The following is a 50124-nucleotide window of genomic DNA, read 5'->3' as shown; positions in this document are numbered from 1 at the left end:
CTCCTGCCGTTCCGGCAGTCGCGATCAGCATGATCTCCCGGTACATGGCATCCGCAATCTCCGGGTCCTTTGACTCGATCATGATCCTGATCATCGGTTCCGTGCCCGACGCCCGCACAAGAGCCCAGACATTGTCCCTGACAATCTTGATACCGTCGATCTTCTCGATGATCTCTCCCGAGAACGCCTCTTCGACGGTGCGGACCAGCGAGGCCGGGTCCCGGACGTGGTGCTTCTCCTTGACCAGATGATATGCGGGGAGTCCGTCGAGGATCTCCGAGAGTTCCCTGCCGTTATGATTCGCGAGAACCGCCACCATCATGGCGGCGGTCATGCCTCCATCCCGGCAGAACTGGTGATCGGCGTAGATCAGGCCACCGTTTCCTTCGCCCCCGAAGGAGACCTTCTTCCCCTCGCCCATCAACTCGATCATCCTTCTCGCGACATAGATGCTTCCTACGGGGGTATAGTCGACGGTACACCCGTGCCGCTCTGCGATATCTCGTATCAGCCGGGAGGTGGCAACCGGGGTGACAATGAGCCCACCGCTGTTCCTGCTGCAGACGTAGTCTTCGACGAGACCGAACTCGTAATTCTCTTCTATATAGCGTCCTTTGTTATCAACAAAGACCGCCCGGTCAGCATCGCCGTCATGCGCGACCCCGAACGCAGCGTCCGTGGCGATGACCATCTCCGAGAGGGGCTGCAGCCCTTCGGGGGTCGGCTCGGGCATCCGGCCCGGAAAGGTGCCGTCGAGCCGGGCGTTGATGGTATGGACCCGGCAACCCATCCTCGAGAGGATGGTCGGGGTGGTGAGCGCCGCGGGGCCGGAACCGGGGTCGACGACGACGGTCATGCCCTCGCCGATACCGGGCGGGAAGTGCCCGACGACGGCCTTAATGTACTCCTCGATCCGATCTGGTGCGGCTGTCTCAGCGCCGACCCCGTCCCAGGATGCCGCGTCGAACTCCCCGGCGAAGAACCTGTCTTCTAACCGGATGGTCTCGTCGTCGGACATCTCGGTGCCGTCGGCCTCGATGATCTTCACGCCGTTGTACTCAGGAGGGTTGTGGGACGCGGTGATCATCGCGCCGCCGTCGAACCGGTTGGTCTTTATGATATACTGCAGGGCCGGCGTGGGGAGGATGCCCATGTCCACCACGTCGCACCCGGTCATCAGGAGCCCGGCCTTGAGAGCGTGGGCCAGGGCTTCGCCGGAAGTCCGTGTGTCCCTGCCGACCGCGATGGTGCCCTTCCTCATCGATCCGAGGGCGGCGCCGATCTTGAGGACGAGGGCTGGCGTCATCTCCTCTCCGACCACACCCCTCACGCCGTTCGTTCCAAACATCCGTTTTCCGTTTCGCATCTTCGTCACTTCTCCGTGTCGTGTAGTTCCCGCTTCAGTCTGTCGATTGCACTGCCGGCGGCGGCGAACGCCTCTTGCCTGTGTTCTGCAAGTATAGCAAGATAGGTTATATCTTCTCCGGCGTAAAGCCGCCCTTTCCTGTGGTAGAACCGTGCCCCGATGATCCCCGGGACGGCTTTCACGTCCTCGAGGATGCTCTCCGTCACGGCATTGACGGTCTCATTGAACTCCAGGTACCCTGTTCGTTCGGTGCCGGTCCATTCCCGGACAAGTCCGTTGAACGTGAGGACCGCCCCGGCACGCGAGACGCCGCACTCGCGCTTCAACTCCCGAACCAACCCCTCGACGGTGTAGTAGTCCTCGAACTCCGGAAGCGCGGCGATCACCGCGTCGATGGTGGGGTTCCGGAGGACGACGTTCTCGCTTTCGAGGTCGCCTATCACGACCCGCGGAAACGGCCGGGACTTGAACCCCTCGAGTATGGCGTACTCGATCCCGGCGTTGCAGAGGATCTCCAGGGTGGAGTCGAGGTCGTTCTCGCGCCTGACAAGGACCGACTTCTCTTCGTCGACGCCGCCGGATATAGCAGCATGCGATTCATAGTACAGTGTTGTGTCTTTTCCGGGTTCGAGCAAAAAGCCGTGGTGTCCCAGGTGCTTGACCGCTCCGACGGTCCCGTGTGCGGAGAGCGCCCCGATCAGGCTCTTAATGAATGTGGTCTTCCCGGCGTTCGAACGGCCGACAATCTGAATGATCTTCATCTCTCCTCATCCTCCTTCTCCTTCTCTTCTATCGGGCTCCCCTCTCCTCCTTCCTGACCGGGCCTGGACTTTAAGACGACCGACGCCGCTTCGGCTACGCCCCGCATCACCTCGGTGATCCGGTCCTCGACATCGATCTCATCGTCGAGATTCAGGCTCGTTCCTTCCACCTCGAGCAGGAACCGGGCGACCTCGCTCGCCTCAAAGAGGATCTCGTCGAGTTCTTCTGCGGTAAAAAAACCACACATGGCTCCGTAGAAGAACGTGGCTCCCGCTTTCTTCACCTTCTTCTTGAACGAGCTCCGCGCCTGATTGACCGCCTGCGGAGTGTAGGAGTCAACCATGAACGGGCAGAGTTCAGGGAGGTTCTCGCCGATGAACGTCATCTCAGAGCCGCTGGTGGTCTTGAAGTCTGCGCAGAGGCGGGCGATCGCCCATTCGCGGGCGGTGATGTGGGTGTGTTTGCGCAGGAACTGGTTGACCCGCAGGTAGGTGGCCCCATCTACTTTCTTGAATTTCTGGTACTTGTTTGGGTCTTTCAGGTTAGCAGGATCATCCATTTTGCATACCCTCTTGTCCGTTTTGGTATTTCAATGATATTGGTCGGGCAGCCCGATGATAATCTGGCCGTTCTGGTAATAGAGCAGAATGGGAGCGTGCTCCGAAATCTCCGGGTGGCTGCGTGCCCTGCAGGTCTCGTGGTTGCCCTTCCCCGGTTATGTATAGCATCATATGGTTTATATCTGCCCTTTTGATCGCGAAGCCGGGATGGCGATCAGGCTCTTCCGGCTGGGCCCCCCGAGCCAACCCGGGGCATTTGTGCAGATCCCCGGTCCGAGATATCGTATCGGGGAGCGTAAGCCGGGTTGAGGGCGTCCGGTTCTCCTCGATGGGTCCCTGAGTCGGAGGCTGGCGTTTGAGCGCCGTCGGGAGGGAAAAACGCTTATGGCTGCGGACGTGGCCTTGTTGTTCGGCTGTCGGACCCGGGCTGCTTAACCGGGGTCCTGCGACTCTGTCCTTGCGCGAGGTCGTTTGAGTGGCATGATGCTGATTGTCAGCAACCTTGTGGGCTTCTCCCTCGCATGGGCGGCGTGCAGGGTTCCCCGCCGGGCGGGTGTGAGCCGGATCGCTGTCCCCTCTCTGCAGGGCGGTCGTTTGTCTTTTTTCGACCCTCGTATCGGCCCTGTACCGCCGGATCGCCCCCATCTTGATAGTTGGGGGCGGCTGTGCGTGCGATCGTGCGTCTCCGCCCTTCTGTGAGGGTCGTTTATATGTGGGCGGTGTCTGTCGGCTTCGTGGCGGCGGCGGTGCCTTCAGGGCCGTTCACTTTCGCGTCGCGCGGTAGGGGATTCATATGCTCTGGGAGGAACGTATTCAACAGGGTCTGCTCCCCGACCACCCGGGACTGGCAGCCCCAGTATACCTCCTAACACCAGTACCTCCTGCATCACCGGAATACTTTTTTTTGGGCTCGGGACGAGATCCGCCCCCTGGCTCCTGGGTGTTTCCCCGAGAAATATTGTCTTTTGGGAGCCGGGTCGGGGTTTTTTTCGCCGGGATCTCCGGGTTGCCCGACATTGCTGCACGAACTGCCGGCATGGCTCGGATGGCGGCCATTCTTCTGAGATCCTCATCCTATCGGCCGCACCCCTGCTTTGATCGTTCTTCTTTCGGGTTTTTGGGCCGGGCCTTCGTGCAGCAGGCAGATGGGTGCGGGCCTGTGCGATCACGGCCTGCGACCCGGCGCGGGGTCCGGCAGGGGATCTGGGGCATCCAATTTATTGCGGGGAATAGGCATTTACCGCAATCTTGATATTCTTTGGTATTTAATCCTTAATACGATGGAAAGCGCGTCATTTTTGGAGTGGCTGGATCGCTTCAGCGGCTACCTCCGGATGCGGAATTACTCGCCCCGGACTATCAAAAAATATGATCAGACCGTTCAGCGTTTCGCCCGGTACGCCTGGCTCCGGCAGCACCGTGGCCCGGACGGGGTTTCATTCGATGATGCTGCAGTCAAGAACGCCCCTCTGGACGCGGATGTCAACGTCTCTGCTGCTCTCGTCACCGATTACTTCTCCTCCCTCTCGGAGAGGCGGGACTATAAGCCAAAGACTCTCCACCGGATGATATCGACACTCTCCTCGTTCTACCGCTATCTCTACGCACAGGGCGCCGTGGTCGCGAACCCTATGCTCGGGGTGGAACGGCCCCGGATCAAGAATCAAGAGTTGAAATACCTCAAACACAGTCAGGTGATCCGCCTGATCAATACCCTCGAAAGTGAGCGGGACCGGTTGATCGTTCGCCTCATATACGCAACAGGCGTCCGTGTTTCCGAACTTTGCGCGATAAACGTTGAGGATATCGACTTCGAGGAGCAGACGATCCGGGTGAAGGGGAAAGGCGATAAGATCCGGACCGTTTTCGTCGATGAAGGGACGCTCGATGAGATCAACGGGTTTATCGGGAATACGATCGAAGGGCCGCTCTTTCTGGGCCAGCAGGGCAATCATATCTCCCCCCGAACCGTCCAGCATCTCTTCAAACAATGCGCCCCTGCGGGGATTACGCCGCATAAAATCCGGCATTCTTACGCGAGCGAACTCTATCGGCGATCGAAGAACCTCCGCGTCGTGCAGGAGAATCTGGGGCACTCCTCCATCAAGACGACCGAGATTTACCTGCATACGGATCTTGATGAGCGCAGAAACGTCTACCGGCAGTATTTCCCGCTCTCTAACGGGAAGAGAGGGGGATAAACCCGGCCGGTCGGACGATGTCTATAAACCAGATGATGCTATACGCATGTGTTCCGGTGGGGGGCCCTCGGACACACCCTCCCGAACAGTACCGGACCCTGTTTCCAAACCGGCAATAAGCATTCCGGGCTCCGGGTGTCGTTCTCTGATCTGGGGCGCTTCGCTGTAGTGGCTGCTGTGGCATGAGTGACTGCATTCCGGGTATGCCTTGTTCCTGTCTGCTCCGATCCTCCTCCAGCAACGCTCAAGTCACTTGAATGCCTACGGTATGCTGCATGCGTTACATCGTCACAGGCGGGGCAGGGTTCATCGGGTCCAACCTTGCGGAGCGACTGGCACGCGACAATCACGACGTCGTGATCATCGACGACCTATCGAGCGGGCGGCACGAGAATGTTGAGTATCTCATGACGTTTCCCCGGGTGACGTTCATCGAGGGGAGCGTCACCGATGTTGCCCTGCTCACCGATGCCTGTGCCGGGGCGGACGGCATCTTCCACCAGGCGGCCGTTGCCTCGGTCCCCCGCTCTATAAAAGACCCCCTCGAAACGAACGCCGTGAACGTGGCCGGAACCGTGAACGTCCTCTGGGCCGCGAAGGCATGCGGCGTTCCGGCGGTCGTGGCGGCCTCCACCTCGGCGATCTACGGTGAGGACCCGACATTCCCCAAACTCGAGACGATGGCGCCGAGACCGCTCTCCCCCTACGCGGTCTCAAAACTCGCGGGCGAATACTATGGAAAGGTCTTTTCAGATCTCTACGGCATTCGGACAACATTCTTGCGCTATTTCAACGTCTTCGGCCCCCGGCAGGACCCGAACTCCGAGTATGCAGCGGTGATCCCGAAGTTCATCACCCGGCTGCTTGCCGGGAAGCCGCCGATCATCTACGGCGACGGAGAGCAGACCCGGGACTTCATCTTCGTCGCAGATGTCGTCCGGGCGAACATTCTGGCGATGGAGAGCGACGCTTCCGGCATCTTCAACATCGCCGGGGGCCGCCGGATCAGTCTCAATGAACTCGCCGGAAACCTCTCGAGGATCACCGGTATACACCACCGGCCGCTCCATGAACCCCCGAGACCGGGTGATGTGCGTGACTCGCTTGCGGAGATCTCCCGGGCAGGGGAGGCGTTTGGTTTTTCCTCAACTTACACGCTCGATGAGGGGCTTTTGGAGACAGTGGCATGGTTCCGGGACAGCGGTCAGTAACTACCTCCTGGCTCTGGACCGGCCCAGGACTGCCTGCCGGCTGATCCTGCCCTCCCTGCTCGCCGGGCATGGTAGATGCAGGAACATATATATCGTCACTCTGCAGTAAGGGTGCGAGGTGCAGACGTATGCCCCGATTGGTTACACCGGAGATATCCCGTAAGGGTGAAGACAGAGATGCGACACGGGCGTACAGCGACGTCGTCATTTTGGACCCGCACGAACCGGCGGCCCTGAACAACAGGGGTGTGGCCCTCGAGCGGCAGGGGCGCTACGAAGAGGCGCTCGCTGCATTCAGTGCAGCGATCCTCTGCGACAATGACGACATCTACGCCTGGAACAACCGGGCAGTGATCCTCGCCCGGCTCGACCGCCCCCAGGAGGCGGTGCTTGCCTGCAGACAGGCGCTCGCGATCGACCGGTCGTGCATCTTCGCCTGGGTTACCTACGGCATGGTGCTCGGCCGGCTCGGGAAGTATCAGGAGGCCGAACACGTTCTTGCAGTTGCAGAAGACCTCGACCCGCAGGCGCGGGCTCTCTACCCCGGGAATTCGACGATGACCCGGGCCTGAGCAGAGTCATACCTTTTTTGGCTCTGTTGAGATCCTATTTTGGTCATTCCTACTCCGATGAGGGGGTGCTTGACCGGTTTGTCCCTGGGATCGGCCTTTCCCTCGGCATACTCCTGTAGTGGACTGTGGAGCCTACCCGGGAGAAAGCCGTGCCCGGGATTGCGGCCCTGGAACAAACAGGGGGATTTCAACAAAGCCTATTTCGGACTTCGAGAGCAGGCCAAGAGGTCTCCATTCATCCTTGCGTCTACTGATACACCGCCGGGTGCGATACGAGCGGGTGTTTGAGAGCGCCCGGGAGCGGTCTTTCAGCCCGTCGGGCCGGCCGTACCCCTCGGAGACCTTACGTTTTTATCCCCCTTATCGCAATAGAGTATACAAATCCGAGTGCCCCTCTTTTGGGCACGGAGTCGATCCCATGAAGACGCTCATACTTGCAGGCGGGAGCGGCACCCGTCTCTTCCCGCTCTCACGGGAACACTACCCAAAACAGTTCATCCCGCTGGTCGACGACGAGTCTCTCTTCCAGAAGACCGTGAAGAGGTCGCTCCTCTTCTCCCCCCCGCAGGAGATCGCCATCGTCACGAACACCGACCACAAGTTCCTGGTCCGGGACCAACTCGCCGCTATCGGGTGCGACTGTCGTGTCCTCGTGGAGCCGGTTGGCAGGAACACCCTGCCGGCGATCTATTATGGTGTCCGTGAGGTCACCCGGGAAGACGGCTCCGACACGGTCGCGGTGCTGCCCTCGGACCACCTGATCGCCGCGACCGGGCCATTCCAGGAAGCCTTCCGGCGGGCGGAAGGGCTTGCAAAGGACTACCTGGTGGTCTTCGGTGTGCGGCCGACCTCTCCCCACACCGGCTACGGCTACATCCGTCCGGGCGAACCTCTCCCCGGGGGTTCGCTCGTGGACGCTTTCGTGGAGAAGCCTGACCTTGCGACCGCCGAGAAGTATGTTGCTGACGGCTACCTCTGGAACTCAGGGATGTTCTGTTTTGATGCTGGTCTCTTTCTTTCCGAGTGCGAGACATGCGCACCCGAGGTGGTCCGGGCGTTTGAGCACCCTGTCGAGGAGGCGTACGGGGCGGTCCCTGCTCTCTCGATCGACTACGGGATCATGGAGAAGACCCGGCGGGCGGCGGTCGTGCCGCTTGAATCCGACTGGAGCGACCTCGGGAACTTCGACACTCTTTACGCCACGCTGCCGAAGAACGGGGACGCAAATGCAGTCAGGGGCGAGTATATCGGGATCGACTCCTCCGATAACCTGATCATCGCCGATCGATTGATCGCCACCGTAGGGGTCCACGACCTTGCCATCATCGAGACGAAGGACGCGATCCTGGTCGCCGCTCGTGCCGAGACCCAGCGGGTGGGCGAGATCGCAAAGGCTCTCCGCGAGAAGGGGGACTCCCGTGCGCTCTTCCACACACAGGTTCACCGGCCCTGGGGCTCCTACACGAACCTCGAGGAGGGGCAGTCATATAAGATCAAGCGTGTCACCGTCCCCCCGAAACGGCGGCTCTCACTGCAGATGCATCACCACCGTTCCGAGCACTGGGTGGTCGTCACCGGGTGCGCCGAGGTGACGATCGGTGACGCGACCTCCCTCCTCCGGAACGGTGAGTCCACCTTCGTCCCGGCGGGAACGGTCCACCGGCTCGCGAACCCCGGCCTCCTGCCGCTCGAACTGATCGAGGTGCAGATCGGGGAGTATACCGGCGAGGACGATATCATCCGGTTCGAGGACGACTTCGAGCGAACATGAGCCGGGCGGCGGGCCCCCTCCCTCCCCTCGTCTGTCTGCGACCAAACCGATATAATCCCACGATGCATAGAGTATAAGAGCAGATACCGCAGGTATCGGTGGTTTGGGTTTCTCGTACCCCCGTAGTGTAGTGGTCAATCATGCAGGACTTTGGATCCGGCGACGGCGGTTCGAATCCGCCCGGGGGTACTACGTTCGTCCGGCCTTCACATTGCCGTATCTTGCTTTCTTTCTTCTAACCGGGACCGATTCAACAGATATCAACCCTTCACAGCACCTTTCGGTCCGGCAGGCGATGAATGGATAAAATTTCCGTCGGTCAAGTCGGTGCGGCAGTCATTCTGTTAGAATCAACGTTATTACAATCGGTTGCATACATGTGGGTATGTGTGATGCTCAGCCCCGGACTGCGGAGGGCTGGATGCCTCCTGCGCGTTCTGCAGGGGCACCCGGGTTGATATTCGGGGTTTATCCCGGCGGAACGCTGGGGGGCGATCCCGTCATGGTATCCGGCAGACCCAATAACCCCGAGCGAATCAAAGAAGCGATCGATAAACTACAGGGTGCTATACGATCATTCGCCGTCAGATGCTATCTCCATTACACGGACTCTTCTCCCGACCCGCGATCGGAGAGGAGCCAGCCCGAGAGTTTTCTCCAGTACGGCGGCGACGGCAGGGAACTCGATCTGGTGCTTTCGTACACATCGGAGAGTGGGAACGTCGCCGGGTGGGTTGAATTTGTCAGAGGTGTAGTTCGACATTACGGCGCGAGGATCGCAATGCTCCAGGTGACCGAAGAACCCAACCTCACGCACGTGCCTGTAATCGACGGCAGTTTTCCGAATGTCCGCCAAGCGCTGGTGCAGGGAGTCATTGCGGCTAAAGAAGAAGCCCGGCGGTGTGGGTATAGTGGGTTGCAGGTTGGTTTCAGCGCCGTGCCGCTCTTCGAGACTGACACTCACGACTTCTGGACGTCGATCGGTGCACTTGGCGGAGAGCGGTTCATAAAGGCCCTGGACTATGTTGGCCTCGACATCTATCCGGACGTCTTCTTCCCGCTGGCTCCTTCGGGTCTGCCCGGCGACATCCGCCACTTCGTCGAGTTTGCTATGCGATCGTTTCGAGAGACCTCCCTGCCCGAGGCCGGCATACCCGCCACGGTGCCGATACATGTGGCGGAGAACGGGTGGCCTACCGGCCCGGAACGCTCCTACGAGCGGCAGGCCGAGGCCCTGGAGACGATCATACGCACGGTCAACGACTACCGGGGTAACTATAATGTCACCCACTACGAGTTGTTCGATCTGCGGGATGCGGACAGCTCCAGCCCTGACCTGTTCTCCCAGTTCGGCATCGTACGCGACGACTATTCGTCGAAACCTGCCTTTGATGTCTATCGCAGACTGATCAACGAGCTCGGCCGATGCTAACAAACCGTCGGGAGAAAAACAGGTGCCCGGGCTGCCGGACGGATGATCCCGGCAGGCTGAACACGTATTGCGCCCGGTGCAGGCTCCGACAGTACGAAGACCATACGGGGGAGTACTGCTACGAATGCATCGGATATCCCTGCACGCGGCTGAAATGCCTGGACAAGCGCTACACAAATACCGGACGAGTGTGCTCGACGACCTGCGCGAGATACGGAGCGGGGAGTCGCGGAGTTCGTAGAACAGGAGAAGGTCCGCTGGACATGCCCGCAATGCGGATATATCCTCAGCATGCACAGGGATCGCTGCCTGCACTGCGGTCGGACGTGGTGAGGAGGGAGCATCACCCGCACCACCGCCAGCTCATTTTGTATCTCAATAGAATTTCGCATACCTGCCCTGTGCCTCAATGATCTCTGCCGCCGAACGGAAACGGGCAATCGGGTTCATTGCAAACGGCAACGTGATCTCGGCCCATGCTGCCGCCGTCGTCTGGACGAACGCGCCGCCGTCGATACCTTTTTTGCCCTCGATACCCTCCCGCCCCCCGGTGCCATCGAGTATGATCGAGGTTGATACGAGGATACAATCGATCCATGCCCGCGAGATACTGGACTCGCGGGGAAACCCGACCGTCGAAGCGGATGTCACGCTCGCCGGCGGGGTGTCCGGGCGTGCCGCGACCCCGTCCGGTGCATCGACCGGGAAGCATGAGGCTGTAGAACTCCGGGACGGCGTAAAGGGCCGTTACGGCGGCAAAGGGGTGCAGAGACCCGTCGCCCGGGCCAACGGCGAGATCGCCGCCACCCTGCAGGGCATGGACGCCCGCGATCAAGCGGCGGTGGACGAGGCCCTCTCCCTCCTGGATGGAACACCGAACAAGCGAAACCTGGGTGCCAACGCCACGCTTGCAGTCTCTATGGCCGTCGCCCGGGCTGCCGCCGCCGCAGAGGGTCTCTGGCTCTGGGAGTACCTGGGAGACCCGCTAAAGCCGCTCCTTCCCGTCCCGATGATGAACATCCTCAACGGTGGGGTTCACGCCAACTGGCAGGGGCCGGACTTCCAGGAGTACATGATCGCCCCCTACGGCGCTCCGAGCGTCGCAGAAGCGGTCCGGTGGGGGGGCGAGACCTACCATGCGCTCAAAGATATTCTCAAAGCGCAGGGCTACACGACCGGCGTCGGCGACGAAGGCGGGTTTGCCCCTGCCGTCTCCACGAACACCGAGCCGCTCGACCTGATCGTGGAGGCGATCGAGCGTGCCGGGTATGCGCCCGGTCAGGAGATCGGGATCGCCCTCGATCCGGCATCGAGCGCGTTCTACAACGACGGCGTCTACAACCTCAAGGCCGAAGGGCTGACCCTGACCGCCGCCGAGATGGTGGACCGATACCGCGACCTGGTTACAGCATACCCGGTCATCGTCATCGAGGACGGCCTTGCCGAGGACGACTGGGACGGCTGGCGGCTGTTGACCAGAGCGATCGGCGATCGGGTGGAACTCGTCGGCGACGATCTCTTCGTCACGAATGTCGATCGGATCGAGCTGGGTATCCGAAAAGGAGCCGCCAACGCCGTCCTGATCAAACCCAACCAGATCGGGACGGTGACCGAGACGATCGCCGCGGTCCGCCTGGCACAGCAGCAGAACTGGGGCGCGATGGTCTCTCACCGGAGCGGCGAGACTGTCGATACGTTCATCGCCGATTTCGCCGTCGCCATGCAGACAGGCCACCTCAAGACCGGCGCTCCGGCGCGGGGCGAACGGGTGGAGAAGTATAACCAGCTCATCAGGATCGAGGAGGCGGCCGGGGATACGGCCCGGTATGCCGGGCGAGGAGGCTTTATCCGGTAGGGTCCGCGACGCCTCCCGGCGGTGAGAGGGACCGGCAAGGTAGGCCGGAATGAGGCTTCCATTTTTCCGGTCCCGCCTCGTGCGGCGCCCGTGTCGGTCTTCCCCGGGACCCGGGTCGGCCTGCAACTCTCCGGGGTTTCATACAATTACTTAAGTCCTCCTCCCAAAATCATGGGTAACCATGGAAAGCGCTGCCCTCGCAATTGAGATCCAGATGAGCCTCCTGCTCTTTCTTGCTCTCGCCGGCTATCTTGTGGCATCCCGGATCAACCAGTCGGCGACGATCGGGGCCATTCTCGTAGGGGTTCTCGTCGGACCGAGCGTGCTCGGCCTGATCACCTACACGGACTTTGTCGCGACCCTGGCGCATCTCGGGGCCATCATCCTCCTCTTTGTCATCGGTTTCGAGTTCAACATCAGGGATATCCTCGATCCGCGCTATGGGGTCATCGGCCTTGTCGGCGTGGCCCTCCCGTGGCTGGGCGGCTACGCCACCGCCGTCCTCTTCGGGTTCGACTTTGCAAGCGCAGTCTTCGTCGGCACGGCGCTGACCGCGACGAGTATTGCCATAACCGCAAACGTCCTCAAAGAGATCGGCGTCCTCCAGACCGGGGCGGCAAAAGCAATCATCGGCGCTGCGGTCATCGACGATGTCCTCTCCCTTGTCGTGCTCGCCATCGCCACCGATCTTGCGGTGGGCGGGAGCGTCTTGGTGACATCGGCCGTCCTGATGCTTGCTAAAGCCGTTGGCTTCATCGTCGTTGCCGGGGCCGTCGGATATTTCGGTATCCGGAAGGTCATCGAGCGGATGGACGCGACGCCCCTGGCGCGGAAGTATCCGGAATTCGTCTTCATCTTCGCCATGATGGTGGCGTTCCTGTACGCGATGCTCGCCGACCTGGTGGGCTTATCAGGTATCATCGGTGCGTTCCTTGCCGGGGTTGCCTTCGCCGGCGTCGAACTCCGGCAGAGTAAGGGCGTCCACGAAGGCGCCGAGTACTTCCAGATCGTCTTCGCCTCGATCTTCTTCGTATCGCTCGGAATCCTCGCAGACGTCCGCGCGCTCACAGCCGACATGATCTTCTTCCTGGTGGCGCTGACTCTGGTCGCCATCGTCACCAAGGTCGTCGGGTGCGGCCTGCCCGCCCGGGCGATGGGGATCTGCCGGGAGGACTCCCTCATTATCGGGTTCGGGATGGCGCCGCGTGGCGAGGTAGCGATGATCGTCGCCCTGATCGGGCTGGAGTCGGGGCTCATCGGCCAGAATATCTTTGTGGTGATCGTTCTGATGAGCCTTTTGACCACGCTCATCACCCCGATCGTCTATCGGAAGTGGTTCTTCAAGGGGGCCTACTGCGCCGTCGAATGATGCCAGGGGAGAGCCTGCACCCTTTTCCTAACAATCTCCCCCCTCGTCGTGCGATAAAAAAGAATGGTCAACCGCGAAGCCCCGTCTTCACCATGCCTCCGGGAACGCCATGTTGGTGTAGATGTCCTCGAGGCGCGCCTTGTGGCCCCGCTCCATCGAGGCGAGGCTCTCGAACAACTCTATCTGCTCCGGGTCAACGCTCAGGCCCGCGAGCTGGGTGTACATCTGCATCGCGTCGAGTTCTTTTCTGATCGCGATAACAAGGCCGTCGAGCGGCTTTAGATCGGCCGAGAGCGGCGGGACCTCCAGGGTGTCGGCGACCTTGTAGTCACGTTTCGTGTCGAACCCGAGTTTTCCGGGCTCTTTTAGGAGAAAACCCTCAAGGGTCTTCCTGTGCTGGCTCTCTTCTCCGGCAAGCTCGTTGAAGAGGTTTTTTAAGTTCTCATCTTTGACCTTCTCCCTGACCGTGCGATAGAAGGTGTAGGATTCGATCTCCCTCTCGATGGCGTTTGATATGATAGAACGGTATTCTTTGACGTCCATGGTTTCATGCACCGGGGGAGAGTAGCATTCGGTGTTCTTAAACCTTGCTGGGCCGGACCCGGTATTGCACCGGCCGGATCCTGCACGTCTTCTTGCTCAAGGCAACGGATCGGGAGACGGCAGAGCCGGCGGGAACTTTGTTGGTTTTGAGGGTCCGAAGCCGCCGCGTGTAAAAAAGAGATTAGATGAACCGGGGCTTCTTAGAGAGGAGCCTCGGGGTGTAGAGCGGGCGGAAGGGTTTTCTGGCGGTCTCGATCTTCACTGCCTGAATGAGCTCGTCCTCGCTCATCGTCTCCTTGTACGGCTTCTTCTTCTCCGAAAGTCTCCGGATGGTGACCGTGAGCCGGCCGGTCTCGGCCTCCTGGTCGCCGATCACCGCGACGTAAGGGACCCAGTCCATCCCGGCCTCGCGGACCTTCTTGTTCACGCTCTCGTCCCGGTCGTCGAGATCCACCCGGATCCCGGCTGCCTTCAGGCGAGCACCGATCTCCTCCGCGAAGCAGACGTGCCGCTCTGCCACCGGCACAAGCCTGACCTGGGTCGGGGCGAGCCAGGTCGGGAACGAGGGAACCTCCTGTGCCGCGGTGCCCTCGAGCATCGCGCAGATCACCCGCTCGATCGAGCCCGTCGGCGAGCAATGGAGGATTGGGGGGTGGACCTCCGTCCCCTCCGGGGTGTAGTACTTGATGTCGAACCGGTCCGCGCTCTCGACGTCGATCTGGACCGTCGGGTTCTCGATCGGTCTTCCCTGTGCATCGATCGCCGCGAGGTCGACCTTTGCTATCCAGTAGTGCGTCCGGTCCGAGAGGACCTCGATCAGCATCGGGACGCCTGACTTCGCGACAAGCTGCTTCACCCAGAGTTCGTACTGGTCGAAGAAGTCGCGGGTGCACCGGAAGACCCCTACGAGCGGGGTCTCGAGATCCTCGCCGCTCTTCCAGCCCATGGCAAGCTGCTCCTCGAACGACGCGAGCGCATCGTCAACGTCCCGGCAGAGGGTGTGCATATCGGGCATCGTGAAGGCGCGGAGGCGCTTCAACCCGATCACCTCGCCCTTCTGCTCGTGCCGGAACGAGTAGGTCGAGAGCTCGTAGAGTTTCAGCGGGAGGGTGTTCGGCGAGATGTGCATATCGTGCATGGTGCAGAACATGCCGAAACACGCCGCGAACCGGAGCATCATATCGCGGTTGCCGCTTTTGAACCGGTACTGACGTTCCCCGAACTTGGCAGCGTGCTCCGAGATCGACGCATCGCTGAGGTCGTACATCACCGGGGTCTCCACCGGCATCCCGCCGTAGTCGAGCACCCGGGCAAGAACGTAGTCACCGAGGAGGTCCCGGAGGAGTTTGCCCCGGGGCATCCAGCGGAGGTTCCCGACGTCCGAGCGCGGCTCGTACTCTACAAGTTCCTTCGCGCGCATCAGGTCCACGTGGACCGGCTCGACTCCTTCCTGCCCCGGATACCCGAGTTCTTTCCTGATCAGGGAGGCGAAGGGCGTATTCCCCTTCACGTAATCGGCCACGTCTTTACGCTCCCCTTCGGGAGTGAAGACGAAGAATTCGTGCTGGATCTCCTTCTTCGGCGCGGTCGCTGCTTCTTCGCCGGGCACGATCGTCCTGGAGAGTTCCGAGAGGGGGTGGCCCTTGCAGGAGAGTGAGAAGGCCTTGTACCAGCCGAACGGCGCCCGTTTCACCACAAAGCCGCCTTCCCCGGTGAGGCCCTCCTCGATGCCCTTAAGAGCGCTCACAGCTGCATCAGGCGATGCCAGGTCAGAGGAGAGGTGGGCGTAGGGGTAGATCATGATATTAGTAGTGCCGAGCTGCCGGGCCGTGGTGACGATCTCGTCTGCCGCCTGCCTGACGGCGTCCTCGAGGTTCTCCTCGTCGACAGACTCGACCGCGCAGAAGACGGCGAGCGCCTCATCGAGGGCGTCTTTCTGGACGACGTCCTCTTCGGCGACCTTCGTCTTCTTCCGGGCCTCGTATTCGATATGATCAGAGTGGATTAGAAGAAGTCGCATTGGTATCCCCAGTTGAATCGTTCAATATCTGTTTTTCTGCTATATAGTGCATAATGTTCTTTTTAGAGAAGCGGCGGGGCGTGTGGTTTTGCCCGACTGCCGGCGGTAGAGATCACGCGCGGCGCGCATTCTCATGGTAGCGGGAGAGGGTCGCCTGCCGCTGGTCCATATACTTCGCGTCCTGCTTCATGTTGTACGGGCGCGCGGCTCGATCCGTCCGGTAGAAGACCAACTGCCCGATAGGCATCCCGGCATAGACCCGGACCGGCCGGGAGTTCACGTTGCACATCTCAAGCGTGATCGTCCCCCGGAACCCCGCGTCGATCCAGCCGCCCGTCTGGTGGAGCTCGATCCCCAGGCGTGCGATGCTGCTCTTCCCCTCGATGCTCGCCACGACGTCGTCGGGAAGTGCGATCGACTCCAGGGTCTCGGCGAGGATGAACTGCCCCGGTGCAAGAACGATCGAGTCGGCCACAGTCTCCTCGATCTCCGAGCAGACGCTCTCCCTCTCGTAGGGGTCGATCACGGTATCTCCCGGAACGTACCAGACAAAGTGGGAACCGAGCCTGATATCCAGGGAGTTGGGCTGGATCAGGCCGGGCTCAAAGGGGTCTACTTTGATATACCCGTGCCTGATGCGATCTTCTATCTGCCAGTCGACAAGAATCATTCTCTTAGATCTCTCCCGCAAACTATTCTTTGTTTTCGAGGTGCCACTCTGTCCGGCGCATCAGCCCATGAAGCGTACTCGCCTCGCGGATGGTCAGTTTCGTCCTTCCGAGCACCCGGTGGATGAGGGTCATCGTGTTCTCCCGCTTGAAGTCCGGGTGGTCGATCCGGTCGAGGAAGGCACTGATATGCCGGTAGAGCGACTCCATCTCGACGGACCCCGCAAGGGGATAGGTCCCGCGCGGCAGGTTCGCAAGTTCGTAGCAGAGGATGCCGACCGCGTGGGAGAGGTTCAGGATGGGATAGGCCTCCGAGGTTGGGATGGTGCAAATGAGGTTCGCCCGCTTAAGTTCGGTGTTGGCAAGCCCCCAGTTCTCCCGCCCGAAGAGGACCGCGACCGTTCCGTCGACATCGGCGACGATCTCCCGGACCTCCGCCGGCGCGTAGTAGGGCATCCGCATCGGGGTGCAGACCGACTTGCTCACCTCGCCGGTCGTCGCGACGATAAAGTCGAACTCCCGGTAAACCTCCTCGATCGTCATCCGGCGGGCGCCCTCAAGGACGTCCCGGGCATGGGAGGCGCGCATGCTCGCGTCATCGCCGAGCGCGCAGGGGTTGACCAGCACCAGCCGGGTGAACCCGAAGTTCTTCATCACCCGGGCAGTAAACCCGACGTTCCCCTCGTAAAGGGGTTCGATCAGGACGATTGATACCTCGGGCATACCCTACTGTACCGCCCGGACCGTCGCCCGGAGCACATCGATCCCTTCCTCGTAGACCGCATTGCCCACGACGATCGTGTCGGCGATGCGCCCCATCTCCGCCGCCTGCTCCGTCGAGCGGATCCCGCCGCCGTAGTAGAGGGTGGCGTGCTCGACCGCGTCAGACGCCGCCTGCACGATCGCGGGATCCCCGTAGGTCCCGCTGTACTCGATATAGACGATCGGGAACCGGAAATAACGGTCCGCCACTTCCACAAACGCAGCCACATCCTCGCCTGAAAGAGCGCAGTTCGCCCCTGTCACCCGCCCGACTGCGGAGTTCGGGTTGAGGACGATGTAGGCTTCGGGCACTACCATCTCCCAGTCGACACTGCTCGCGTGCCGGAGCCACGCGTAGTGCTTCCCGACGATCCAGCGGACGTCGTTGGTGTTCATCACGCTCGGTACGAAGAGGTGGTCGACTGCTCCGTCAAATATGGCGCAGTCGGGGCTTGCCGGCTCCACGACCAGCGGCAGCCCGTAGGCGGAGACCAGATCCAGGAGTTCACGGAGGTTCTCCTGTGTCACGTTCAGTGTGCCCGAGAGCATCAGGGCATCGGTCCCGCTCGTCACGATCTCTTCGACGAGTTCCGGTGGGAGGTGTTTGTCGGGGTCCAGTTTCGTCACGTGTGCCCAGGTCTTCCAGTTCGCGTGCATGGTGTCACTTCAGATAGCCGATATAGTCGTGGAGTCTGGCCTTTGGGATGCCGGTGATCGAGGAGACCTTCTCTGGATCCGCTTCGCGAAGCGTCGCCGCGTCGTATATGCCTGCAAGGTAGAGCCTCTCAACGGTCGCCTCCCCGAGGCCGGGGATCTCCAGAAGTTCTTTTCGCCCGCGTTCGAGCGCTGCTTTGGTGACCTTCGCAGGGGTGGGGCGGCCGAGGTGCCTGCAGACCATATCCACATGTTTATGTACGGTCTCCGGATTAATGCCGGTTTTGCTTGAGAGGTAGGGGATAGGAAGATAGCAGAAGTCGTCGGGGGTTGCTACGCCGCCGGTCTGGTACTTCTTCAGGCTGACCGCGGGGACCCCGGCCTCACGGAGGGCGCGCTCGTTGCAGAGCCCACGGGCTGCCGCAAGAAGTTCCGTTGCCACCGCATCGCCGATGCCGGCCTTCTTCAGGGCCGCAGGCTCCGCCTGCGAGAGCGCGCGGATATCCCCGATCCCCTGTTCGAGGAAACTTTTGATGATCTTCGCATGACTCCGGCCCTTCCTCGGGGGGACAACCTTCCTGACGAATTTCCGGAGTTCTGAGCGGCGCCGGAGGACCTCGAGGGCGGCTTCTGCCTCCTTTATCACTTGCTCGGCCTCGTTTGTCCTGACGCCGGTGGCGTTGACGAAGTCTCCGGGCTGCATGCCGGCGATCTCGGAGACGGTGTAGATGTGGTGCGCGTGCAGCCGCTGCATCAGGTCGTCGGTCATCGAGGGCATCATCCGGAGCGCCTCGACGTTCGAGGCGATGTGGCTGCAGAGCGGGCAGCCTATATCCCACGGCCGAGAGCCCTTCCGGATAAGGCGAACATGGGCGAGGTTGTGCTTCTCGCAGGTCTCCTCGATCCGGATCGCCTTGCCCCAGGTGCTGCCGGGCAGGCTGATGTTGAACCGGCATTCGGGGTAGCCGGTGCACCCGATGAACTGGGAGACGCCGAGGTGCCGGATCCGGAGGTCGTGGCCGCAGACGGGGCAGGGGCCGACGGTATGCTCCTCTGCGGTCTGCTCCATGATCTCCTCGCCGATCTCCTTCTCGTGGGCTTCAAGCTTGTCAAAGACCTTATGGAGCATCTCACGAGACTCCGTGACGACGTCGTCTCGGGAACGCTCGCGCTGCTTGATGAGTTGCATATGCTCTTCAAGCGTCCGGGTCATCTCGGGTTCCGTGATCGTCTCCGCGTGGTTATCGAGCGCGTCTATGACGGCTCTTCCGACGAGCGTCGGGCGGAGCGGGTTCCCTTCCACGTAGCGGCGGGAGATGAGTTTCCCGATCACCTCGTGCCGGGTGCTCTTCGTGCCGAGACCGAGTTCTTCCATCACCTGGATGAGCCGGCTCTGGGAGAAGCGCGCCGGCGGCTGCGTCTGCTTCTCTTCGAGGTTCACGTCCTTGATCGGCAGCAGTTCGCCCGGGACGAAGGCCGGGAGGATGTTCTCCTTCGCCTCCGAGTAGGGGTAGATCCGGCGCCATCCTACCGAGAGGAGCCTGCCGCCCGTCGCGGTGTAAGGCTCGCCCGACGCGTCGAAGAGACACTTCGTCGTCGTCCAGGTCGCGTCGGGAGAGAGGGTCGCGAGGAACCGCCGGACAACGAGTTCGTAGACCTTCCACCGGTCCTGGCCGAGGGCCTCGCGGGTCGCTGCTCCCGTCGGGTGGATCGGCGGGTGATCGGTGCTCTCTTTCTTGCCCCGTGTCGGGACCGGACGCCGGTGCTGCCGCACCCAGGCGACGTCCTTATCAAACACCCCTCCCTTGAGCGTATCGAGGATTCCGTTCAGGTTCAGGGACTTCGGGTAGACCGTGTTGTCGGTCCTCGGGTAGGAGATGTACCCGTTCATGTAGAGGTCTTCGGCGATCCGCATCGCGTTCGCTGCCGAGAGGCCCAGGCGGGCCGCCGCGACGATGAAGGTCGTGGTATCGAACGGCGTCGGCGCCCGGTCGGTCTTCTGCCCCTCTTTGACGTCCGTGATGACGAGCGGCTCCTTTGTCCCCTTCTTTGCGGCGAGGGCCGCCTCGTGGTCGGTGAACCGCCCGGCGGTATGCCGCGCCTCAACCGGCATACCGTCTTTCTCGGTCGTAAGCGAGAGCATCCAGTAGGTCTGGGGAACGAAGTTCTCAATCTCGCGCTCCCGCTCGACGATCATGGCGAGCGTCGGGCTCTGGACCCGGCCGACGGAGAGGATGTTCTTGCCGCCCCGGCGAGCCGCGAGGCTGATAAACCGGGTCAGCGCCGCTCCCCACATCAGGTCGACCGTCTGGCGGGCCTCACCGGCAGCCGCGAGCGCGAAGTCGAGGTCGGTCAGGTTCTCGAAGGCCGAACGGATCTCAGCGGGGGTGATCGCCGAGAACCTGGCCCGGTTGATCCTGACGCTGGGGTTCACCGCACGGACGAGTTCGTAGGCCTCCTTCCCGATCAGTTCTCCTTCGGTATCGTAATCCGTGGCGATGGTGACGAGGTCGGCCTTCTTGGAGAGTTTCTGTATGATATTGACGATCTTCTTCTCTGTTGGCTTCTTGACGGTGCCGGCGTCGATGAGGCTTCGCGGGGTGTGGACCTCACTTCGCCAGTTCGTGTAGCCGGGCTCGAAGTCCACCTCCACCACGTGCCCTTTGAGACCTACCACTGTCCTGGTGTCAAAAGAGTAGGTGGATACGTTTCCATCTTTTGTTGCCTTCACCTTCTCGCTGCCGGCGAGGATCTGCGCTATCCGGTTTGCTGATATATTCTTCTCTGCGATGATCAGATGCACTGCGGATTACACCCCGCCTGTCTCGATAATTTCGGATACGATCTTCCCGAGTTCCCGCGGGTCCGCCCTGCCCCGGGTCTCCTTCATCACCTGCCCGACGAGGAAGTTCAGGGCTCCCTTCTTGCCGATCCGGTAATCTTCGACCGCCTGCGGGTTTGCGGCGACTATCTTCTGCACGATCGCGGTGAACTCGCCTCCTGTGGCCTTGCTGAGCCCTGCGCGCTCCACGATATCGGCGGGCCGCTCGCAGGGGCTCCCGGCTGCACAGGCATCGAGCATCTCTCGCAGTACCTGGGTGCCGGCCGCATCAGTGACGGTCTCCGATCGCAGAAGCGCGAGGAGTTCTGCGATACGGTCGGCCGGGACGGCGGCGATGCTCATGTCGCGGTAGTTGAGCTCCCCAAGGAGGGTGTCGGCCACCCAGGTGGCGGCGAGGACCGGGTCGATGTGAGCGACCTCTTCATAGAAGTCGGCAAGTTTCGGGTCGCCGGTCAGGGTCCGGGCATGGTTGAGCGATATGCCATACTGCGCCATGAACCGGTTCTTCCGGGCGACGGGCAGTTCGGGGAGATCGATCTCTGCGACCCATCCCGCAACACGGAGCGGCCGCAGGTCGGGCTCCGGGAAGTAGCGGTAGTCGTGCTCCTCCTCCTTGCTGCGGGCGGAGGTGGTGATCCCCCGCCCTTCCATGAAGTGCCGGGTCTCTCTCGTCACCTTCTGCCCGCGCCGGAGCAGGTTCTTCTGCCGGGTCACCTCGAAGGTGAGGGCCTTCTCGACGCCCTTGTAGGAGGAGATGTTCTTGACCTCGACCCGCTCGGAGCCCTCGAGCGATATGTTCGCGTCAACACGGAGAGACCCCTCCCGGTCACCGTCAAAGACCCCCAGGTACTCGAGGATCGTCCTGAGTTTGTTGAGGAACCGGCGGGCTTCCTGCGGGGACCGCATATCCGGTTCGGTGACGATCTCAAGGAGAGGTATCCCCGACCGATTATAGTCGACGAGCGAGTACTTCGCGCCGCCGGCGACGTGAACAAGTCTTCCGGGGTCCTCCTCGAGGTGAACCCGGGTGATCCGGACGAGCTTCTCGTGCCCCTCGTCGTCCTCGATCTCGACGGTCCCCTCGATCGCGAGCGGTTTGTCGTACTGGGTAACCTGGTAGGCCTTCGGGAGGTCGGGATAGAAGTAGTTCTTCCGGGCGAACTCCGACTCTTCTGGAACCTTCATATCGAGGGCTTTTGCCACCCGGAGGCCGTACTCGACCGCCTTCCTGTTCAGGCGCGGGAGCGCTCCGGGCAGGCCGAGGCAGATGGGACAGCAGTGGGTGTTGGGTTCGTCGTCCCGGTAGTCTGTCGAGCACCCGCAGAAGAGCTTCGTCGCCGTCGCGAGCTGGACGTGGATCTCAAGGCCGACGATCGTCTTCATGCCTTCACCTCCTGCTCGTAGGCATAGGCAACATCGACGACGCGCTCGTCTTCAAACTGCCTACCCATCAACTGGAGCCCCACGGGGAGGCTGTCCACCCTGCCGCATGGGACCGATATCGCCGGGATCCCGGCGAGGTTCGCCGGCACCGTGAGGATGTCGGAGAGATACATCGAGAGCGGGTCGGTCTTCTCGCCGAGGCGGAAGGCGACCGTCGGCATCGTCGGTCCGGCGATGATATCAACCTCGCGGAGGGCCCGTTCGAAGTCCTGGCTGATGTTGCGGCGGGCCACCTGAGCCTTCGCGTAGTACCTGCCGGCGTAGCCCGCCGAGAGAGCGAACGTGCCGAGCATGATCCGGCGCCGGACCTCAGGCCCGAACAACTCCTGCCGGAGGTCCTGGTAGGCCTCGTGCCAGGACTTCCTCGTGTCGACCGCCGGGCCGTAGCGGACACCGTCGAACCGGGCGAGGTTCGAGGAGGCTTCGCTCGTGCAGATGACGTAATAAGCGGCAAGGGCGTAGCGCATGCCGGGGATGCTCACCGGCACCGTGCTGGCCCCGAGCCCCTCGAGGACACCGATGGCGTTCTGGACCGTCTCCGCGACGCGGGGGTCAACACCCTCGCCGAAGTACTCTTCCGGCACCCCGACCCGGAGGCCGGCGATATCGGCCGAGGGGCGGTGATCGTACGGGCGATCGAGCATCGTCGAGTCGCGGGGGTCGTACTTCGCGATCACCGACATCAGCCTCGATACGTCCTCCACCGTCCGTGCCATCGGCCCGATCTGCTCGAGGGAGTTTGCGTAAGCGATGAGGCCGTAGCGGGAGACCCGGCCGTAGGTGGGCTTGAGACCTACGATTCCGCAGAACGCTGCCGGGCACCGGATCGAGCCGCCGGTATCGGTGCCGAGCGCCATCGGGACGAGGCCCGCGGCGATGGCGGCCGCGCTCCCGCCGGACGATCCGCCGGGAACCCTTGACGGGTCCGCCGGGTTCCTGGTGGGGCCGAAGGCGCTCGTCTCGGTGGTGGAGCCCATGCCGAACTCGTCCATATTGGTCTTGCCGACAATGGCGGCCCCCGCCTGCCTGAGGAGTCCTACGACGTGGGCGTCGTAGGGCGGGACGTAGCCCTTGAGGATCCTCGACCCGCAGGTGGTCTGTATCCCTGCCGTCGATATGTTGTCCTTGACCGCGACGGCGACGCCGGCGAGCGTGCCGTCGGAAAACGGCGCTTCTTTACAGGTGGTGATGAACGCGTTGCACCGGTCGTCAGGCGAGAAGTGCAGGGTTCCCGCCACTCACATCACCCTCGGCGCCTTGATGAACCCGTTCTCGATTGACCCCGCGTTTCCGATGGCCGCCTCCTGCGTGAGGCAGGGCCGGGGCTCGTCCTCCCGGAAGACGTTCGTGATCCCGACGACCGGGGCGCTCTCGCCCTCCACAGCGTCGAGAACCTCGAAGTAGTCGAGGATTGCGTTGAACTGGGTGGTGAACTCCGGCACCTCATCTTTTGATATGCCGATATCCGCAAGTTCTGCTATACGTTCAATATCGCTCTCAGTAATCATGTTCCGCCCTACTGATCTCCGTTAAGTACCCTTGTACCGACTTTTTATAACCGTTTGTCCGTGCGAGTCGCTGTATCATCCGCCAGATTCCGCTCCCGTACTGCATCGCTTTCTTCTCGGCCCGGGCAATCTCGGCCGGGATGTGCCGTTCTGCGACCTCCCGCAGCGGGTATTTTCGCACCCCGGCGCGCACCCTCTCCGCAGCCGGGATCGCCTGCGCAGCGCGCACCACCCTGACATCGCGGTAGGGCATTGAGAAGTACGCCGCATGCAGTGCCGCCACGGCCTGGTCCCGTGCTCCCTGGCGGCCGAGGTCCACGATGTCCCGTTCGAGTTCCGCCGCGAGGTCCGGTGAGGAGAGATAGCGGGCGTAGCCGCCGAAGAGTTCGTCCGCCCCCTGCCCGGCGAGGATCCGGGTATGGCCGTGCTCTCCCGCCCATGCGGCGGCGAAGAAGAGGGTCGTTGCGATCGAGACCTCGAGGGGGTTTGTCGGATCGGGGATCACCCGGACCACCCGGCGAAGGGCCTCCGCAACCTCGTCCCCGGTCGGTGAGACGATCTCAAGGTCAAGCCCCATCATCCGGGCGGCCTTCGCCGCCCACGCGATGTCGTGCGACCCTTCGATCCCTACCGTCACACAGGGGAGGCGGGCGAGGGCGGCGATGAGGGCCGAGTCGACGCCGCCGGAAAACGCTACCACCCCCTCGTCGCGTCGGAGATCGACCGCGGTGACGATCGCCTCCTCAAGCGTGCAGGGCGGCGGGTCGGGGGCTACCCGGGCGACCTCGCGCCCGCCGCAGCATACGGTTCCCGGCGGGACCGGGCCGGGCATGATGCCGAGGGCGTCGCGGGCGATGCAGTCGTCCCAGTCGAGCAGGAACTCGCCGCCGCACCCATTGAGCGCGTTGGGTCCCGCTTCGAGCATCTGCTCTACATCGGCGGGGGTGAGGCGCACTCCGTCACGTTCTATCCAGCCCTTCAGGTTCATATCAGGCATCTTCCACAATCCGGCAGGTTATTGCCATGAGGGGCCAGGTACCGTGGCCGCCCCAAAAAACTGATCGAGTTCAGTGTTTGCATTTCTGATGTATAAATATGCGTACACCATCCTACGTGAAATTCGTGGCATTCCGGTAATTTCGGCCGGGCATGCGACCCCGACTTCTCAGAGGCTCCCTCAACGGTGGTGGGACGATGACCCGAACCGGTCACGGGGTCAGGAGAGCGACCCCGGCTGTTTTCGGGGGAAGACATGTTCCTTGGGCACGTTGTGGTGCTCTGTCCGTCGCGCCCGTGATGCGTATCGACAGTCACAGATGGTAATACTTATGATTTATTTTATAATATATCGTATTACCTTTGGTGCATCCGGGAGTATTGGGAATGAATGGCAGGGATAGGGGAAGGCAGGATTTGCCATGCTGGTGATCACCTCTGCGGTGAACGCCGTCCTGCTGGTCACGGTCGGGATCGTCCTTGCGAACATCCTTGCCGAGACCGGGATCTTTGCCCGGCTTTCGTCGTTCACCGGGCCGTTCTGCAGGGTTTCCGGCCTCTCCGATGCGTGTGTCCTTTCTGTCGTCGCGATGGGGGTCAACGCCACGGCGGGAAAGTCGATGCTTGCCGAGTACTACCGCGACGGGAAGGTGACGGAGCGGGAGGTGATCCCGGTGCTCATCATGGGCTCCTTCCCGGTGGTGCTCGGGGAGTCGCTCTTCCGCGTCCAGCTCCCAGCAGCCCTGATCCTCCTCGGCCCCGTTGTCGGGGGGATCTACACCGGGCTGAATCTCTTATCGAGCGGCATGCAGGCACTTTTTGCCCTCCTCTACAGTCGCCGGTTCCTCGCCGCCCCCGGGCGCGCGCCGGCCCCGGTCCCTCCCGCACCCACGGCCGCTCTTGCGCTCACCCGGGAGGTCGTCCTTGCCGGGTGCAGGAGGGCGGTCCCGACGCTCCGGCGGGTCGTGCCCGTCACCCTGGCCGCGCTGCTCGTTTTTTCTCTCCTCACCGCGACGGGCGTTATGGATGGCGTCGCCGCCGCGTTCGACCCCCTCCTCCGGGCCATCGGTCTCCCCGGCGAGAGCGCTGCGGCGCTCGTAGCCCAGTTCGTCCATTTTTCGGCGGGCTACGCGATCGTTGCATCCCTGCTGGATGGGGGTATCCTCACGCTCGAGACGGCGCTCGTCACGCTCGTCCTCGGAAGCATGGTGGTCATCACCATGATCTACGTCAAGTACTCTGTGCCGCTCTACCTCTCGCTCTTCGGCCGGCTCGGCGTCAAAATTGCGCTGGTCACGTACGCGGCAAGCATGGCCGCGAAGGTGGTCACGGTTGCGCTGGTGATGGTTGTGTTATGAGGGGGTGCGGGGTTACCATGCCCGGGGGGTGCCGGGGGAAGCCTCCGGGCCGTTCGGAGGCTTTCCCGGAATCGGTCTCAGTACTTCATTATACGGATTTGTTGAACCCCATCTGTACTGCCGGGTGAAGAACTATATGTTACCCACTGGAACGAGCTCTCCGCTGACAATGCAAGAACAGCGTGCGTCAGACGATCAAATCAAGAAAGAAGTCCCGATACTCATCTCCTGCCCCCGTAGGGCAATCTTCATCATCTCCTCGCTCCCAGGTACGATCAGGAGGGAGCAGAACCCGTATGGAAGCTCAGGTCCGCCGGGAGAAGAAGAGCATCTTCGTTGACAGGCTGGAAGAAGCACTCCCGCTGCTCCGGGAGCGGTTCGGCGTGGCGAAGATCGGCCTCTTCGGATCGACCGCCCGCGGCGAAGACCGGCCCGAGAGCGATGTGGATGTGCTGGTCGAGTTTGCACCCGGACAGACGACGTTCCGGAACTTCATGGAACTCGCGTTCTACCTTGAGGACCTCTTTTGCCGCCGGGTGGACCTCGTCACCGAGCAGGGGCTCAGCCGACATCTCCGATCGTATATCGAGAAGGAGGTCGTCTGGTGTGAGGCGTGACGATCTCTTTCTTCGGCACATCGCGGACGAGATTGCATTTCTCCGTGAAGTCGGCAGGGAACTGACGTATGAGAGGCTGCTTGCGGATCCGGTGCGGCAACGTGCAATCGTCCGCTCCATCGAGATCATCGGGGAAGCGACGAAGAACATCTCCGAACCCCTGAAAGAACAATACCCGGAGATTCCCTGGCGGCTGATTGCCGGTTCACGGGACAAGTTGATTCATGCTTATTTTGAGGTCGACTGGAGGATCGTCTGGAATATTCTCCAGAACGAGGTCACGGCCCTCGAACCACGAGTGCAGGCAATTCTTGCCGAACTCGACACACCGTCAGGGGATACCGAATAAGGGCCGCAGGACCCGGCCCGGACACCGTTGGTGGGGGCGAGCGCCTTGTTGATCTGGCGATACAGCCGCTTCTGCAAACCGATGCTGGAAAACTGCCGCTCAGAAAAAGGCAACCGGCGAGGCGGCGTTGCAGGCTGCATTGTACCGCTCCATCGTGGCGAGCAGCATCCACCGTTCGTTGGGCCGTGAAAGCGTGTGGGAACATGGTGAGGCCGATTCCTCCCTCGGCTTAAGCCGGGGGGCTCCTCGGTCCACGTTCCTGAAAGATTCCCCGGGATCGTTCCCGGGGCGAAGAAGAAGAGGGTGCGGGGTTACCGCTTCCGGAGGAAGTACCATCCCGCCGCCAGACTTCCGGCGGCGACCAGGCCCCCGACCGCGATGAGCACCCACGGAATTTCGCCGTCTTTGGGCTGCTGCGAACCGGGTCCGGACGGGGTTTCACCGCCGGGAGTCGCGGCGGCCGGTGCGGCGGTCGCCTTCGCCGGGGGTGCGTCGGCCCACGTCAGGGCGAAGAGACTGAAGTGCGAGACCCGCGCCGTCACGGTCCGGGTTGCCGGGTCCACGGTTGCGGGGACCTCCTGCCAAGCGCCGGTCCCGGGGTTGTACCACATCACCCGCAGGGTGGCGGGGTCGCCGTTCCTCCCCCACTCTTCCTCAGAGAGTGTGTAGGTGAGGGTGGCCGGCGGGTCGAAGGTGGCGCCGGCCGGTCCGCAGGTGAGGGCAAACCCGATTGTCGTCCCCCCGGGGGCCGGTGGCAGCCCGGCGGCGTCGGCGCGCGCTATGGTCACTTCGCCGAGCGGGTTTCCGTCTTTGTCGCGGGCACGCGTCCCCTCGCCGACAGTCAGCGAGCCGGCACCGTCGCCGGTCCTGACCGTCACCGGTGCGCTGACTTCGCCGGTCTCCGAGAGGGGGAGGGATGCCTGCCCGACGGACGTCACCGGTGCGGACTGGGTCGGGGCGGGGGTCGATGTTGACCCCTGCGACCCTCCACCGCCGCCGCCGTTACCGCCGTTGCCGGGCGTGGGCGTGCTCCCCCCGGCAACGGAGAGGTCCAGGCAGGTAGTGCTGTCCGGTGTGAAGGGTGCCGTCTCCCGCGCCGCCCGCCCGTTGACCAGGAAGGTGATCGTCTCCCCGGCATGGCCGTCGGTCGCACTGACCACCAGGCGACCTCCCTCATGCCGACTGGAACTGCCGTACTCCCCGGCTTTCGTCGTCACGATCGAACCGTATGTCGTCTCCCCGATCGTGGCAGTGATAGTGGTCCCGGCGGGTGCCGGGGCACCGTCGGTCGTCACACTGCCCCAGAAATCGTGAGGGAACGTGGGGGGGGAAGTCTCCGTCGCCGAGACCCCGGTCGCGAGGGCCAGGAGGAGGATCAGGGTCATTCCATGCTGGAATTTCATCGTCACGCCCCGATGGCGGCGAGGGTATCCGCGTCGTTCATGTAGAGCCAGTAGCCCCGGAAGGGGGAGAGCTCCCGCATCTCGCTGTGCCGGCCGGTATCGCCGCGGATGAACGAGACGTCGTAGGCCTGTTCGTTCGTCTTCCAGCCGAAGAGGGTCGCCCAGGCCGGCTCGGCCGTCCGGAGCGCGATGGCCGCGGGTGCGGGGACCGTGTCGGTGAACCCGATCGCGTTCCACCCCTCATCGAGGTATTTTGTGGTCGGCGGGGAGTTCGAAGCGGCGGCGAAGGCCAGAGGGATCTCGTAGGTGCCGTTCGCGTAGATCCAGATCCCGTCAAGCGGCCGGAACGCCTCCTCCCGACTCATCGCCTCCCACTGGTCAGTCCCGTTGTAATACAGCACCGGGCGCCCGTCGGTCTCCACGCCATCGAAGATCGCGATGGTGTCCTGGCCGGCGGCGAGCCGCTTCGGCGTCGAGACGAAGTTCCAGCCGGGCTGGAGGGTGATCGCCGACGCGTCGAGGTCGACGTGAACGGCAGCGATCTCTCCCGAGGCGACGGTCACGGTCTCCTCTGCGTCCAGGTAGCCGTCAAGGCTCACCCGGACGGTGTGGGTGCCGACCGGGACGTTCGTCAGCGTGGCGTTGGTGGTTTCCCCGGTCTCCGCGCCGTCGAGGACGATCCGGGCGCCGTCGGGCGACGAGGTGACGGCGATGATCCCGGCTGGCTCGGTCAGGGTGAAGTGGGCCACGGCGGTTCCGTCATCGACGACCGTCACGATCATTGAGGCGTCGGCGTAACCAGCCTTCTTCACGGTGACGGTGTGCTCGCCGGCCGCGACGTTCTCCAGGATGGCGTTGGTCGTCATGCCGGTGTCGATGCCGTCGAGCCAGATCGCCGCACCCGTGGGCGTCGAGGCGACGGTGATGCTGCCGCGGGCCTCGACGAGGTCCCGGTGGAGGGCTGCGGTCTCGTTATACGCGACGGTGACATCAGCCGTGGTGTCGGCGTAGCCGTCCTTCTTCAGGGTGACGGTGTGGGTGCCGACGGCGATCCCGTCGAGGGTTGCGTTGGTGACTTCGCCGGTATCAGCGCCGTCGATGAGGATCGCAGCGCCCTCGGGCGTCGAGGTCACGGTGAGGCTCCCGGTCAGGGTGGTCAGTTCGAGGTCGACCTCTGCGGTCTCGCCGGTGGCGACCGTGACCGGCATCGAGGCGTCGGCGTAGCCGTCGAGTTTCACGGTGACGACATGGTCGCCGGCCGGGACGTTCGTGAGGGTGCAGTCGGTGACTTCCCCGGTCTCCTCATCGTCGAGCCAGACCGCGGCGCCGGTCGGCGTCGAGGTGACGAGGATGCTGCCGGGTTCGGGGGCATACTCGACTATCAGGAAGGCTGCGGCAGCCTCCATGTAGTCGGCGCTGCTCTGGAACGCCGCGACGTTCTCGCCGGCGAGGAGCGAGGTCACATTGCGCTCGTCGACGCCGATCTGGCTCGTTCCCGTGTAGTTCCAGGCGTTCGTCCAGGTCTCGTCATTAAAGATCAGTTCACCCTCGTTCGGCCCGGCGCCGGGGGCGACGGTGACCAGGCGGGCGCCTGTGGCGTTCGCGGGGTCGAGGGTGAACGGCGCATACGCCGTCGCCTCTTTGGGGGTGGTGCTCTGGCTTGCGCCGCCGTAGAGGAGGTCGAAGCCCTCGTTCATCAGCACCGTATGCGGGGCGGTGACGCCGTCGTCATAGACGACCGCGAGGAGCATCCCGCGGACCGAGACGTTCCCGCCGCCGGGGAAGGTGTTTGCGAGGACGGCGGTGTTGCCCTCAGGGCTGAAGGCGTCGGTGACGTTGTAGACGGTCATGCCGTAGGGATACGAGGTGCCCCATCTCTTCTCGTCTTCGTAGAAAGCGGCCTGCTCGACCGCTGCGCCGTTAAAGGTCAGGGCGACGTTCTCCGGGAAGACCGGGCCCTTGTCGTAGGTGTAGGGGACGTAGAGCCGGGCGCCGGCGATCGTGGCGCCTTCGGGGACTGTGAGATCGCTGGCGGTCCAGTTGACGGTGTAGTCGGCCCAGTTGGTGCCGGCGGAGAGGTAGGCGCCGTCACCGGCCGACCAGAGGAGGTCGCCGCGAACGTCGTAGGTTTTCGCGGTGGCGATGTCTTCGCCGTCGGTCCAGCGCTTGCCGCGGTAGCCGTTGTGGACGACGGTCTTCTCGATGCTGAGCAGGTTGTTCTCTTCGTTCGATTCGCCGATGAGACCGTCGGGATCGGCGACGGCGGTGATCGTCACGGCATCGCCGGCGTTGCGGATGGTCTCGTCGGTCCAGGTGACGGTGGTGTTTGCGCCCGCGGCGAGGCCGTCGACCGCGACCGTGCCGGTTGCGCTACTGGCGTTGAATTCGACCGCGAACGCGCCGGCATCGGCGGTGCCGATGTTCGTGATCTTCGCGGTGTAGATGTTCTCGGCTGCGGAGAAGACTTCACCGTTGTTAGAAGCGAGGGTGCTGACCGCGAGATCGGGGGCGTCCCCGCCGGAGGTCGTGTATTTTACGGCAAGTGTTGCAAGCGTGGTCTTGTACGATCCACCGTTCGGTACGTACGTGAAACTGCTGTCGTTGCCGGCGGTCAGGTCGTTCTTGACGTCCCAGTTGTTCGTTCCAAAGTAACCAGATGGGGTCCCACCCGTATAGGCAGCGCCGTTGAACGTGTACAGGGCGTCTTTGGAAGAGAGCATGACGTTCTGGAGGGTAGCATCCGTCCAGCCGGCGGCAAGTCCGCCGGTGGCAAAGGTTGAGGTAACCCCGCCGGCGCCATTCGCCTGGTAATCGTGTCCGTCATTCACCCAGTAGTGTACCACATCGCTGTCGCCATCATTGTAAGCAACCACGAGGACGACCTCTTTGATGCGGCCATCGAAGTTCGATGCCACCGGGGTTGAGACGACCTCTGCTTTCGGGCTCTGCGAACCGACGAGATCGGTCACGTCGTACCAGAGCAGGTAATCCGAATACTGGCGGTTCACATGATCGTTGACCGGGTAGACATTGGCTGTGTTGTCCCCGGCGGTGGCGAGGGCCTCGGTGCCGAGCGTATCGTATGTGCCGTCGCCGTTGCCGTCGAACCTGACGGTCGCGGTTCCCGTCCGGTTATCCGTACCTGCAGCGTATACGACCGTATACAGCCGCGCCCACTGGACGTCGGTGTAGGCCGGGAGAGTGAACGTCTGGTTGAGCGTGTTCGTCGTATACGAGGTCCCGGAGCTCCATCCTCCGTACGCTCCCACGTAGAGATCGCCGGAGACCGTGCCGTTCTGAACCGTGGCGAGGCGTTTCGCCCCTGCGGAGGACGAGATATACTGGGTCTCTGTTACGGTGTCGCTTCCGTCGGCGTTGGTCGCGGTGAGCCGGATGTCGTAGGCTCCCGCTGCAAAGTCGTATGTTGCGTTCCGGTTGGTGGAGAATTCAGTCCAGTTATCACCTGTTCCGGACGGCCGCGACTCCCATGACCATGCGGTGGGGGTGTTGGTCGAGGCATCGGTGAAGGTGACGGAGAGCGGCGCTACGCCGATGGTCACGTTCGCTGCGAAGTTTGCAACCGGGGTGTCACCGCCGGATCCGCCTCCATACTCCACCACGAGGAAGGTCTGTGCCGCAACCATACACGGTGATTTCCAGGTATTGTCTCCCTGAATCGCCGCTTCGTTCCCGGTCGCGTTCAGGTACGCCGTCACCTCGCGCTCGTCGACGGCCACCTGCGGGTTGTCGGAGGCGCCGACTGCCCGCGGGCCGTAGTTCCATACTCCTGTTCCGATCTGCTCTCCATTGAAGAATAGGTTGCCTTCGGCGTCGTTGCCCCACGGGACGAACGTCGTCAGGTTCGCACGGACGACGCTCCCCGTATCGATGGTCGCGCCGGAGAACGGCACATACGCCGTCGCCTCGGCCATGCTCGTGCCATAGTTACCCTGGTCGGCGCCGAGGAGATCGAACTCTTCGTTGACGAAGATCTGCTTCCTGGTGGCGGAAGAGTCCTCGTAGATCACGGCGAGGGTAAACCCGGCCGGCGAGATCTTGGCGTTGGTGTCCGTCCGTGCGAAGAGAACTGTGTTGTTGACGTCCGTCTGGTAGAGGTCGGTCACGTTGTAGGTGAGCAGGCCGTAGTAATGGTCGGCATACGCCCCGAAGTTCGAGACATCGCTGTACCAGTTCACGTAGGGGACCCGGACACCGTTGAAGTCGATCGAGGTGTTGTCGGGCGCCGAGTAGGTGTTGTCCCAGCAGTAGGGCACGTAGAGCCAGGCGTCGTGAACCGTCGCGCCCGCCGGGAGCGGGAGGTCGCCCGCCGTCCAGGTCACGGTGTAGTTTGTCCAGCCCTCGCTGCCGAAACTGCCGGACATGTACTGGCTGTTGCCGAAGGAGTGGATGATGTCGCCGCGAAGGTCGTAGGTCCGCACCGTCGTGACGTTGCTGCCGCCCTCCCAGTACATCTTGCCCTTGTAGCCGTTGTAGAGGATCTTCTTATCGGCGAAACCGACCTTTACGTTGTTGGTCTCATCGGTCTCGGCGATGAGGTTGTCGGGGTCGACGATGGCGGTGTATCTCACCGTGCCGCCCTGGAGGTTGCGGATTGTCGGGTCGATGATGTTGATTATGGCGATCTGGGCGCCGCCCGCGATCGATTCGATGGTCGTGGTATTGACCGCGACGGTGCCGTTGGCGACGTCGCTTGCGTACAGGGCGATCACGATATCGGTCGCGACATCAGTCCCGGTGTTCTTGACGCTCCTGATCTGAACCTGGTTTGGTTCCCTCGCAAAGACCGCGCTGCCGGGTGTCGGGTTCACGACGCCGGCAATGGTGAGGTCGACCTGGGTGGCTGGGGTCACCGTCACCTCTGCGGTCCCGGTCACGCTCCCCGCAGCGGCGGCGACGGTTGTCGTCCCTGCCGCAAGGGCGGTGAAGTACCCGGTCTGGTTCACCGTGCCGACGGTCTCGTTGCCGCTCGACCAGGTGAAGGCGACGTTGGTCATCGCGTCGCCGTTCTGGTCTTTCGCGGTGGCTGTGAACTGCTGCTTATTACCGACTGCCAGGCTCGCCGTCGCGGGGGAGACCTCGATGGTCGTCAGGACAGGCGCGGCGCCGCCGGTGGAGTAGGTTACGTTCAGGTAGGGGCGTAGTGTGGCGTCGGAAGAGTCACGACTTGCCAGTTGAACCCTCTGTTCCGTGGAGGTAACTGATTCGTCGGGAGAAGCAAGTTTCCATCCATAATTTGGGGTATCTTCCGCATATGCCTGTAAATCCTGTGTGACGTTCCACGCAATCCAGACATTCGCTGCTGAACCAGGGTCAATTACGTCGGTCGGCTGCGTATCGTTGGAGGGTCCATTGCACCAGGTGACATTGGACTCGTTCCATGCTTCGGTCACGCGGTACGCGGCGACCTCCCTATCACCCTTCCTGGCGGTCATATAACCATAGAGTGTCGCCGATTCGATCGTCGCTCCCTCGGGAATCGAAGAGAGGTCGAAGTGAATAAGGCTCCTGTAGAGTGTTCCACCCGAGGTACCCCAGGGATCGCCGGATTGCCGAACAAAAAGACTCGTGGAATCACCATAACTCGTATTTCCTGGGAGAGAGCCCCATCGAATATACGCATCGGCGTCCGCCTGGAACGTCTCGGTGGTCGTTGCCGCCGCTATGGGCGCGGCGAGCGTGGTCATGCACAGCAGTGCAGCGATACAAACAATCAGCAATCTTCGTTGCATTTTCTATCAAGCTCCTTCTTCATCGTTTCATCTCGCCCGGCAGCACTGGCGCCCCTCCCCGGCGATCGGAGAGGGCGCCGATAGTCAAATTGGACGATCGGAAGATAGTATTTAGTAATATATAAATTGAGATCGTTCATACTGGATCATCACTTTAATAAAAAATGTATTAATTTAGGTACGTATTTTTGATATTCGTGCCACGCAAAGGCGAACCGTCCGGCCTATGGTCAGATCCCGCCGGGGGTGTGAGAGCCGGCAGTCCGCCGGTCCTCTGCGCGGCCGAAAAAAAGGGTGTGGCGGTCAGCCTTCCGGGTCGACCGCCGATTTCGCGTCTTTTGCCTCAATCCGGAACAGGTGTTCTGTCACGACATCGTCGTCGCGGAGGTGCGCGCTCACTCCTCCTCCTCCACTGTCAGCAGGGCGAGGGGGATCTTGAAGTAGCCGCTGTACGAGCCGGAGTCGGTGGAGTTCCGGTCAAACGTCATCGTACTGTCTCCGCCGGTGATGTAGTCGGTGACATTCCAACTCTGGTATCCTAAGTACGATCCCTGCTGCGGGTTGCTCCAGGGCAGGGCGTTGCCGTTAAAGGCGTAGTTCCCGTTGTAACTCGCCAGGTAGATGGCCGTGAGGTTCGCATCGACAGCCGTGATCCCCGATGTGCTGAAGTCAGTCTCTCCAATGTAGGAGTATCCTTCATCATCGGCAACGTAGGAGTCGGTGTCGTGGCCCTGGTTCACCCAGTAGTGGATCTGGTCAAAATCTCCGTCGTTATATGCCACTACCAGCGTGATCATCTTCACCCGGCCGTCGAACGGCTGGGTGCCATCCGGCTTGTGAGTCTGCACCCGTGCCGAAACACTCGATGAGTTGATGTCAGCGGTCACGTCATACCACATCAGGCAGTCGCTCGTCACCCGGTTGCAGTGGTCGTTGATCCAGATTGTCCCGTCCTCACCGCTGCCCCGCGGGAAGGTGTAGGTTGTGTTCACGATCTCGGTATCAAGTGTCTCGTATCCCGACCCGCCGTCGAACTCCACGGTCGTGTTCAGGGGGTAATTCGCTTGCATGTTCCCTATGTAGGTATCTACATAGAGCCGTGCCCAGGCGACGTTCCCGGAACTGCACGGGAGGGTGAAGTTTTTCACGATCGGGGCCGTATGTGCGTAGTCGAACCCGGGGTACGCGTCGAACCAGAGGCCGCCGGAGACCGTGCCGCTCGTCCCGTTCCCGGTGACGAGAGGGTCTCCGCCCAGGTACGGATCCGCCGACACCGGTGGTGTAAATGCGCACACCACCGTCAGTACCAGCATGCATGCCAGCATGCGCTGTATGTCTGTCTTCATTGTTCACTTCCAGGTTGTTTGTAGTTCCGGGAGTGTCCTGCCTCCCGGTAAGCAGTGGATGATCTCAGTATAACAAAAATCTTTTCATTTAACACTAAGTGCTAAAATAAATTGTTTCTATAATACCCGTCGGGCTGCTACGCCCGTGCTGCTACAGGCAGGAGCAAGCCATACGTAAGTTTCTCCTCTCTATCTCAGCCGGCATCGGGATCAGTCCTGGTACTGTTCGAAACACGGCAGTCAGGTAAGGGTTGCGTGTTCTGATAGCATCTTCGTGTCTCTCCCGGACGCGCCTCGGTCCCCTCCAGGCACACCCGGGTATACCCACCGGGGGGGCGGCGCTCCTTCATGGCAGGGGAGTTTCAGGACGACCTCGTGCGGAGAAGCCGCGTCCGAACCTCCTGGATGGGGTTATCCGGCAGGGTTCGTGGAGATGATCAGGAGCATTCTGCGGTTGGGACCGGAACTCTCGCTTCCGTGATTCCGTTTCCGGTGCAGCTACACTGAATGCCTGGACCCGCTCAACGGGGCCCCTGCAGGCGAACCTCTGCTGCCGGCGTTTGTATTCCTGCTTTATACAACTGCAGAGAGGCGTGAGCCCGAAATTTTTGGAATCGATGCGCAGCAAGTTCCGCACGAGAACAGTGAGAAAATATCCGGTCTTCTGGAACCAGGGGTTGGCCCTGCATCCAACCTGGAAGTGAACGGAGGAATGGCAGGGCCGAATATCAGGTTGGTAATCAGGGTAAATCATCCTGTCGGAACGGCCTGGCCCCGGAGAACCTGTCGGCGCGCCGGGAAAGACGACGAATATTCGGAGGATTCTCGCGTGCGGCTGAAACGGTCTTAGGATAGGGTTTCGGTGCACGCGGATCTGTAGAATTCCTCCCATCAGAGGTCATATCCCCTGCGTTCTATTCCGGCAAAAAAGTGGATACCGGGGTTTTTCAGTCCCCTGAGAGGTCGGCATGGCATTCGGTGGTCACATGTGGCGAGACTATGACGTCTTCGATCGTCTTCGACCCGCTCTTTCCTACTACCTTCACCGGATAACTGCCGATATCAAGGTAGTGGAAGGTGTGGGGCGTCACTTCGCCGGTATCCCGGCTGTAGAGGTAGATCCTGGCGCCCGCCGGGGTGCTTGAGACCTCAAGCGATCCCCAGGTATAGGGGTCGAGAGTAAACTTCACCGTGGCGTCCTTGCCGTGGTCCGTCAGCAGGACCTCCCGTTCTGCCGGGATATACCCCGGCTTTGAGACCGAGATCAGATGCTTCCCTTCCGATATGTTGGTAACGACATACGGCGTGGCAGACCCGGTCTGGAACCCGTCGACCGATATCGTTGCCCCTGCCGGCACCGACGTCACGAGGAGACTGCAGGGTGCATCCGAGAAGACGGCGCTCACGGTGTCGTTCGACTCGACGGCGGCGGGTATCCGGTAACTCCGGTAACTCTCGCCGTCATAGATGGTGATATACGACCCCCCGATCCCACTGACCTCGACCTTCTTCGGGAACCGGTCGCTTAGGTACCTGCCGTTGATCGAGAAGGGTTTCTGCGCGTAGTCCTCCGACTCAAACGTGAGCGACCGTGTCAGTTCCGCGTTGCCGCTGGTGAACGTCACCCGGGCTATGGCGTTTTTCTCGATCCAGATCCGCTCTTTATCGGAGCTGAACGTGATCCCCTCTTTCTTCACCTTGATGGTGTGCAGCCCCTCCTTGAGCCCGTAGACGATGTCGGGAGTCTTCCGGTTCACCTTGCGGCCGTCGACGAGGATCTCCGCCCCCTCCGGGAACGAGTCGACGTAGACGCCGCCGTAATGGTTCTGCTCCCAGGTCCGGAGCAGGCCGGGGGAAGCGAGACCCGGAATCTCGACAACGACCTCATCGTCGTGGTCGAGCAGGATTGTCCGTTCCGCCGGCTCGGCGCCGTCCATGCGCACCCGGACGGTATGGTTGCCGCCCGAAAGCGATGCAAAGGCGGCCGGTGTCGTCCTGCCGGTGTACTCCCCGTCGAGGTCGATGAGCGCACCCGGGGGGTCGGAGAGCACCGAGAGGCCGAACCACATCGTGGTGATATCGACGGCCGGCGCCGCCGGCGCCGTGGGTGCGGGCTCGGCCCGGGCCAATCCGGGATCAGGCGCGGGCTCCGCCGGCGGCGCCGGCTCCTCAGCGGCGGGGGTGAAGCCGAACAGCGAAAAGATCGCCGAAACAACATCGAACAGCAGGTTGAGCACCCCTCCGATCGGAGCGTCTCCGCCGGCCTCGCCGTACCGGACCGCATAGACGCCCCCCTGCCAGATCTTTGCCGAGACGCTGCCACCCGTTGCATCTGCCGTGGTCTCCAGGGTCTCCCAGGTGCCCGAAGCGCGGTCGTACCTGACGATCGCGCCTCCCGATCTGTTCACGGAGACGACCAGCCCGAGCGGAATGTCGCTCACCATATCCTCGCTGGCGATCTCGTAGGCCGGGTCGGCACCCCCGGCACCGCCGGGCGGAAGCCTCTGTAACGTTATCGTCTGGACGAGGTTCCCGGAGCCTTCGGTGATCACCGCTCCCTCGGGTATATAGAGTTGAACGGCCCCGCCGTCGGCGACGATGCGCGTGGCCTCGATCCGCCCGTTCGTCGAGTTGAAGGTGAACCGCGATCCGGTGCTGCCGGACGATGTCGTCGGCGTCCCGGGAGTGCTCGCCGTGGGCGTAGCGTTCGCCTCGTAGCCCGCCGGCGGGATGCCCTTCCTGACGACGAGGATGACGGCGCGGTTCTCCATATAATCCCCCTTCGTCGTGGTGATGAGGCTCTGGATCCCCGCCTCGTTCCCTGACTGCCGGAGGTACGGTCTCGCGTCCAGGTCGGCCACGCTGATCGCTGAAGAGCCAGCAGTGAGCAGGTTGAACCACTCACCGCTGTTGAAGAAGATCCGGTGCTCGTCGTCGTCCATCCCCGAACCGGCCGTTGCCACCAGGATGAGGCGCGCCTCGCCGGCTCCGGAGAGGTCGACGGACTCGTTGAAGATCGCTGTCGTGATACAGTCTTCAGACGTCGTGCCGAAGTCCGGGTTGGCATAGAGCGTATCCGATCCCTCCGCGATCCAGTAGGTCATCTCCGGTTCGGCAGGATCTTCGGTGACGACCAGGAGGCCGACGCCGTAGGCTGCAAATACATCGTCCTTTCTCCCGTCGTTTTTCACCGTCACGACGTGCTCTCCGGCGATACCGCCCTTGATGCCGGTGACGTTGAACGCGTGGGTCTCGAGAAGATAATTATAGATCCCCTCGTCCTTCCGGTCGTTGTAGACCTTATCGGCCGCGATATTCGCTCCGTCGACTGCGAGACCGATCCTGACCGGGGTGCCCTCTTTCCTCTTCTCGTCGTGCCCCCAGGTGGTATAGATATACAGCCGTGCATACCCTACCGTGCCGTTCTTGGGTGGGGGCACATTGATCGTAAACTCCTTGCCCTCACCGGCGTGGATGAGCCCGGTGTAACTGCTGAACTCGTAGTAGGTCAGGTTCCCGTGGACGGTTCCTGAGACGGCTACGTCCAGGTTCTTCCCGGTGTAGCCGTAGTCGGGGATCCCTCCGCCGTCGGAACCGCCGGACCCACCCCCGGACGTCGTGAGGTCGAAGTTAACGGAGGTGGTCTCGCCGTCGTTGACCGTAACCGTCCGGTAGTCTTCGTAGCCCTCCGCCCTCACCTCGACCGTGTAGTCGCCGATGACCAGGTTCTCCAGCGTCGCCGGGGTTACGACCGACCTGTTCACCCCGTTGAGGTAGACCCAGGCCCCGGGCGGCTCGCTCGTCACCTCGATGCTGCCCGTTATCGGTTCGAGGTTGAAGTGGACCGTGGCGTTCGCGCCTCTGGTCACCGTGACCCACCGGTCGTCGGGCACCCGGTAGCGGTCCAGTTCGACCCTGACTGAGTGGTCGCCGGCAGGGATGCCGGGGATCGTCGTGTTCGTCGTCCACTGGGTCGCCTCGTCGTCCAGGTAGATCGCCGCGCCGGCGGGCACCGAGGTCACCCGGATCGACCCGACCTCCTCTTCGGGGTAGCGGACCGAGAGGAGGGCAAGCGGGATCTTGAAGAATGCACCCAGGAACCCTCCGCCGCTCCCGGTGACGCTGAGGTCCCGGGTGTAGGTGAGGGTACTCGTCGTCCCGGGTTCCAGGAGATCCGAAACGTCCCACGTCTGGTACCCCGAGTAGGCGCCCTGCGGCTCATTGGCATCGAGCGGTTCGGTGTTGAACGAGAATTCGCCGACCTGGCTTGCTATGTAGATGGCCGAGAACTCGGCCGCAAACTCGCGCTCGTCGTCTTCAGGGAGGTCCTCGGTCGAGAAGAGCGTCTCGCCCATGTAGGTCGCGCCGAGGTCCTCCTCGGTGTAGTAGGAGTGGACATCATGCCCCTGGTTCGCCCAGTAGTATACTTCGTCGCCGTCGCCGTCGTCGTAGGCGACGACAAGCGTGACGAGTTTGATTCGCCCGTCAAAGGTCCCCGTATAACCTTCCGGCTGCTCCGTCTTCACCTGGGTGACCGCATTCCTGCCGGTGATACGGTTGGTCACGTCGTACCACATCCAGTAGTCGCTCGTCACCCGGTTGCAGTGGTCATTCACCCAGACCGGCCCGTCCCCGCCATTAGCCGGGAAGGAGTACGACTTCCGGAGTTCCTCCACGCCGAGCGTCTGCATCCCCGACCCGCCATTGAACTTCACGGTCGCCCGGTGCTCGTAGTTGTTCTGCATGTGGCCGCAGTAGACAGCGACGTAGAGGCGCGCCCACTTGATCTTCGAGTAGGAAGGAAGTGAGTAGGTCTTCGTGACCTCATGCTCCTGCCCGACCCCCACGAACGAGTCATGCCACAGCCCGCCGGAGACGACGCCGCTTTCCACTGTCTCAAGCGGGATGCCGCCCACATACTGGTCAGCCGCCGCAGGTGCAGGCACGAGGGCCAGCAACAGGGCAAGAGAGAGGATAATTCCTGAAGTTACTGATCTTCTTCTCATACTTTCACACCCCCGTCCGTATCGCCGTCACCGGGTTGAGATGAGATGCTTTCAACGCCGGATAGAGGCCCGATACCAGGGAAAGGGCGATCGCGATCGCCATCCCGAGCACGAGGAGCCCGGGCGTGATCAGGGTAATCTCGGCGTCTGCGAACGTGGAGAACGTATCGCCGAGCTGGGCGACGATGAACGGCTTGCCGAAGGTGTTGATCGCGCCCGAGAACGCGACGCCCAGGAGATCGCCGATCACACCCCCGATCAACCCGATGTAGAGGCACTCGGCAAGGACGAGGTAGACGACGTCGGCAGGGGAGGCCCCGATGGCCATGGTGATCCCGATCTCCCGCGTCCGCTCGAAGACCGACGTAACCATTGTGTTGACGATCATCAGCGCCCCCACGATCAGGGCGACCCCGGCAAAGAACGCCAGGATGAGGACGACAACGTCCATCAATCGGTTCACCGACTCGATCTGCTGGAACGCGCCCCGTGCGGTGAGGCCGAGCCCCTTGATGCCGTCCACCACACCAAAGACCGCGTCGGGGTGATCGACCCTGATCAGGACGCCGTCGAACGCCGCTTCGCCGCCGCGCAACTCCTGCGCGACCCCGCGGTCGATCAGCATCACCTGGTCGAACGCGTCGTCCCGCTCCTGGAGTACGCCGACAAGGGTGAAACCCACCTCTTCGTCGACCGGCATGCCGTCCTCGTCGTAGCGCCGGATCAGGATCGGGACAGTATCGCCGAGCCGGACACCCTCGTAGCGCTGGAGCGTCTCGGCGACGTCGTGCCCGAGCACCGCCTGCCGGGAGCCGGGAGCGAGGGATTCTCCTTTCAGGTACTTCGGCCTGATCGCGTCCCCGATCCCGCCGGGATCGACGCCCACGACCTCAAGGTAGGTCTGCCGTTTTGTGGCGTAGGCCTCCCTGACCACCGCCGAGGATGCCGCAACATGGGGGATGGCATCGAGTTCGCCGATCTTTGCCGGTGTGATGAGCTGGATCGCGCCGCCGCGGATATCAGCGGTCGCCTCGATGAGCGTGAGGTCGGACTGCTCCTTGATCGCCTCCACCGCCTGGTAGCGGATGCCTTCGCCCAGGGAGACGGTCCCGACGACCGCCGCAACCCCGATAGCGATGCCGAGGGCGGTGAGGAAGACACGCATCCGTTTCCGCGCGACCTGGTGGGCCGCGGCCATCAGATAATCGATCAGCCTTCCGACGATCACGATACCACGCTCCCGTCAAGGAGTTCGATGGTACGGTCCGTCCGCTTCCCGAGTTCGCGCTCATGGGTGACGATCAGAAACGTCGTCTCCCGTTCCCGGTTTACCCGCCGCATCAGGTCAAAGATCTCGTCGCGTGTCCTTGAGTCGAGGTTCCCCGTCGGTTCGTCGGCCAGGACGATGAGGGGGTCTCCGACGAGGGCGCGGGCGATCGCCACCCGCTGCTGCTCGCCGCCGCTCATCTCCCTCGGGTAGTGGTGCGCCCGGTCCGCGAGACCGACGGTCGCAAGGAGATCGGCGGCCCGCTCTCTCCTCGCGGCCTTCTCGTGATAATTGAAGAGGAGGGGGTACTCCACGTTCTCCTGCGCCGTCAGCGCCGGGATGAGGTTGAAACTCTGGAAGATAAACCCGATGGCCTCCCTCCGGAGCGCGATGAGCGCTTTTCGGTCGCCGAAATCGACATTCCTGCCGTCGATCCGGACCTCCCCGGAGGTCGGGGCGTCCAGACCGCCGAGGATGTTCAGGAGCGTGCTCTTCCCGCTGCCGCTCCTCCCGAGGAGGGCGACGAACTCGCCCTTCCCGATGGCGAAGTTCACGTCCAAAAGAGCAGTCACCTGGTCGTTATATGCCTTGTTCAAGTGCATTGCTTCAATGATCGTCTCCATCTTCTTACCTCCGTTCGGCCCAGAGAACGGCGTTCGACAGGACAAGGTAGTCTTTCTCGTCCTGGACCTGCGCAAAATTCTTATCGGACCGCAGATAGGGCAGTACGTCCCGCCGGTCGATCCCGACCTGTTTCGTCTCGTCGGAGTCAAAGACGTTCACCCACTCCTTCCCGTTCGATCCCGGGAATATCGCCGAGAGGATCGCTTCAAAGAACGAGGGCATGCTGCTCGTCCCTTCGCGGTTGAAGAAGAGCCGGTTGATCACGGGGATGTTCTCCCGGGTATAGCCGCCCGAAGGGGCGACGAGGAAGAGCTCGGCGGACGCAAGACCGGACCGGCTGATCGTCCCGGGAAAATCGATCCTGCTTGACGCCATGGCAGGGGTGATCCCGTAACTGCTGTAGATGAGGTCGGCCCCCTCGCTCACCCAGGCGATCGCCTCTGGCGATCCCGGGCTCTCGTAGACGGCGAGCAGCCCGATCCCCTGGACGACAAAGGTTCGGTTGTCGGTGGCGTTGTTCTCGAGGATGACGGTAAAGGAGTTCTTCCCCCGGGCGAGATCCATCGTCGTGAATACGTCCATCCCGGAGAAGAAGTCGTTCTTGCTGACGAACCCCTTGGAATCCGCGTAGCGGGCGGCCTCCGTGAAATGCTCACTCGCATCCGTACGGATGAGCGAGAGCGCCGGATAGATCGCCTTCTGGTCGAGCTTGCTCCAGGCCCAGTAGACGTAGAGGCGCTGGTACCGGATGGTTGCATCCTCTGGGAGGTCGAGGTCGAACGAGACCGCATACCGGTCCCCGGGGTTGAGCGCACCGCTGTAGGTGCTGTTCCCAACCGTATAGACGTACCCCCCCCGGAACTCGTCGTGAAACACGGTCGAGAGCGGTTTATCCCCGGCATAGGTGGCTGCCGCGGGCACTGCCAGAAGAAGTCCGAGGACGATGATCAGCCCGGCAGCAACAGTCCTACGGGAAGACATACTCGCCCTCCGCTATGTTGTTTGCCCGGTTTGAGTCTTTGATCGCGCCCTTCTCGTCCGCGACCACCCTGAGCCGGTGCTTCCCGGGCGTCGTGTAGAGCGGGACGTCGATCGTGACCGTTGCCCCGGCGCCGATCCCGTCGACGTGCTTTACCGCCGCCTTATCGCCGTCAAGGTAGATGGCAAGGTCGAAGGCGCCGACGTCGCTCCCCCCGCCGTTCCTGACCGTGATCGGGATGGTGTAGTCGGAAAACCCTGCGGCGGCCGCCGGCGGCGCCACCAGCGGGCATGCGGCGACGATGACCGCGCCCGCGACCAGGACGACCGTTATCTTCCCGCCGGGCGGGCGCATCGCGGCAAGGAGCGCGGCGAGAGAGAGCCCTGCAACCAGGGCAACGAGCGGTGCGGGGGACTGTTGCGGCGATGCGGCATGCGCCTCAGCCCCGGCCCTGACCGGTGCCCCGATGGCGACGGAGAGGTCGGGGACCGTGCCGACCGTCAACTCCACCGACGCCTCGTTATCCGCCGGATCGACGTCACCGGTGGCATCGACCCGGACCGAGATTGTGTGCCGCCCCTCGGCGAGAGTGACGCCGGTCTCGACCTGCTGGACCCCGGACCTTGCCGGTTCGACCTCCACCGTCCTGACGGCTCTTCCGTCGACCGAGAAGACCACCGCGATCTTCCCGTCGGGCCGTGCGCCGTGGTTCCTCACCGTCGCCTGAATGGTTGCTTCTTCGCCGGCGTAGGCTCCCGTCGCCACAGGCGCGTCGACAGAGAAGTCGGGCGCGGGCGAGGCGCCGGGCCGTCGCACGGTGAGGATGACGGAGCAGGGGTGGATGTAGTCCTCACCCTCGGGCTTTGACCCGGTGGTGCTGATCTCACCGTCGCCGTCGAGGTCTCTTCCCCGCTCGAAGACAACGTGGTTAGTATCCTTCAGGAGGCGGCCGAGATCGAACGTCTCGACATCGACGTAGCGAGCCTCGACCCCGGCACCGCTGGTCGCGTCGCCGATGCATTCGTTCCCGATGTCCCGCGCACCTTCGGGATAGAGCGAGAGGTCGGTCACCGGGACGCCCAGGTCTTCGCCGTTGAAGAGGACGTAATCCGGCTGCCCCTTTGTCGAGGCAAGGAGGACCACGGTCAGGTCGGCGGCGGCGTTCTCTGCCAGAGGTGCCTTCTCAAAGGTTATCTCGCACGTGTCGTGGCGCGTGGGGTTTGTGCCGGCCCACCCCTCGCCGTGGAGGTTCTCGTTTCCTTCGGCGATCCAGTACCGGGTGACCGGTTTCGCGGCGTCCTCGACGACGGCCACAACGAAGATGCCGTAGGAGCGCCCGTCGATCCTGCTCTCGGGCTGGCCCCTGCTGGTCGTCAGTTTGATGGTGTTCTTGCCGCCCCGGAGCTGGTCGGTGCAGTCGTGTGCGACCCAGTAGACGCCGTACCCTGAGACGTAGGTCTCCTCATTCCGGTCGTCTTTCCCGAAGAGATCCCGGCGGGCCGGGACACCGTTGTTGACGCTGATCTCCTCCCACCCGGTGTAGCGCTCGGTGCCGCCCCAGATGCCCGTGTAGACCCGCGCCCAGACTGGTTTTGCCGGGAGTGAGAATGTGCATTCGATAGGGGGGGCGGTGAGCCCGTAGGTCCCGAAGGTGAGCACGTCTCCCTGCACCTCGCCCTGGGCCGCCTCGCGGAGCGGGATGCCTTCGAAGTCGTAGATTGCTGAAACTGGTGCTGTGATGAAGACAAGTGCGATAAGTACACATAACCAAGAGATATTTCGGAATATGTTCATACTATTCATCAGATAGTATCACTCAGTATTAAGACTTTTTATTTTTTTGTGAACAATAAGGGGCGAAAATTCTCTCTTCCCCGGAAATATGGGGCCAGATGGTTTGAAAGCCCCGATCCCCTGGCGCTCTGGCCGGCGTTCGTTAGCGTCCTTGAATTTTGTATGAACCATATCGGAGCCGGAGCCTGGAACGTTCGCGCTCCCGGGCACAGCTTCCCGGCGTCTGTCGTCCTTAGGGGGGTCGGACCTCCACATGATACCCACCACGGCCCGGTGTACCGGGACAGGCCCGGGGGAAAACCGGGTCCGATCCCTGCATCCGGCGCACCGATCTCACCGGTGAAGCCTGAGGTCGCATCCTATGGCCGGTTTGTGTGTTCTGCTTGACATCCGCTCCCGGACTCATGTGCGATTCGAGTTCGGGACCGGGAGGTGCCGCCCGCCATTCTGTTGGATCTCCCCTCCTGGTCCAGGTCTCAGGGCAACCTCGAACACCCGCGGTGGAGACAGGCCTCTGTCAACGCTCCTGGAGAGCCCCGCGGGAATTCACAATTTATATTGGTTTGTTCACACTCCTTTGGTTTAATTTCTCAATACCTTCGAATAAGTAACACAAATAAAAACATATTTACCACCACACGATAAAAATCCCTGCAATGCTACCGAAGAGAGCAGTACTCCTGTGCATCCTGGTCTTTGTGCTCGCGGCCCCCGCAGCGGCCGGGAGCATCGAGAGAATCGTCACGCCCTCAGGGAACGGTCTTGATATAACCCTCACGCTGACGGACATCCCCGTCGGGGGCATCGTCGAGACACTCCCCGACGGCTGCACGTGGACGGAGGCGGACCACCCGGAGAACCGCACCCGGGTCTCCGGGCAGCAGGTCGCCTTCGCCGTCATCGGCGAAGAGACGATCCGTTACCGGGTCCAGGGGCCGCCGGACGCCGCGGAAGCGTTCGCCGGCACATGGGAAGACCTGCTGACCGGTGAGTCGGGTACCGTGGGGGCCGGCGAGCCCCGGAACCCCGGACCTGGCGCTGCGACGGCGCCCGGCACACCCGGTTTCGGGTGTGCAGCCGCGATCGTCGCGCTTGCTGCGGCATACCGGTGGAGGTGCGGCCGGTGACCCGGCGCCTGCTCCTGCTCGCCTGCTCTCTCTGCCTCCTCGCAGGGATGGCGCAGGGGGTCCCGTGCGACCGTGACGGCGACGATACCCTGACGGCGCCGGAACTCGCGACGGCAATCCTTGACTCCCTGGACGTCCGGTTCATGGGCGGAACGGCGGCAGCCCCGTCGCCCGTCGACCTCCGGGACGCAGCGTTCGTCTATGAGCACTGGGACGGCCGGGCGCTCAAGATAACCGATACATCAGGGCGGGCGACGACGCTCACCCGTCCGCTCAGGAGGATCGCGCTCTTCAACAGCGACACCCTCGAGATGATGCGGTCGATCGGCGTGGAGCCCGACCGGGTCGTGGGCGTGAGCAAGTACACCCTCGAGGACCCGACCTACTTCCCCGAGTACCGCGGGACGGCGAACCTCGGATCGGTCTGGTCACCCGACTACGAGCAGGCGGCCGCGGTCCGCCCCGACGCGGTCTTCCTCTACGCCACCATCTCGCAGTCGTCCTGCGACGAGATTGAAGAGACGCTTTTGTCCATCGACCCCACTATCCGCTTCTTCCGGTTCGACAGCTACCGGCCGGCGGTCTACGCCGACGAGGCACGGAAGATGGGGGCTCTCCTCGGGACAGAAGAGGAAACCGAACGGTTCCTCGCGTTCCACGGGAGCGTGATGAATACCGTGGCCGGACGCATAGCCTCGATACCGGCCGACGACCGGGTGCCGGTCTACCTTGAGAGCTGGAACGACTACAAGAGTGCCGGCAAGGGCTCGGGCTACGACGAGAAGATCGAACTTGCCGGCGGCCGGAACATCTTCGCCGACACCACGGTCGAGTACCCGGTGGTCGACCCCGAGGCAGTCATCAGCAGGAACCCCGACGTCATCGTCAAGATCGTGGGCGCCGGCGAACTGGTCTTCGGGGGTTACGGCGGCGACGACCCGGCACCCTTCGAAGAGGTCTGCCGCACGATCGAGAGCCGCCCGGTCTGGGACCGGATAGGCGCGGTCAGGGACGGGCGGGTGCACGTCATCCACTCCGACGTCATCGGAGGGCCCGAGTACTTCATCGGCGTCGCATACATGGCAAAATGGTTCTACCCGGACCTCTTCCCCGATCTCGACCCCCGCGCCATTCACCGGCAGTACCTGGAGGAGTTCCAGCGACTCGACTACGACCTCGATAAACACGGGACGTTTGTGTACCCGGCATGATGACCGACTTCGGCAGACTGGAGTACGAAAAGCTCACGGAGAAGAGGGCGCTCTTCATCGCAGGCCTCATTCTGATCCTTGTAGCGCTTGTCGGGGTCGCCGTGACCCTCGGATCGGCGGACCTCCCGGTCGCCGACTCCTACCTCGCCATCCTCGCCGGGCTCTTCCCCGGAGTGGTCGACCTGCCGGACCGGATGGTCGAGTCCAACGCCGTCGGGATCGTCTGGGGCTGGCGGCTGCATCGCGTGCTCTTCGCGATCGTGGCGGGGTTCGGTCTTGCGATCGCCGGCACGGTGATGCAGGGGGTCCTCAGAAACCCGCTCGCGAGCCCCTTCACGCTCGGGATCGCCTCCGCCGCCTCGTGCGGCGCCTCGATCGCCATCATCCTCGGGGCCGGTTTCCTCTCCGGCTACCTCGTCATCGGCAACGCCTTTCTCTTCGCCATGCTCGCCGCGGGCGCCATCTACGGCATGGCCCGCCTGAAGGGCCTGGGGAGCGAGACGATGATCCTCGCCGGGATCGCACTCATGTACCTCTTCTCGGCTATCACCTCGTTCCTCCAGTACCTGGGGACCTCCGAGAAGGTGCAGGAGGTCGTCTTCTGGATGTTCGGGTCCCTGGACAAGTCGTCCTGGCCGAAACTGGCGATCGTGGCGGTCGTCGTCGCTGCCGTCGTCCCGCCCCTCCTCTGGCGCGCGTGGGACCTCAACGCCCTCGCCGAAGGTGACGAGGTGGCCAAAAGCCTCGGCGTGCCGGTGGAGCGGTCCATGGCCGGGTTCATGCTTGCCGCATCCCTCGTGACGGCGGTGATCATCTGCTTCACCGGCACTATAGGGTTCATCGGGTTGGTCGCGCCCCATATCACCCGGATGGCGATCGGGGCCGACTATCGGACCCTCATCCCCGCATCCGGGCTCGTGGGAGCTGTTCTCCTCCTCGGCGCCGACTGCCTCGCCCGCACGGCAATCGCCGGGGCGATCATCCCGGTCGGGATCATGACGGCGTTCCTCGGCATCCCGTTCTTCCTCTACCTCTTCATGCGCAGGAGGGATGTCTGATGGCGCCCCTGCTCTGCGCGCGCGGACTCTCGTTCTCGTACCGCGATCGGCAGGCGCTTGCGGACGTCTCGTTCTCACTCGATAGGGGGGAAGTCCTCGGGCTCGTCGGGCCGAACGGGTCCGGGAAGACGACGCTGATCCGGTGCCTGGACCGGATCCTCGACCCGGAAGGAGACCTCCGTCTCGACGGGCGCGACCTTTCCTCGATGAGCCGGACGGAGATCGCGCGGACTATTGCTTATGTTCCGCAGAACGGCGGCATCTCCAGTTCTGCGACGGTCTTTGAGACCATCCTGATGGGCAGGCGGCCGCACCTGCGGTGGAGCGTCTCCGAGGAGGATAAATGGAAGGTCTCGGAGGCGCTTGCCCTCCTCGATATCGGCGGCTTTGCGTCCCGCAGGGTCGACCGCCTCTCGGGAGGGGAGCGGCAGCGGGTGCTGATCGCGCGGGCGCTCGCGCAGGACGCCCGGCTCCTCCTCCTCGACGAACCGACGAGCGCGCTTGATATGCGCAACCAGATCGAGGTGATGGCCCTCCTCGCCCGGCTTGCGGAAGAACACCGGCTTGCAGTGGTGGCGGCGATCCATGACCTGAACCTTGCCGCCCGCTACTGTCACCGGATCATGATGCTGAAGGAGGGGCGGGTGCTCGGGCAGGGGGCGCCGTCTTCTCTCCTGACCGGGGGAATGATGCGCGCAGTCTATGGAATCGAGGCGGTCGTGAAGGACGAGATGGGGGTTCCGTACGTGGTCCCCCTCCGGCCGTTGGAGAATGATAATCTGGCGGAGATCCTATGAGAGTAACAATCGTAGCCTGGGGCAGCGAACTGCTGCAGTTTTCCAGTGTAGCGCGGGAGATGGGGATCGACCTTGCCGCGTGGCAGTTCCATGAACTGACGGACGATTCAGAGAAGCGGGAGAGGTGCATCGAGTCGTGCAACGGATCGGACGTCGTTTTAGTCCATCCGTCGCACGACCCCGTCTGGGACGAGATCCTGGGCGGTCTCGCGGAGGGCATTCCGGTGATAGCGTTCGGCTACACCGACGCCTCCTGGTCGGCCTCGACCGTCCCGCTTGCCGTCGTCTCCACGGTGAGCACCTACTTCCTCTATGGCGGACCTCTGAACATCGGGAACCTGATCCGGTACGTCCAGGCGGAGGTGGTTGGGGCGGACGTCGTCTACGACCCGCCGCATAAGACTCGCTGGGAGGGGATCTATCACCCGGACGTCGGTGCGGTCTTCGACGACCCGGACGTGTACCTCGCCTGGTATCCGTCCCGGCACCGCATCCGCGTCGGCATCCTTTTTTCCCGGACGCACTGGGTGAACGGGGATCTGGCCGTCGAGGATGCCCTGATACGGGAACTTGAGAGGAATTACGACGTTCTCCCGGTATTCTGCTTCGGGGTGTCCGATAAGGAGATCGGGGCGCGGTCGGATCGGGAGGTGATAGACACCTTCTTTGCGGGCCGGATCTCTGCGCTCATCGACGCAAGAACGTTCACCCCTCCCCGTGACGCCGATGCCTTCACCGAGGCGCTCGCGAAACTCGGCGTACCTGTTTTTCACCCCCTGATTCTCTATCACCGGACTGAAGCCGAGTGGAGAGCCGATACCGAGGGGATGCGCGGGAGCGACGTCTCCTGGTACGTTGCGATGCCCGAGTTTTTCGGTGTAATCGAGATGGTGCCGCTCGGTG

General features: G+C 62.5%; 36 protein-coding genes and 1 tRNA gene (1 of these 37 only partly in view). 16 read left to right on the top strand and 21 right to left on the bottom strand.

The window, feature by feature from the left end:
* The 3 genes from glmM to BRA49_RS08175 form a co-directional block, all read right to left on the bottom strand.
* A partial coding sequence (gene glmM / locus BRA49_RS08185; protein ID WP_292385062.1) for a phosphoglucosamine mutase occupies positions 1–1366 on the bottom strand: 1366 nt, incomplete at its 3' end.
* Positions 1367–1371: 5 nt separating this feature from the next.
* Positions 1372–2127, bottom strand: a complete 756-nt coding sequence (gene mobB / locus BRA49_RS08180) for a molybdopterin-guanine dinucleotide biosynthesis protein B (protein WP_292385060.1) — start codon at positions 2125–2127, stop codon at positions 1372–1374.
* A complete protein-coding gene (locus BRA49_RS08175) occupies positions 2124–2687 on the bottom strand; it encodes a DUF5806 family protein (RefSeq protein ID WP_292385058.1) in 564 nt (187 codons plus the stop codon). The genes mobB and BRA49_RS08175 overlap by 4 nt, the downstream gene beginning before the upstream one ends.
* Before the next feature lie 1281 nt (positions 2688–3968).
* Here BRA49_RS08175 and xerA point away from each other — a divergent pair.
* From xerA to BRA49_RS08135, 8 genes are all read left to right on the top strand, one after another.
* Positions 3969–4889, top strand: a complete 921-nt coding sequence (gene xerA, locus BRA49_RS08170) for a site-specific tyrosine recombinase/integron integrase (RefSeq protein ID WP_292385056.1) — start codon at positions 3969–3971, stop codon at positions 4887–4889.
* A 275-nt stretch (positions 4890–5164) separates the two neighbouring features.
* Positions 5165–6100: an SDR family oxidoreductase gene (locus BRA49_RS08165; RefSeq protein ID WP_292385054.1), complete on the top strand. Its 936-nt coding sequence runs from the start codon at positions 5165–5167 to the stop codon at positions 6098–6100.
* A gap of 128 nt (positions 6101–6228) precedes the next feature.
* A complete protein-coding gene (locus BRA49_RS08160) occupies positions 6229–6672 on the top strand; it encodes a tetratricopeptide repeat protein (RefSeq protein WP_292385052.1) in 444 nt (147 codons plus the stop codon).
* A 418-nt stretch (positions 6673–7090) separates the two neighbouring features.
* Entirely contained in the window at positions 7091–8443 is a 1353-nt protein-coding gene (locus tag BRA49_RS08155) for a mannose-1-phosphate guanylyltransferase/mannose-6-phosphate isomerase (protein ID WP_292385050.1), read from the top strand.
* Positions 8444–8559: 116 nt separating this feature from the next.
* A tRNA-Gln gene (locus BRA49_RS08150) sits at positions 8560–8632 on the top strand.
* 313 nt (positions 8633–8945) lie between these two features.
* Complete coding sequence (locus BRA49_RS08145; RefSeq protein ID WP_292385048.1) at positions 8946–9875, top strand: hypothetical protein; 930 nt, start codon at positions 8946–8948, stop codon at positions 9873–9875.
* 562 nt (positions 9876–10437) lie between these two features.
* Entirely contained in the window at positions 10438–11730 is a 1293-nt protein-coding gene (gene eno / locus BRA49_RS08140) for a phosphopyruvate hydratase (RefSeq protein WP_292385046.1), read from the top strand.
* Between the two features lie 181 nt (positions 11731–11911).
* Positions 11912–13099, top strand: coding sequence for a cation:proton antiporter (locus tag BRA49_RS08135; protein ID WP_292385045.1), 1188 nt, complete (start codon positions 11912–11914; stop codon positions 13097–13099).
* An 87-nt stretch (positions 13100–13186) separates the two neighbouring features.
* On the opposite strand, the gene BRA49_RS08130 is transcribed toward BRA49_RS08135, so the two are convergent.
* From BRA49_RS08130 to BRA49_RS08085, 10 genes are all read right to left on the bottom strand, one after another.
* A complete protein-coding gene (locus BRA49_RS08130; RefSeq protein ID WP_292385043.1) occupies positions 13187–13642 on the bottom strand; it encodes a ferritin-like domain-containing protein in 456 nt (151 codons plus the stop codon).
* 181 nt (positions 13643–13823) lie between these two features.
* Positions 13824–15662, bottom strand: a complete 1839-nt coding sequence (locus BRA49_RS08125; protein WP_292385041.1) for a threonine--tRNA ligase — start codon at positions 15660–15662, stop codon at positions 13824–13826.
* Positions 15663–15774: 112 nt separating this feature from the next.
* Entirely contained in the window at positions 15775–16332 is a 558-nt protein-coding gene (gene dcd, locus BRA49_RS08120) for a dCTP deaminase (protein ID WP_292385040.1), read from the bottom strand.
* Positions 16333–16354: 22 nt separating this feature from the next.
* Positions 16355–17053 carry an RNA methyltransferase gene (locus tag BRA49_RS08115; RefSeq protein ID WP_292385038.1) on the bottom strand — a complete coding sequence of 233 codons (699 nt, stop codon included), beginning with the start codon at positions 17051–17053 and terminating at the stop codon, positions 16355–16357.
* A 3-nt stretch (positions 17054–17056) separates the two neighbouring features.
* Positions 17057–17749, bottom strand: coding sequence for a phosphoglycerol geranylgeranyltransferase (locus BRA49_RS08110; RefSeq protein WP_292385037.1), 693 nt, complete (start codon positions 17747–17749; stop codon positions 17057–17059).
* Between the two features lie 4 nt (positions 17750–17753).
* Positions 17754–20549, bottom strand: coding sequence for a DNA topoisomerase I (locus BRA49_RS08105; protein WP_292385035.1), 2796 nt, complete (start codon positions 20547–20549; stop codon positions 17754–17756).
* A 6-nt stretch (positions 20550–20555) separates the two neighbouring features.
* The gene (gene gatB / locus BRA49_RS08100; protein WP_292385033.1) at positions 20556–21971 is read right to left on the bottom strand and encodes an Asp-tRNA(Asn)/Glu-tRNA(Gln) amidotransferase subunit GatB; all 1416 of its coding nucleotides are present in this window, start codon (positions 21969–21971) and stop codon (positions 20556–20558) included.
* On the bottom strand, positions 21968–23269 hold the full coding sequence (gene gatA, locus BRA49_RS08095; protein ID WP_292385031.1) for an Asp-tRNA(Asn)/Glu-tRNA(Gln) amidotransferase subunit GatA: 1302 nt from the start codon (positions 23267–23269) through the stop codon (positions 21968–21970). The genes gatB and gatA overlap by 4 nt, the downstream gene beginning before the upstream one ends.
* Positions 23270–23539: an Asp-tRNA(Asn)/Glu-tRNA(Gln) amidotransferase subunit GatC gene (gene gatC, locus BRA49_RS08090; RefSeq protein WP_292385029.1), complete on the bottom strand. Its 270-nt coding sequence runs from the start codon at positions 23537–23539 to the stop codon at positions 23270–23272.
* Positions 23529–24536: an asparagine synthase C-terminal domain-containing protein gene (locus BRA49_RS08085; protein WP_292385027.1), complete on the bottom strand. Its 1008-nt coding sequence runs from the start codon at positions 24534–24536 to the stop codon at positions 23529–23531. The genes gatC and BRA49_RS08085 overlap by 11 nt, the downstream gene beginning before the upstream one ends.
* A gap of 421 nt (positions 24537–24957) precedes the next feature.
* Here BRA49_RS08085 and BRA49_RS08080 point away from each other — a divergent pair, with 421 nt between their 5' ends.
* The 3 genes from BRA49_RS08080 to BRA49_RS08070 all read left to right on the top strand — a co-directional run bounded on the left by BRA49_RS08080 (position 24958) and on the right by BRA49_RS08070 (position 26859).
* Positions 24958–25893 carry a nucleoside recognition domain-containing protein gene (locus tag BRA49_RS08080; RefSeq protein ID WP_292385025.1) on the top strand — a complete coding sequence of 312 codons (936 nt, stop codon included), beginning with the start codon at positions 24958–24960 and terminating at the stop codon, positions 25891–25893.
* Between the two features lie 296 nt (positions 25894–26189).
* Positions 26190–26510 (top strand): nucleotidyltransferase family protein, encoded by a 321-nt coding sequence (locus tag BRA49_RS08075; protein WP_292385023.1) that lies wholly within the window; start codon positions 26190–26192, stop codon positions 26508–26510.
* On the top strand, positions 26500–26859 hold the full coding sequence (locus tag BRA49_RS08070; RefSeq protein WP_292385022.1) for a DUF86 domain-containing protein: 360 nt from the start codon (positions 26500–26502) through the stop codon (positions 26857–26859). Before BRA49_RS08075 ends, BRA49_RS08070 begins: the two co-directional genes overlap by 11 nt.
* 311 nt (positions 26860–27170) lie before the next feature.
* Here BRA49_RS08070 and BRA49_RS08065 read toward each other — a convergent pair whose 3' ends face one another.
* The 8 genes from BRA49_RS08065 to BRA49_RS08030 form a co-directional block, all read right to left on the bottom strand.
* A complete protein-coding gene (locus tag BRA49_RS08065; RefSeq protein WP_292385020.1) occupies positions 27171–28262 on the bottom strand; it encodes a hypothetical protein in 1092 nt (363 codons plus the stop codon).
* 2 nt (positions 28263–28264) lie between these two features.
* On the bottom strand, positions 28265–33967 hold the full coding sequence (locus BRA49_RS08060; RefSeq protein ID WP_292385018.1) for a DUF3344 domain-containing protein: 5703 nt from the start codon (positions 33965–33967) through the stop codon (positions 28265–28267).
* A gap of 440 nt (positions 33968–34407) precedes the next feature.
* The gene (locus BRA49_RS08055) at positions 34408–35358 is read right to left on the bottom strand and encodes a DUF3344 domain-containing protein (RefSeq protein ID WP_292385016.1); all 951 of its coding nucleotides are present in this window, start codon (positions 35356–35358) and stop codon (positions 34408–34410) included.
* A 947-nt stretch (positions 35359–36305) separates the two neighbouring features.
* Positions 36306–40364, bottom strand: a complete 4059-nt coding sequence (locus tag BRA49_RS08050) for a DUF3344 domain-containing protein (protein WP_292385015.1) — start codon at positions 40362–40364, stop codon at positions 36306–36308.
* Positions 40365–40368: 4 nt separating this feature from the next.
* Entirely contained in the window at positions 40369–41592 is a 1224-nt protein-coding gene (locus BRA49_RS08045; RefSeq protein WP_292385013.1) for an ABC transporter permease, read from the bottom strand.
* On the bottom strand, positions 41589–42254 hold the full coding sequence (locus tag BRA49_RS08040; RefSeq protein ID WP_292385012.1) for an ABC transporter ATP-binding protein: 666 nt from the start codon (positions 42252–42254) through the stop codon (positions 41589–41591). The genes BRA49_RS08045 and BRA49_RS08040 overlap by 4 nt, the downstream gene beginning before the upstream one ends.
* Before the next feature lie 4 nt (positions 42255–42258).
* Positions 42259–43236, bottom strand: coding sequence for a DUF3344 domain-containing protein (locus BRA49_RS08035; RefSeq protein ID WP_292385010.1), 978 nt, complete (start codon positions 43234–43236; stop codon positions 42259–42261).
* Positions 43223–45028, bottom strand: coding sequence for a DUF3344 domain-containing protein (locus BRA49_RS08030; protein ID WP_292385008.1), 1806 nt, complete (start codon positions 45026–45028; stop codon positions 43223–43225). The genes BRA49_RS08035 and BRA49_RS08030 overlap by 14 nt, the downstream gene beginning before the upstream one ends.
* Before the next feature lie 656 nt (positions 45029–45684).
* On the opposite strand from BRA49_RS08030, the gene BRA49_RS08025 reads away from it, so the two are divergent.
* The 5 genes in view from BRA49_RS08025 to cobN are tightly spaced (each overlapping or abutting the next) and all read left to right on the top strand, a layout consistent with a single transcriptional unit that may run on beyond the window.
* The gene (locus BRA49_RS08025; RefSeq protein ID WP_292385006.1) at positions 45685–46155 is read left to right on the top strand and encodes a PGF-CTERM sorting domain-containing protein; all 471 of its coding nucleotides are present in this window, start codon (positions 45685–45687) and stop codon (positions 46153–46155) included.
* Positions 46152–47366: an ABC transporter substrate-binding protein gene (locus BRA49_RS08020; RefSeq protein ID WP_292385005.1), complete on the top strand. Its 1215-nt coding sequence runs from the start codon at positions 46152–46154 to the stop codon at positions 47364–47366. Before BRA49_RS08025 ends, BRA49_RS08020 begins: the two co-directional genes overlap by 4 nt.
* Complete coding sequence (locus tag BRA49_RS08015) at positions 47363–48424, top strand: FecCD family ABC transporter permease (protein ID WP_292385003.1); 1062 nt, start codon at positions 47363–47365, stop codon at positions 48422–48424. Before BRA49_RS08020 ends, BRA49_RS08015 begins: the two co-directional genes overlap by 4 nt.
* Positions 48424–49221, top strand: a complete 798-nt coding sequence (locus tag BRA49_RS08010) for an ABC transporter ATP-binding protein (RefSeq protein WP_292385001.1) — start codon at positions 48424–48426, stop codon at positions 49219–49221. Before BRA49_RS08015 ends, BRA49_RS08010 begins: the two co-directional genes overlap by 1 nt.
* Positions 49218–50124, top strand: the 5' end (the start) of a protein-coding gene (gene cobN / locus BRA49_RS08005) for a cobaltochelatase subunit CobN (protein WP_292384999.1). 2795 nt of this gene lie beyond the right edge of the window; only the first 907 of its 3702 coding nucleotides appear in the window; its start codon is at positions 49218–49220; its stop codon lies beyond the right edge, outside the window. The genes BRA49_RS08010 and cobN overlap by 4 nt, the downstream gene beginning before the upstream one ends.

The sequence above is a fragment of the Methanoculleus sp. UBA430 genome (genome assembly GCF_002506585.1).
Lineage (GTDB): Archaea > Halobacteriota > Methanomicrobia > Methanomicrobiales > Methanoculleaceae > Methanoculleus.
This window is presented reverse-complemented; position numbering and strand designations above follow the sequence as displayed.

Coding starts and splice junctions, on each gene's coding strand:
- BRA49_RS08175 (WP_292385058.1), bottom strand. CDS start 2,687: ATGGATGATCCTGCTAACCTGAAAGACCCAAACAAGTACCAGAAATTC.
- xerA (WP_292385056.1), top strand. CDS start 3,969: ATGGAAAGCGCGTCATTTTTGGAGTGGCTGGATCGCTTCAGCGGCTAC.
- BRA49_RS08155 (WP_292385050.1), top strand. CDS start 7,091: ATGAAGACGCTCATACTTGCAGGCGGGAGCGGCACCCGTCTCTTCCCG.
- BRA49_RS08165 (WP_292385054.1), top strand. CDS start 5,165: ATGCGTTACATCGTCACAGGCGGGGCAGGGTTCATCGGGTCCAACCTT.
- BRA49_RS08135 (WP_292385045.1), top strand. CDS start 11,912: ATGGAAAGCGCTGCCCTCGCAATTGAGATCCAGATGAGCCTCCTGCTC.
- BRA49_RS08025 (WP_292385006.1), top strand. CDS start 45,685: ATGCTACCGAAGAGAGCAGTACTCCTGTGCATCCTGGTCTTTGTGCTC.
- dcd (WP_292385040.1), bottom strand. CDS start 16,332: ATGATTCTTGTCGACTGGCAGATAGAAGATCGCATCAGGCACGGGTAT.
- BRA49_RS08055 (WP_292385016.1), bottom strand. CDS start 35,358: ATGAAGACAGACATACAGCGCATGCTGGCATGCATGCTGGTACTGACG.
- BRA49_RS08080 (WP_292385025.1), top strand. CDS start 24,958: ATGCTGGTGATCACCTCTGCGGTGAACGCCGTCCTGCTGGTCACGGTC.
- BRA49_RS08110 (WP_292385037.1), bottom strand. CDS start 17,749: ATGCACGCGAACTGGAAGACCTGGGCACACGTGACGAAACTGGACCCC.
- BRA49_RS08060 (WP_292385018.1), bottom strand. CDS start 33,967: ATGACCACGCTCGCCGCGCCCATAGCGGCGGCAACGACCACCGAGACG.
- gatC (WP_292385029.1), bottom strand. CDS start 23,539: ATGATTACTGAGAGCGATATTGAACGTATAGCAGAACTTGCGGATATC.
- BRA49_RS08115 (WP_292385038.1), bottom strand. CDS start 17,053: ATGCCCGAGGTATCAATCGTCCTGATCGAACCCCTTTACGAGGGGAAC.
- BRA49_RS08050 (WP_292385015.1), bottom strand. CDS start 40,364: ATGAGAAGAAGATCAGTAACTTCAGGAATTATCCTCTCTCTTGCCCTG.
- BRA49_RS08075 (WP_292385023.1), top strand. CDS start 26,190: ATGGAAGCTCAGGTCCGCCGGGAGAAGAAGAGCATCTTCGTTGACAGG.
- BRA49_RS08030 (WP_292385008.1), bottom strand. CDS start 45,028: ATGAACATATTCCGAAATATCTCTTGGTTATGTGTACTTATCGCACTT.
- BRA49_RS08085 (WP_292385027.1), bottom strand. CDS start 24,536: ATGCCTGATATGAACCTGAAGGGCTGGATAGAACGTGACGGAGTGCGC.
- BRA49_RS08125 (WP_292385041.1), bottom strand. CDS start 15,662: ATGCGACTTCTTCTAATCCACTCTGATCATATCGAATACGAGGCCCGG.
- gatB (WP_292385033.1), bottom strand. CDS start 21,971: ATGAAGACGATCGTCGGCCTTGAGATCCACGTCCAGCTCGCGACGGCG.
- BRA49_RS08040 (WP_292385012.1), bottom strand. CDS start 42,254: ATGGAGACGATCATTGAAGCAATGCACTTGAACAAGGCATATAACGAC.
- BRA49_RS08145 (WP_292385048.1), top strand. CDS start 8,946: ATGGTATCCGGCAGACCCAATAACCCCGAGCGAATCAAAGAAGCGATC.
- BRA49_RS08065 (WP_292385020.1), bottom strand. CDS start 28,262: ATGAAATTCCAGCATGGAATGACCCTGATCCTCCTCCTGGCCCTCGCG.
- BRA49_RS08010 (WP_292385001.1), top strand. CDS start 48,424: ATGGCGCCCCTGCTCTGCGCGCGCGGACTCTCGTTCTCGTACCGCGAT.
- BRA49_RS08130 (WP_292385043.1), bottom strand. CDS start 13,642: ATGGACGTCAAAGAATACCGTTCTATCATATCAAACGCCATCGAGAGG.
- eno (WP_292385046.1), top strand. CDS start 10,438: ATGATCGAGGTTGATACGAGGATACAATCGATCCATGCCCGCGAGATA.
- BRA49_RS08035 (WP_292385010.1), bottom strand. CDS start 43,236: ATGTCTTCCCGTAGGACTGTTGCTGCCGGGCTGATCATCGTCCTCGGA.
- mobB (WP_292385060.1), bottom strand. CDS start 2,127: ATGAAGATCATTCAGATTGTCGGCCGTTCGAACGCCGGGAAGACCACA.
- BRA49_RS08015 (WP_292385003.1), top strand. CDS start 47,363: ATGATGACCGACTTCGGCAGACTGGAGTACGAAAAGCTCACGGAGAAG.
- BRA49_RS08160 (WP_292385052.1), top strand. CDS start 6,229: ATGCCCCGATTGGTTACACCGGAGATATCCCGTAAGGGTGAAGACAGA.